This window comes from Brevibacterium pigmentatum, assembly GCF_011617465.1.
GTDB lineage: Bacteria > Actinomycetota > Actinomycetes > Actinomycetales > Brevibacteriaceae > Brevibacterium > Brevibacterium pigmentatum.
Genome location: NZ_CP050153.1, coordinates 631,997 through 689,667 on the forward strand (window position 1 = coordinate 631,997; position 57,671 = coordinate 689,667).

Consider the following 57,671-nt stretch of genomic DNA (forward strand, 5'->3'; position numbering starts at 1 on the left):
ACAATCGTCGGAGACACACTGTCCGATTACGGCACCGATCCGGAAGGCGGTCGGGTGCACGACACCTTGGGCACCCGATGCGACCCATACGTCTCGCAGATGTTGAGCGGCGTGAACTTCGACTACCACTGCCATTCGAACCTCGTCCGTGCGATCCTGCCGTACGGCCTCACCGAATTCGACGTCCACGATGTGCTCAACGTCTTCCAATGCACAGGACTGAACGACAACGACGAATACTTCATGAAGACCTGCCCTGCACGACAAGGCGACCACTTCGAGTTCTTCGCCGAGCAGGACCTGCTTGCGGCCCTGTCCACCTGCCCCGGCGGAGATCTCTCCGCACCGATGTTCGGGGACGGTGCCGCAGACCCGGTGGAGAACTGCCATCCTTTGAAGGTCACGGTCTATCGAATCGCCGAGGACCTCCTCGGCGATTGGACCGAACCGACTTCGCCGAACTATCGAGGAGCCCACGGGCTCCGACCTCAACCGTGGGCGTGAGCACGCGCCCAGAACGGAGGGCCCGCAATGGCACCGTCATCTCTCATAGCCCGGTATGCTGATCGGCTCGGACTCGATAGCTCGGAGGACGGATTGCGACGTCGGGCGCACGGGACGACCGACGAAATAATCGACCTCATCGATGAGCTGCTGGCCGCCCACGTCCGGTCGATATGCTTCGAAAACCTCGACGTCATCGCAGCACGCGCGGCAGGTGAGTCGCGGAGCATTCCCACTGACCTCGACTCACTGTGGGCGAAGCTCTTGGACGCAGGCCGCGGCGGCTACTGCCACGAGCACGCAACACTCATCCGTGCCGTGCTCCGAGAGCTCGGGCTGAGTGCGCATCCGGTCCTCGCTCGCGTCCACCTCGGCGATGGGAGGACCGCGCCGGGAGGGCTGACGCATCAGGCGACGATCGTCGATCTCGGCGGTCGACGGTTCCTCGTCGATCCTGGGTTCGGCGGTGGGACACCGCAGGCTGCGCTCGCCCTCGATGCTGAGTCGAAACCGCGCAAGACCGAGTACGGAGAGCACAGACTGGTTCCGGCGGACACAGCGTTGGAGCCTCCAATGCGAGCGGAAGCCGAATGGGCGCTGCAGTCCCGGACCAATGCTGACCAGTCCTTCCGCACTGCCTATGCTTTCGCGGACGTCCCGCGAGAACAAGCCGACCTCGAGGTGTCGAACTGGTTCACCGCGACGAAGCCAGGCACGCGCTTCACCGGCGCACCTGTGGTGGCCAGGACGCTCGGCAACGGCGGCAAGGTGTCGCTCGAGGGCCGCCAGCTGCACCGCGTGCGACCCGGTGGCGAGCCCGAACGCCTCGAGCGGACGGTGACCGATGCTGCTGACTTCGCAGTAGTTCTCCGCGAGGAGTTCGGTCTTAACCTCGACCGGACTTTCACCGACCCGATCTGGGGCATCGTCGAACAACAATGACCTGACTGGCCGCTCGCTCCTGTTCGCTCGGCCGCACGGGTCTACACTGGCGCCATGTCCGCGTCGCGCACTGACGAGCTGATCCGCCGGCCTCACCCGAGACTGCGACCGTTCGTGGGCGATTACGCCGGCTATGACATCTCCGGCGTCCCCGCGGGGACGCATCTCGGGTTGCCCTCGGGCACGTTGACCTTCATCGTCTCGATCGACGAACCATTGTGCCAGGTCGATGCGGCCACCGGCAGTCGCGAACATTTCGATGTGCTGCTAGCCGGCCTCCACCTGCGCTCGACGCTCATCGCTCACTCCGGCGCGATGTCCGGAATCCAGATCAACTTCAATCCGTCGGCTCCCCGCGCGTTCTTCGGAATCCCCGCCGCCGAGTTCGCCCATCACAGCGTCGATGTCGCTCGGATCTCCCGGCCGCTGGCCGCGGAACTGCACGAGCGGGTCAACCTCGAGACCGAATGGTCCGCCCGCTTCGCCGCCATCGACGACGTGCTCATGCGCACGATCGATGATGCGAATCGTCCCCGCGCCGAGGTGACCGCCGCCTGGCATCGGATCACTGACAGTCACGGCGGTCTGCCCGTCTCCCTCATCGCCGACGACGTCGGATGGAGCCGACGCCATCTGGGCAGTCAGTTCCGGTCCGAATACGGGATCGGGCCGAAGGATGCCGCACGAATCGTCCGCTTCGATCGAGCGCGGCGACTCATCCCCGCCGGTCGGGGCAGTTTGGCGGAGATCGCTGTGAGCTGCGGTTATGCCGATCAAGCGCACCTCAACCGGGACTTCCGGGATTTCGTCGGTCTCAGCCCGAGCCATTGGCTGGCCGCCGATGACGTGGCCCGGTCACGGACGGTGGGAACAGATTCGGCGGGGGTCGCCTCGGCGATGGGATGAACTGTTCCCATTTGTCCAAGACGTGGAGGGAGGTGCTCCGCGACGATGGAGTTCTATCTTCGACGAACTCAGGAGTGAACATGTCCGAGAATCATGCCAACGTCTGGCCCACCTTCCGCTACCGCGATGCCAAAGCTGCGATCGCATTTCTGCAGGAGGCGCTCGGCTTCGAAATCATCGCCGAGTACACGAACGCCGACGATCCGAACCGCGTCGATCACGCCGAATTGGCCTGGCCAGAGGGCGGGGGAGTGATGCTCGGGTCCGTCCGCGATGACGGCGGGGTCATGACGAAGACCGGAGTAGCCTCGGGGTCGGTGTATCTGGCCTCCGGCAACGTCCGCGAACTCCACGCGCGTGCGCTCGCCGCCGGTGCCACCGAGGTCATGGGACTGACCGAACAGGACTACGGGTCGCTCGACTTCGCCATCCAAGACCCCGAGGGTGTGCTGTGGTCGGTGGGGAGCTACCGTGGGGCGGACAGGTGACGGCTGTGCCCGGCTCACGCCGTTCAGAGAGTCATTCCACCCGCGCGTCGACGCCGTCGGCCCACCGGTACGGTCGGGTGGCGAGCAGAGCCCCGACCGAGCGGCGCAGACGAGACACCTCGGCGCGGACGGTGACCACATGGTCGCCGTCCCCGTAGAGGCGCTGGCTGAGGTCGGCGGCACTGATGCCGGCAGACCCCGCCGAGGTGACCGCCGCCAGAATCTGCGCCCGCCGTGGCGTGAGCGGAACGACCAAAGGATCGGTGCCGGAATGGATATCGAGAACGGGCGGATCCTGCCTCATCCGCAGGGTCACCGAGGCACGACGCTCGCCGGTGGGCCGCAGCAGCCACCCGCCCGTGATCTTCTCCGGCAGACATAGGCCCGCACCGGGGATGAGGATCGAACGGTCGGCGGCCGGTGCCTCGATGCGGTCGCGGCTGCGCACTCCCTGCTGATAAGCCACCCATCCGGCATCGTCGACGACGAGGGCCGGGCCGGACGTGCCGGCGAGCATGGCCGACATCCGATCGCGCAGAGTGTTGAGTGCCTCCTGCTGAGCGATCATCAGCCGGGCTTCGGCCAGGCGCACCGCCGTCGTCACCAAGGACTGCACAGCCGGGTGAAGCGTCATCGCCGGACCGCTGATATCGACGACTCCCAACAGGGTCCCGTCATGCGGGTCGTGCACGGGCACGGCACTGCAGTACCAGGGATGCTGAGACGCTTCGAAGTGCTCGGCGGAGAAGAGCTGGACGGGTGCCTCCTCGGTCAGCGCCGTGCCGATGGCATTCGTGCCGACCTTGGCTTCGGACCAATGCGCTCCATCGACGAATCCGAGCTCATCGGCTTGGCGCCTCGCGGACGCCGCACCATCACGCCACAGAATGACGCCGTCGGCATCGGTGACGACGAGGATGAATGGAGCCGCATCCGGAGCCCGTAGCAGCACCGACCGCATCTCCTCGACGACCAAGCGCAGCCGCGAATTCCTTCTCCGAGTCTCCAACTCAGTCTCATCGGCGACGACCCGGGCATTCGCGCCATCCGGGTCCAGCCCCAAGCGCAGCATTCGATCCCACGAGCGCCTGACCAGCGCGCGCGGTTGCACCGGGGGAGACGCCCCGGTGATCACAGCATCGTGAATGCGTGTCAGATCCCTGGCGAGATGCGCCAGATCCGGCTGAAGCATGCCTTGAGTATAAGACGGGAACGAGCCCCTGACCATGGGGTCGAAGCGTCTGTGAGAATCCCGCCTCGGCGCGAGCCATGCAATTCGATGCAACTCTTCCGAGCCGTGAGCGTCCGTCCTAGCTTGGAGTCACTGAACTCAACGAGGAGGAAAGATGACAACGACGCTCGACCGTCCCCAGCTGACTGCCGATGACATCGCAATGAGGTGGCTGCAGGACTTTGAATCGGCCCTGAGCCGCCGGGATATTCCGGCCGCCGCCGGACTGTTCGCCACGGACAGCTATTGGAGAGACCTTGTGTCCTTCACTTGGAATCTCAAGACGGTGGAGAATCCCGATGGGGTCACCGACCTGCTCACCCATAACCTCGACCGCGTCTCGCCGGAGGAGTTCGAACTCAGCGAGCCGGCGGCAACTGCCGACGGAGTGACCGAAGCCTGGTTCACATTCGCCACCTCGGTGGGGCTCGGCAAAGGGCTCGTCCGCCTCATCGACGAAGACGGCACCAAGGCCTGGACCATGCTCACCTCGCTGCAGGAGATCGCCGGACATGAGGAGCCCCGCGGCACTCGCCGGGTCAAAGGCGCCGAACACGGCGTCGACCCCGAACGGAAGAGCTGGTCGGAGAAGCTCGCCGAGGAGGACGACGCCTGGGGCAAGACCGCCGATCCCTACATCCTCGTCGTCGGCGGCGGGCAGGGTGGGATCGCCCTCGGCGCTCGCCTCCGCCAACTCGGGGTGCCCTCGCTGGTCATCGATCGGTGGGAACGTCCAGGTGACCAGTGGCGGTCGCGGTACAAGTCGCTGTGCCTGCACGATCCGGTCTGGTACGACCACCTGCCGTATCTGAAGTTCCCCGACAACTGGCCGGTGTTCGCGCCGAAGGACAAGATCGCGGACTGGCTGGAGTTCTACACGAAGGTCATGGAGATTCCGTACTGGTCATCGACCACAGCCGCCTCGGCTAAATATGACGAAGCAGCCGGCCGGTGGACGGTCGAGGTCGACCGGAACGGGGAGAAGATCACTCTGCACCCGACCCATCTGGTGATGGCCACGGGTATGTCGGGCAAGCCGAACATCCCCACCTTCCCCGGCTCGGACATCTTCAAGGGCGAGCAGCAGCACTCCTCGCAGCACCCGGGCCCCGACGCCTACGCTGGCAAGAAGGTCGTCGTCATCGGCAGCAACAACTCGGCGTTCGACATCTGCGGCGCCCTGTATGAGAACGGCGCCGACGTCACGATGGTGCAGCGCTCGAGCACGCACATCGTCAAGAGCGACTCGCTCGTGGAGATCGCGATGGGCGACCTGTACTCCGAACGTGCGCTGGCCAATGGTGTGACGACGGAGAAGGCGGATCTCATCTTCGCGTCACTGCCGTACCGGATCATGCACGAGTTCCAGATCCCGCTCTACGACCAGATCAAGGAAGCGGACAAGGACTTCTACCAGCGGATGGAGGATGCCGGGTTCGACCTCGACTTCGGTGACGATGAGTCCGGGCTGTTCCTCAAGTACCTGCGTCGAGGGTCGGGATATTACATCGACGTCGGATCCGCCGAGCTTGTCGCCGACGGGAAGGTGAAACTGTCCAAGGGACAGGTCGACCACCTCACCGAGGATGCCGTCGTCCTTTCCGACGGAACCGAACTGCCGGCCGACCTCGTCGTCTACGCCACCGGCTACGGTTCGATGAACGGGTGGGTCGCCGACCTCGTCGACCAGGAGACCGCGGACAAGGTCGGCAAGTGCTGGGGCCTGGGGTCGGAGACGACGAAGGACCCGGGCCCGTGGGAGGGCGAACAGCGCAATATGTGGAAGCCCACCCAGCAGGAGAACCTGTGGTTCATGGGCGGCAACTTGCACCAGGCCCGCCACTACTCGCTCTACCTGGCGCTCCAGCTCAAAGCTCGCCACGAAGGCATCGAGACTCCGGTGTATGGGCTGCAGGAGGTTCATCACCTGAGCTGACTCAAGAGTCGGCGCGGTGTGGAGCTGATCGAATCCACGTGGATCCACGCTGGCCGGTGAATTGCTGCCCATAGGTGGGCGAAATGGTCACGTTCTATTGCGCAGAACGTGACCATTTCTCCCGCCTAGTGCGTGTGCTGGGCGTCTGCCGGGGAAGCAACAGCGGCAGGCGTTCTAGAGCCCCAGGCGCGTGAGCACACGCTTCACATGATCTAGGGCCTCGTCCTGCGAGAGCCCGAAGTTCTGATTGAAGTACATTCCGTCACCGATGAGCTGAATCGTCATCGCCAGATCAGCATCGCCGAGGTGGTCGTTGAGCAGGTTGAACCACGCTTCTCGGGTCTTCCGCAGAGCCGCCTTGGCGTCCTCATTCTCGAGTGCGAGACAGCCGGCAGCGATGAGGCTGCGGTCCAGGGGTGTGCCGACCTCGGCGGAGGTCTCGAGGTAGTAGTAGTGGAGGCGCTCGCCGGCGGCCTTCATCTCTTCGATGTCTTCGTCGACCAGCTGGTCGAGTCGTTCCAAGCTCCCCTTGATGAGCTCGGCCTTCGACCCGAAATGGTAGAGCAGACCGCCCTTGGAGACCCCGGCCTTCGCCGCTACTGCGTCGAGAGTCGCACCGGCAGTGCCGTGTTCGTCGAGGAGCGTATCGAAGGCGTCGAGCAGCTTCTCCCTGGTTGCGGTCGGATTGCGTGCCATAGCCACGAGCCTAGTCCATGGCTGTACTTACGAGACGGACGTGTGCCTGGTGTTCTGCCAGCTGGGCATGCATGAGACCGCTCGGATTTCTCGCGCGGACGGGCCTGTAACTGCGCAGTACCTGAGCATCTCGGTTGCAGCACGCCAACCGCTTTTCAACTGTACCGTCCAGACGGTACAGTTGATGCCATGACGACGACACTGACTCCACAGCTGCGTGCCGGCCGGCGCGAATGGGCCGGACTCGCGGTGCTCATGATCCCCGTGCTGCTGATCTCGATCGACAACACGGTCCTCGGCTTCGCGATCCCGGCAATCAGCACCGGCCTGCATCCGACGGGCACGCAGCTGCTGTGGATCGTCGACATCTACGCGCTCATGCTCGCGGGTCTGCTGGTGGCCATGGGCAGTCTTGGCGATCGGGTCGGACGTCGCAGACTGCTCATCATCGGATCTGCCGGATTCGGTGCGGCGTCACTGTTCGCGGCGTTCTCCACCACGGCCGAGATGCTCATCCTCGCCCGTGCCCTGCTGGGCATCTTCGGCGCCACCCTCATGCCCTCGACGCTGTCGCTTATCCGCAATATCTTCGACCATGACAAGGACCGTCGCATCGCGATCGCCACCTGGGCTGCGATGTTCTCCGGTGGTGCCGCTTTGGGGCCGATCCTCGGCGGTTTTCTGCTCGAGCACTTCCACTGGAGCTCGGTCTTCTTCATCAACCTGCCGCTCATCGCGCTCTTCATCCCGGCGGCCGCCATTCTGCTGCCCGAATCGCGCGACCCGAACCCGGGTCGCTTCGACCCGTTCTCCATCATCCTGTCGATGCTCGCCCTCGCACCGCTCGTCTTCGCCATCAAACACAGCCTGGCTTCGGGTGCGGACTTCCTCTTCTGGCTGAGCCTTTCGGTGGCGATCGTCGCTGGAGCCAGCTTCGTGCTCCGCCAGCTCGCCACACCGAACCCGATGCTCGACGTCCGCCTGTTCGCGAACTCGGTGTTCACCTCGGCGGTGGTGTCGAACCTGCTGAGCGTCATGGGACTGGCTGGGTTCCTCTACTTCGGCACCCAGCTGCTCCAGCTCGTGCTCGGACTCTCTCCGATCGACGCCGCCCTTGTGCTCATCCCGGGTCTGATCACCTCGGTTGCGGCCGGCTACCTCGCTGTGCCGCTCATCTCCCGCTTCGAACCGCGCGTCATCGTTCCCTGCGCGCTCGCGCTCAACGCCGTCGGCATGGGCATCATCGCCTTCACCTCCGAGCACTCCGTGGTGGGAATGCTGTTGGCGTTCCTCATCCTCGGCATCGGGCTCGGCACCGCCGAGGTCATCACGAACGACCTCATCCTCGCCGCGGTCCCCGCTCGCAAGGCCGGAGCCGCCTCGGCGATTTCGGAAACCGCCTACGAGTTCGGTTCCGTTATGGGCACGACCGCCCTCGGCGGGCTCTCGACCTTCATGTACGGCTCCGCGCTGCAGTCGGCGATCGGGGACAAAGCGGACAACGCTCAGTTCGATACGCTCGGCTCCGCCCTCGAGTACGCGTCCGGTCTGAGCGCAGCGGCAGGTGAGCGAATCACCGAGGCGGCTGTGAACGCTTTCGACTTCGGCGTGCAGTGGGCGGCCGGTGCGGCCGTCGTCCTCGTTGTCATCGCCGCCGTGCTCACCAGCATCGGCCTCAAAGGGGCTGGGCGACTCCTGTCGGGAGCCAGCGCCAGTTCCGACCGCTGATCCGACCGGTGATGACAACAGGGCTGTTGGCGCGGTGTCCGGCGGCTGGCGTGCGTGCCGATTGCGCTCGCTCAAGCAGAAGCGCGGATATCGGGACGTAGACGTCTCGATATCCGCGCTTGGCCTTGAACGACGGCCAGGTGCCGCCCTTCGGCTTGAACGACGGCCAGGTGCCGCCGCTGGGTCAGAGGCTGATCGACTCTGTGGAGTTCGATGCTCCTGACATCGCCTGCTTCTGGCGCTTGCGGGCCAGCACTCGGCCAACTCCGGTGTAGATCAGCGCTGCGATGAGCACGAGGTAGATGACGATCGTGATCGGCGAGGACACGAGCGTCGACGCATCACCGCCGGAGGCCAGCAGCGAATCGCGGAGGTTCGACTCGGCCAGGGGACCGAGCACCATGCCGATCATCAGCGGAGCCAGCGGCACACCGTAGCGCTTGAGCACGAAGCTCAGCACACCGATTCCCAAGAGGATGAGCAGCTCGAACGTCGAGGCGGAAGTCGCGTAGATGCCCAGTCCGCAGAAGACGGCGATGCCGCCGTAAAGATACGGGTCCGGGATCTTCAGCAGCTTCGCCCACAGCGGAGCGAACGGCAGGTTGATGATGAGCAGGACGATCATTGCGACGAAGAAGCTCGCCAGCAGACCCCAGACCAACTCGGGGGAACGGTCGAAGAGCAGCGGACCGGGCTGGATGCCGTACTGACGGAAGGCGGCGAGCATGATCGCCGCCGTCGCCGAGATCGGCAGACCCAGAGCCAGCAGGGCACCCATGGCGATGCCCGTCGTCGCCGATCCGGCCGCCTCGGGGGCGGCAAGACCACGGATCGCACCCTTGCCGAACTGCGGATCCTTCCGGCGGGAATCGAGCTTGCGCTCCAGCCCGTAGGCCATGAACGTCGGAACATCGGCACCGCCGACGGGGATGACGCCGAAGGGCAGACCGATCGCGGTTCCGCGCAGCCATGCCGGCAGCGCTTCGCCGACCTCCCTGCGGGAGAGGAACGGGCGACCCGAGGAATTGATCGTGTTGTCCTTGGTCTGACGGCGGATGCGGGAGGCGATGAAGAACACCTCCCCGAGGGCGAGCACACCCACGGTCACCGTGACCAGGGAGACTCCGTCGAAGAGCTCGGGGACTCCGAGCGTGAACCGCTCTGTACCCGAGACCGAGTCGATACCGATGACGGTGATGCCGATACCCAGCACCAGAGCCGTGAGACCCTTGAGCACCGAATCGGCGACCACCGAGGAGGTGGCGACGAAGGCGAAGAGCGCGAGTGCGAAGAACTCGGCCGGGCCGAAGCTCGTCGACAGGTCGGCCAGAGCCGGGGCGACGAAGACGACGAGGAAACAGGAGATGAACCCGCCGATGAACGCGCCGATCGCGGCGGTGGCCAGAGCCTGTGGGGCTCGCCCGGCCTTGGCCATCTTGTGGCCTTCGAACGTCGAGGCGATCGCAGAGGCCTGACCCGGGGTGTTCATGAGGATGGCCATCGTCGAGTCGCCGAAGAGCCCACCGAAGTAGACACCGGCGAACATGATGAATGCACCCGTGGGGTCCAGCGCAAAGGTCATCGGCAGCAGCAGTGCCACGGCCATCGACGACCCGAGGCCCGGCAGCACACCGACGGCGGTGCCGAGGAAGCAGCCGACGAGGACCCACAGCAGGTTCATCGGCGTCAGAGCGTGTGTGAACCCTTCGAAGAGGGACATGAGGGCGTCCATATCAGAAGCCACCTCCCAGAATTCCCGAAGGAAGATTGAGTCCCAGCATCACCGCGAAGGCGATGTAGACCAGGGACGAGAACGTCAGTGCCAGAGTGAGGTCGAACAGCGGCTTCTTCGAGCCCATCGACCGAGCCACGCACCAGAACAGAAGCGCTGCCGCGATGATCCACCCGGCGAACTCGAGGAGAAGCGCGAACGCCGCGAAGCCTCCGGCGCCCCAGGCCAGCGATACGAAGTCACTGTGCGTGCGATGCTTCGCATCGGCCTTGCGCGCAGCGGCCAGAGCTGCACGATCCTTTTCCGGCTCGTCGTCCTCGTGAGGGGAGAGTCGAGAGGCCGCGACCGCAGAGGTGACCGGAGTCGAGAACGCCTTGTCCTCCTCGGCTGCGGCCGGGAGCTCGTCATCGACGTCGACGGGTTCGGGATTGCGGATGTAGGCGATGACCAGCAGGATCGTCAGCGCGTAGCCGACGAGCATGATGATCGTCGGGAAGAACTGTGGACCCGGTTTGTCCGCATCCGCAGGCACCTCCATGGTGAGGATGCCGACGAGCAGATAGGTCGAGAACGCCCCCATGATGAGGGGAACGACGAGTCCCGACCGTCCCTGCCACCAGGTGCCCGCGCCGAGGTGGCCCGTCCGTTCCGTGTTCGCGGTCGTCTGTGCGCTCACAGTCCCAGCTCCTTCAGCAGCTTCTCCACCCGTGAGGTGTCCTCCTTGATGAACTCGGCGAATTCCTCGCCGGTCTGCCACACGTCGGTCCACTTGTTCCGATCGAGGGCGTCCTTCCATGCGGCGCTGTCGCGGGTCTTCGTCAGCACGTCGAGCAGCTGAGCGGACTCGTCGCCGGTGATGTCCGGTGCTCCGAGCCAGCCGCGCCAGTTCGTCAGCGTGACCTTGTAGCCCTGTTCGGACATGGTCGGCACATCCTCGAAGCCCTTGATCCGCTCCGGGGCGGCGACGCCGATGGCTTTGACGCGTCCGGCATCGATCTGGTCGGAGACCTCGTTGAAACCGCAGGAGGCGAAATCTGTGGTGCCCGAGAGCAGAGTCTGGATGGCCTCACCGCCGCCGGACTTCGGAATGTAGGTGATGTCCGAGGCGGAGATCCCGCCGAGCAGCGCCAGCTGAGCGATGGTCAGATGGTCGACCGAGCCGGCTGAGCCGCCCGTCCACACGAATCCCTTCGGATCCTTCTTCCACGCACCGATGACATCGTCGATCGTGTTGTGCGGGGAATCGGCGGCGGCGATGAGCACGTCATAGTCCTCGGCCACTCGGGCGAGCAGCGTCGTGTTGTCAAAGCCGACCGGTGACTTGTTCAGCGCGATTCCGCCGACCATAGCGGTGCCGGTGGCCAGGATCGTGTCCGCCTGACCGTGCATGGTCGAGAACTTGCCGAGCCCGATGGTGCCGCCGGCACCCGGGATATTGACGACCTGGGCGTTGTTCGCGAGCCGCTCGACGCGCATGGCCTGCTGGGTCTCGCGGGCAAACCCGTCCCAACCGCCGCCGGCGCCGGCCGGAGCGATGAGGGTGAGATTCGATGACAGGTCACCCTTCGCCGAGGCGGCCTTGACCGAGTAGGTCGTCGCCGTTCCGATCGCCGCCAGGGCGATCGACCCGTAGGCGATGCGACCGAAGGTTCGTCGCGAAGGATGAGAGGATTCCGACACGGAATCCTCGGGAGGTGGCGCCTTTGGCACGGACTTCTCCTTTGAAGGCAGGTGTGATGTGAGACTCACCTTAGAGGTTGCTGAGCGTCGACTGCGAGGTTGTGCTCACTCTGCGCGTTCTGCTCATTGAGCGCGTTGAGTGCATTCTGCTCATGCGGTGGTGTCGAGGCGTGCGGCAGTGACGAGGTGGGGGTGTACTTGGAGCTGCGGTTAGGCTGGCGCCATGAGCAGAACTTCCGGCAACGACTCCGCAACCTCGACGACCGCGACTCCGACCTCGGCACCGGTGGCGAAGAAGGTCCCATTCGAGCGCACTCATCACGGCCACACTTTCATCGACGACTACGAATGGATGCGTGAGAAGGAGTCGCCCGAGGTCATCGCCCACCTCGAAGCGGAGAACGCCTGGACGAGCGCACAGACTGCTCACCTCGAAGGCCTGCAGAACTCGATCTTCACCGAGATCAAGACGCGCATCAAAGAGACCGACATGTCTGTGCCCAACCGGCGCGGGGACTATTGGTACTTCTCCCGCACGAAGGCCGGACTCGACTACGGCATCAGCGTCCGGATCCCCATCTCCGAATCTGATGACTGGACCCCGCCGGAGGTCGGCGAAGAACCGCTGTCCGGTGAAGAGGTCGTCTTCGACTCGAACATTGCTGCCGAGGGGCAGGAGTTCTTCTCCCTCGGCTCGTTCTCACTCTCCGACGACGGCAGCCGACTCCTCTACGGCGTCGATACCACCGGCGATGAACGCTATACACTCCGCGTCCGCGACCTCATCACGGGAGACGATCTCGCCGACACGATCGACGGCACCTTTGCCGGAGCCTCGCTCGACCCGAGCGGACGCTACGTCTTCTACACCACCGTCGACGACGCTTGGCGACCGGAGAAAGTGTGGCGCCACGTCGTCGGCACCGACAGCAGCGACGATGTGTGCATCTTTCATGAACCCGATGAGCGCTTCTTCGTCGGATCGGGCTTCTCACGCTCGGGGCGGATGATGTTCGTGGTCACCGGATCGAAGACGACGACCGGATACTGGGCCATCGGCGCGGACGACCTCGAAGCCGAACCGCAGGAGATCTGGCCCCGGGTCGACGGAGTCGAATACAACGTCGAACACGCCGTCATCGGCGGTGAAGACCGATTCCTCATCACCCACAATCGCAACCGCGCCGACTTCGACCTCGTCGACGTTCCCGTCGCCGACCCGACCGCACCCGGCCGCGACGTCATCGTCACCGAATCCGGTGCAGGCACTGACGGCGAGCTGCGCATCGACGACCTGCGGATCGAAGACGTCGACGCCTTCGCCGACTTCATCGTGCTCAGCTACCGTCGCGGCGGCTTCGCACGCGTCGGCATCATTCGCTTGGGGGACTCCTCCTCTCCGTTCGGTCCGCTGCAGGAGCTGCCCTTCGGCCGGGAGACCGGGTCACTCTACGTGGGCAACAACCCCGAGTTCGAGCAGGCGAGCATCCGACTGCATTTCACCTCCATGTCCACACCCGCCGTGATCTATTCCCACAGGGTCGCAGACGGCACTGACACGGTTCTCAAACGTCAGCCCGTCCTCGGATCGGTCGACCTGGACGACTACACCGAAACCCTCCTATGGGCGAAGGCCGCAGACGGCACCGACATCCCGATCTCGGTCGTCTGCCGCAGGGATCTTCACCGATTCGACGCCAGCGCCGCCTCGGCCACGGACGGGTCAGGCGACGGCGCGGACGAGACGAACGGTGGGGTCGCCTCGGCGAAGGGGGAGCCGGCGCCGCTGCTCCTCTACGGATACGGCTCCTACGAAGCGAGCATGGACCCGTATTTCTCGGTCTCGCGGCTGTCGCTGCTCGACCGCGGCGTCGTCTTCGCCATCGCCCACGTGCGCGGCGGCGGAGAAATGGGCCGACACTGGTACGACCAGGGCAAGACCACGGCGAAGAAGAACACGTTCACCGACTTCATCGACGTCGCCCGCCACCTCATCGACACCGGATGGACGAGCCCGGACCGGCTCGTGGCCAGCGGCGGATCGGCCGGCGGACTGCTCATGGGCGCGATTGCGAATATGGCGCCTGAGCTCTTCGCCGGAATCAGCGCCGAAGTGCCCTTCGTCGACGCGCTCACCTCGATCCTCATGCCCGAGCTGCCGCTGACCGTCATCGAATGGGAGGAGTGGGGCGACCCGCTCCATGATCCGGAAGTCTACGAGTACATGCGCTCGTACTCTCCGTACGAAAACGTCACCGAGGCGGCTTACCCGCAGATCTTGGCCGTGACCTCGCTCAACGACACCCGAGTCCTCTACGTCGAACCCGCGAAATGGGTCGCCCGACTCCGCGAGGTCGGTGCGAACGCCCTGCTCAAGACCGAAATGGTCGCCGGGCACGGGGGAGCCTCCGGGCGGTATGACGCCTGGAAGGAGATCGCCTTCGAGTACGCATGGATCCTCGATGTGCTGGGACGATCGGATATCGAAATCGAGGCCTGAGGGGACGTCTGTCGCCGCAGATAACGATACTGGGACGATTGTCTCCAAAACCCTGATTCGGCACCCGGTGTCAGTGCCGGGCCATACAGTGGATATCATCACGTTCGACGTGATGCGCGTCATCATCTCAGAACGGTCTGAGCGACGGCGGCGCATCATTCATCTGCAACGCCGTCCCTCCTTGAGTGCGAGGAGCGGCGGTGTCGAATGCAGAATTCGTGACGGATCCGCACCGGCGGACCGGAATTCCGAAAGGGAGAAGAATGCGTCTCAGGAAAGTGGCCACAGCAATGGTGGCAGTCGGTTCGATTCTTGCGGTTTCGGCCTGCGGCGGCGGTGAGGGCGGCGGCGGTGAAGGCGATTCGTTCTCTATCGGCGTCTCGCAGCTCGTGCAGCACCCGGCGCTCGACGCCGCCACCGAAGGCTTCAAGAAGTCCTTCGAGGACGCCGGCGTCGACGTCGAATGGGATGTGCAGAACGCCCAGGGCGAACAGGCCAATGCGACCTCGATCGCCCAGCAGTTCGCCAGCGACGATTTCGATCTCGTGCTCGCCGTCGCCACCCCGGCCGCTCAGGCGGCGGCTCAGGCGATCTCCGACAAGCCCGTGCTCTTCACCGCCGTCACCGACGCCGAGGAAGCCGGACTCGTCGATTCCAACGACAAGCCCGGCGGAAACGTCACCGGCACCTCCGACCTCAACCCGGTCGAAGAGCAGCTGAAGCTGGTCAAGGACGTCAAGCCCGATGCGAAGACCGTCGGCATCGTCTACAGCTCCGGTGAGGTCAACTCGCAGGTGCAGGTCGATCTCGCGAAGAAGGCCGCGAAGGACCTCGACGTGAAGATCAAGGAAGCCACGATCGCGAACTCGGGCGAACTCGCTCAGGCCGTGGACTCGCTCGGCAAGGTCGACGCCTACTACGTGCCCACCGACAACAACGTGGTCTCGGCAGTGTCGACCATGGTCCAGGCGGCGGAGAAGAACAAGGCTCTGCTCGTCGGATCGGAAGCCGGCCAGGTCGAATCCGGTGCGGCGATCACCCGCGGCATCGACTACACGAAGCTCGGCGAACAGACCGGCGAGATGGCTCTGAAGGTCCTCCAGGATGGAAAGAAGCCCGCCGAGATGCCCGTCGAGACCAGCTCGAACCTCGAGCTCGTCGTCAACCCGAAGGCCGCCAAGGCCCAGGGCGTCGAGATTCCTAAGAAGCTCGTCGACGAAGCCGACAAGGTCATCGAGTGATCGACACCTGCAACACCCCGTGACCCGGTGCGCGGAGTTCTGAACTCTCCGAACGTACCGACGTCACCGGCCCCGAGGCCGCCGGCGCTGCCGTCGACGACCTCGGGGCCACCACGAACCACACACCAGAAATGAACGGAAACCCATGTTCGGAGCATTGGAGCTCGGGCTCATCTACGGCGCGATGGCGCTCGGGGTCTATCTGACCTTCAAGGTCCTCAACTTCCCCGACCTCACCGTCGACGGAAGCTTCACCACGGGCGGCGCCACCGCAGCCTCCCTCATCATCGCCGGGGTCAACCCCTTCCTGGCCACGGCCGCTGCCATCGGCGCCGGACTCATCGCCGGCTACATCACCGGCCTGCTCCACACGAAGGGCGGCATCGACGGACTGCTCGCCGGCATCCTCACGATGATCGGCCTGTGGTCGATCAACCTGAGGATCATGGGGAAGGCGAACCTGCCGCTCCTGCGAGAAGACACCGTGTTCACCCCGCTGCGCGAGAACATGCTCATGGGCGGCTGGGCATCGATCGCGATCCTGCTCGTGTTCGCCCTCATCCTCAAGTTCGCCATCGACTGGTTCCTCACCACCGATCTCGGACTGGCCATCCAGGCCACCGGCAACAACAAAGAGATGATCCGCAGCCTCGGCGTCAATACCGACAATTCGACGATGCTCACCCTGGCCCTGTCGAACGGATTCGTCGCCCTCTGCGGCGCACTCATCGCCCAGTACCAGGGATTCTCCGATATCAGCATGGGCATCGGCCTCATCCTCGTCGGACTCGCCTCGGTCATCCTCGGCCAGGCAGTGTTCGGCAGCCGCAACATCTTCATGGCCAGCCTCGGAGCACTCCTCGGGTCGGTCGTCTACCGACTCATCATCTTCCTCGCCCTGCGTGCGGGCCTGGACACGAACGATATGAAGCTGACAACCGCGCTGCTCGTCGTCATCGCACTGCTGCTGCCCAGATGGGGATTCCTCAAGCGGATTCCCTCGCTTCGCGGGCGCGGAAACCGCGCGGCCGCCTCGGTGCCGGAGGGGACGACCGATATGAAGGACCCGGCCGAAGTCGCCGACATCCCCGCCGGTGCGACCGGCGCTCGATCCGGGAAGGAGATCTGAGACCCATGCTCAAGATCGACAACATCTCCAAAACCTTCTTCCCCGGCACCGTCAATGAACGCAAGGCGCTGCAGGGGCTCTCGCTCGAGCTCGACGAATCCGACTTCGTCACCGTCATCGGCTCCAACGGCGCCGGAAAGTCGACGCTGCTCAACACCATCTCCGGCCGCCTGCCCATCGACTCCGGTTCGATCACCATCGACGGCGCAGAGGTGTCGCGGATGCCCGAATACAAGCGGGCGAGATACTTGGGCCGAGTCTTCCAGGACCCGATGGCCGGCACCGCTCCGGACCTCACGATCGAGCAGAACCTCTCGCTCGCTCTCAAGCGCGGAAAGCCGCGCGGACTCGGGCGGGGGACCACCTCGGAGCGACGCGAACACTTCAAGGAGGAGCTGGCCACTCTCGAGCTGGGGCTGGAGAACCGGCTGAAGACGAAGGTCGGGCTGCTCTCCGGTGGTCAGCGACAGGCACTGAGCCTGCTCATGGCCGGATTCACTCAGCCGCGGATCCTGCTGCTCGATGAGCACACCGCCGCACTCGACCCGCAGCGTGCGGCCCTGGTGTCGGCGCTGACGAAGAAGATCGTCGAAGCCGACGGGCTGACCACGCTCATGGTCACGCACAACATGGAGCAGGCGATCGCACTGGGCAACCGGCTGATCATGATGCACGAGGGACGGATCATCTACCAGGCTTCGGCCGAAGAGAAGAAGGACCTGACCGTCGAAACCCTGCTCGGTGAATTCTCAAAACTCAAGGGAGCGACTCTGGGCGACCGAGCACTGCTCAACTGAGCGGAGGCACGGGGCGGCTGATGCGCGGTCGCGGCACGGACTGGAGAGAGGGCGGTCCGCACCAGCAAGGTGCGGACCGCCCTCTCTTTCGCACTGGCGAACTTTACCAACCGGTTGGTAAAGTAGACGCATGGCGCATGACGGACGGATGCGAATTCTCGAAGCGGCGAAGGCTCTGGCCGAATCGCATGTTTCGGTGCAAGGGGTGACGGTCTCACTCGAGTCGGTCGCGCAGAAAGCGGGGCTGACGAAGCCGGGACTGATGTATCACTTCCCGTCCAAGGAGGCGCTCATGCTCGGCCTCGTCGACCACGCCGCCGAAGAATGGGCGCAGCGACTGCGCACACACACGGGGCACGCGAGCGAGGAACTGACAAGCTTCGAACGGCACCGCGCCTACGTCACCGTGGCCACCACCGCCGAGGTCTCCCGCGCGGACTACTGGATCTTCTCCGATGCTCTCTACCACCCGAAGCTGTCGCGGGCCTGGAGCGAGCACCTCGGCCCGTGGTTCGACACCACCGGACTCGACGAACGCGCGGTGTCTCTGCTGACCGCGGCCCGGTTCTGCGCCGACGGTGCGTGGATGTCCGAAGCCACCGGAGTGTTCCCCTCCAATGACCTCGCGGCCGTGCACCGACACGCCCTCGCGCTCATCGATACCGCTGAGACAACCGTCGATGCCGCCGAGGCAGTCAGCGCTCCCGCCGAGGCGACCAGCGATGTCGCCGAAGCAACCAATGCTGCCGGTGAGGCAGAGCCCGACGAGAACGAATCGGAGGTGACCGAATGAACTCGAAACGTCTGCTGCTCCTCGTCGCAGCCATCCTCGCCGAGGTGGCCGCCACCCTGATGCTGCGCGCATCGGTGTCCGATCCCGTGTGGATTCCCGGTGTCGTCGTCCTCTACGCCACAGCCTTCTTCATCCTCGGCCTCACCCAGCGTCTGGGCATGCCGCTCGGTGCCGTCTACGCCACCTGGTCTGCCAGCGGGGTCGCGCTCGTCGCAGTGCTCGGCGTCGTGTTCTTCGGTGAGCTCCTGAGCATCGGCGCCATCATCGGGATCGCCCTCATCATCATCGGCGTCATCCTCGTCGAGTCCGGCACTCCCGAAGAGTCCGAGACCGTCGGTGCGGAGGTGACCGAATGAGCTGGCTGTGGTTGGCCCTGTCGATCCTCAGCGAAGTCGCCGGCACCCTGTGCCTGCGTGCAAGCGCCGGACTGCAGCGCAAGATCTGGTTCATCCCTGTGGCGATCAGCTACACCGCGGCCTTCTTCTTCCTCGGCCGCACCCTGGCTGAGGGGATGCCGCTCGGCGTCGCCTATGGTCTGTGGGCGGCCTGCGGAGTCGCTCTGGTCTGCCTGCTCTCCCGCGTGATCTGGAAGGATCCGCTGACGCGGAAGGCGCTGCTGGGCATCGGCTTCATCACCGTCGGAGTCATCCTCGTCGAGATCGGCTGACGCGGCCGTACCGGGTTGCACATGCCATACCCGGTTGCCCCGACCACGTCTGGCTGACTCGGCCATAAGCGGCCGACCAGGCCAGCGGTTCTCCTGCTCGTTGCTGAGAATTTATTGTGAAGCGTCAAGGAAGCTGTTATCGTCCGAAGACATGACCCCTCTCGGATTCGACGACCACCACCGCTGTGGATGGTCGACCCCGAATCGAGAGCGCCCGAGCTGCGGCTTCGCCAATGATTCCTGGGAACCCGTGGCCATCGGCTGGTGGGGCGGCGAGCCCTAGTCACTGATCGCCGATCCGCAGACCTCCTGCCTGATCGACGACCTCCGGCCGGTCGCATCACCTGATTTCCGACGAGTACCCGATGTGCGTTCACGCCATCGGGCCATGATGCGTTTGCCTCCGTGCACGGCACCGATCGATTTCGGCAGTTTCCGCAACAATCGAAAGAGTGTGAACCGACACATGACAGATGACTCCACCCGAACCGACGAACAGGATCCGGGGCCGGATCAGCAGTCCGATTCCACCACCGAGGCGGCTCGCCGTGCACCACGCGAACGGATCATGGCCGATGCCCGCCGAGTGAGGGACGACGCCAAACGCGTCGGCCGCGAGACCGGGCGCAACCTCGGCCAGTTCGACTACCGTCGACCGCGCGGTCCCGTGAAGGCCGATCTCGAAGATACGCACGGCCACTACCCGCACGACACCCACCCGATCCTCGTGCCCGGAATCGCCATCGACGAACAGCGGCGCAAGTACTCGCTGGACACGATCATCTTCGCGATCGCCGGCGGCCTCACCGTCGCCTTCGTCATCTGGGGCATCACCAGCCCCTCCAGCGTCGCTACGGTCGCTCAGACTGCCTACGATTGGGCCACGCTCAACGTCGGTTGGCTGTTCAACCTCGTCGCGATCATCATCCTCGTCTCCCTGCTCATCCTCGCGTTCTCCTCGTACGGCAAGATCCCCTTGGGCAAGGACGGGGAGAAAGCGGAGTTCAGTACCTTCTCCTGGGTCGCCATGCTCTTCGCCGCGGGCATCGGCATCGGCGTCCTCTTCTTCGGCCCCTCCGAGCCCCTGACCTACTTCATCTCACCGCCTCCGCTGACGAATGATCCGGAGTCCACCGAGGCGCTCCACGGTGCGATGGCCCAGACCTACTTCCACTGGGGCTTCCATGCCTGGGCGATGTACGCGCTCGTCGGCGGGGCCATCGCCTACGCCGCCTACCGTCGCGGCCGTTCGCTGCTGCTGTCCTCGATCTTCCGGACTCTGTTCGGCAAACGCCAGACCGAGGGCTTCGCCGGCAAGCTCGTCGACATCTTCGCGATCGTCGCCACTCTCTTCGGCACGGCCGCGGCCCTGGGCATCGCGGCAATGCAGATCGGCACGGGCGTCAGCATCGTCGCAGATGCGGGACCGATGACGAACAATGCGCTGGTCATCATCATCCTCGTCCTCACCCTCGGCTTCATCATCTCCGCGGTCTCCGGCGTCTCGAAGGGAATCCGCTACCTGTCGTCGATCAACATCGTGCTGACCGTCGGCATCGTCGCGCTCGTGCTGTTCCTCGGGCCCACGCTCTACCTGCTCAACCTGCTGCCCTCGGCGCTCATGGAATACCTCGGCTCGATGTTCGACATGATGGGCCGGTCCCTGTCCTGGGGCGCCGAGACTCAGGAATTCCAGTCCGTGTGGACCGTCTACTACTGGGCCTGGTGGATCTCCTGGTCGCCGTTCGTCGGCACCTTCATCGCCCGCATTTCCCGCGGTCGCTCGATCCGCCAGTTCATCCTCGGCACCATCTTCATCCCCTCGACGCTGCTCTTCGTCGCCTACGGAATCATGGGCGGAACCTCTATCTGGATGTACCGGTCCGGAGCTTCGGGCTTCACCGACAGCATGGAAGCCCCCGAGGTGTTCTTCACCCTCATCGACAACCTTCCGTATGTCGAATGGCTGCCCTTCGTCGTCATCATCGTCCTGGCGATCTTCTTCATCACCTCCGCGGATTCCGCCTCGGTGGTCATGGGCATGCTCACCAGCCGTGGTGATCAGGAACCGAAGAAGTGGGTCGTCGTGTTCTGGGGCCTGGTGATGTCGGGCATCGCCGTGGTGATGCTCCTCCTCGGCGACGCCAGCGCGCTCGAAGGACTCCAACAGCTCGTCATCGTCACCGCGGTGCCGTTCGCCTTCGTCATGCTCTTCATCATCGTCGCCTGGTTCAAGGAGCTGCGCACGGATCCGCGCGCCCTGCGTCGCCAGTACGCGCTCAACGCGGTGGACAACGCCGTGGTCGCCGGTGCCGATGCCTATGGTGACGACTTCGCCCTCCAGGTCGTGCCCACCGACCCCGGTGACGGTGCGAACGGCGGAATCGATTCCGAGCACGAGGACTACACCGACTGGTACCAGCGCACCGACGAGAACGGCGAACCCGTCGGCTTCGACTACGAAACCGGCGAATGGGCCGACGGTTGGACACCGGACGACGATTCCGCGAACTCAGAGGAATCCTCGTCGACTGAGGAATCCACCGACACCGAGGCGACCGCCGCCTCGACGACCGACGCGGACTCCGGGACCGCCTCGGCGACCGAGTCAGACCCGGACCCAGCGAACGATTCCGAAGCCGCAGTCGGCTCCGACCGGAGAGAGGGCCACTCATGACCACCCCGAACATCGTCGTCATCCAAGCCGATCAGATGGCTGCCCAGGCCCTGGGCGCCTATGGTGATGCGGCCGCGCTGACACCGAACATGGATGCCCTCGCCGCCGACGGAGCCGTCTTCGACCGCGCGTACTGCAATACCCCGCTGTGCTCGCCGTCGCGGGCATCGATGATGACCGGACGGATGCCCTCGGAGATCGACTGCCTGGACAACGGCGATGACTTCGCGGCCTCCGTGCCGACCTTCGCCCACCGACTGCGCAAGCTCGGCTACCACACCGCGCTGATCGGGCGGATGCACTTCATCGGCCCTGATCAGCACCACGGTTTCGAGGAGCGCCTGACCACCGACGTGTACCCGGCCGACCTCGACATGGTGCCCGACTGGAACCGTCCCCTGGAGCAGAAGCTGCAGTGGTACCACGAGGCCGACCCCGTGTTCACCGCCGGTGCGGCGGCCGCGAACGTCCAGCAGGACTTCGACGACGAGGTGATCTTCAAGACCCTGCGTCACCTCAACGACCGCAAGCGCGCGAACCAGGCCGCCGGGGGCGATCAGCCGTTCCTCATGGTCACCTCGTTCATCCACCCCCACGACCCGTACGAGCCGCCGAAGGTCAACTGGGACCGATTCGCCGAGGTGGCCATCCCGGACCCAGCCCATCCCGAGGTTCCCGATCAGGCCGTGGATCCGCACAGCCATCGCCTGCGCACGATGTGCGGCTTCGACGAACGCGAGCCGGGCATCGAGGACGTGCGTCGGGCTCGCCGCGCCTACTATGCGGCGGTCAACTACATCGATGATCACGTTGGGGCGATCCGGCGCAAGCTCGAAGAACTCGACCTGGCGGACAACACTGTCATCATCGTCACGAGCGACCACGGCGACATGCTGGGGGAGAAGGGGCTGTGGTTCAAGATGTCGCCCTACGAGCAGTCCTCCCGCGTCCCGCTCATCATCAACGGACCCGCCGAGGTGATCGCTCCGGGTCGGTACGCGAACCCGGTCAGCCTCGTCGACCTGGCGCCGACCCTGCTCGACATCGCCCAGGGCACGGCCGAGAACTCCGGCTCTTCGAAGGACTCGGCAGACGCGGAGGCAGGGGCCGCCTCGGCGATCGATGAAGGACTGACCGGAACCTCGATGCTCGAGTCCGCGCGTCGGGAAGCTGCCGGCGAAATCGGGCCTGCGGACCGCGACGTCGTCATCGAATACTTCGCCGAGGGCACCTACCGTCCGCAGGTCACGCTGGTCCGCGGCGACCTCAAGCTCACGATCTGCCCGGGCGATCCGGTGCTGCTCTTCGACCTGGCCGTGGACCCCGATGAGCTGGTCAACCGTGCCGAGGATCCGGCCTATGCCCAGCCGCTGCAGGAGATGCGCGAGCAGCTCGAGTCCCGTTACGATCTCGAGCACCTCGAGGAGCATGTGCTCAGTTCGCAGCGCAGCCGCCAGCTCGTCGCCGATGCGCTCAAGGTCGGCCGTGCCCGCCACTGGGACTTCGACCCGGAGCCGGAGCACGGCTACGTGCGCGGAGACTTCTGGTCCGCGTTCCGTTTCGGCAAGATCCCTGCCGCCGACTGACTCGTCGGCTTCTGCAGCGGCTCGCGCTGCACTCGCTGGTTCGAAGTGTGGGCGTCCTGATTTCGATCAGGGCGCCCACACTTCTAACCCGCGGAAGCGGAATGCGGACTCCGCCGGGCGGCCCCGGCAGGTCGGCTGGGAGGGTGAGCCGCCTCGGCGAGAACAATTCATGTGGACTTAGGTGAGTTGCGGGTCACATTCTCAGAAACCGGTGGCATCATTCGAGGTAGGAGGGATGCCATGACCATCTTTGAGTCGACATCTGAAGTTCCGCTCGGCGCGGAGACCACATTCGATTGGCATGCTCGGCCGGGAGCGCTGACTCGCCTCTCGCCTCACTGGGCGCAGGAGATCGTCGAAGAGAGCTATCCTCCGATCGCCCCGGGGGCGGTGGCGCAGGTGAAGACGAGCGTGCCGGGCACCTACGGTCTCGTGCGACGACCGTTCAGCTCCGTGCACTCGGAGGGTCCGTCGCGTTTCTCCTTCGTCGATGAGCTGAAGAAGGGTCCGCTGAGCCAGTGGAAGCACACGCACGAGTTCACCTCGGTCGCCGGCGGGACGAAGATCGACGACCATATCGAATTCTCCATGGCTCCGCAGGGCTTCGACGTCATCGACCGGGGGCTCACTCACTACCTTGAGGCCACCTTCGACGCCCGCCGCAAGCGGATGCTCATGGACATCGACTTCCTCGAATCCACGAACGCGCCCCTGCTGACGCGGAAGAAGGGCAAGCACATCCTCATCGCCGGCGGCAGCGGAATGATCGGGCGCCAGGTGGCCGCCCTGTTCTCCACCGCCGGTCATTTCGTGCGGCTCCTCGTCCGCGAAACTCCGAAATTTGAGTACGAGGTGCACTGGAATCCGGATCTGGGAATCCTCAACCCACGGGATCTCGCATGGGCGGATGCGGTGGTCCACCTCGGCGGACGGCCCATCGCCACTCGGTTCACCAAGCACGCGAAGGATGAGATCTGGTCGTCGCGCATCGACTCGACGAGGCTGCTCGTCGAAACGATGCGCGGTCTGCCCGAGGCGAAACGTCCGTCCGTCTTCGTCTGCGCCTCCGCGGTCGGCTATTACGGGGCGAAAGCAGACGAACCCGTCGACGAATCCGGACCGGCCGGTGAGGGATTCCTCGCCGAGGTATGCCAGAAATGGGAGGAGACTGCGGCCGGTGTCGAGGATGCCGGGATCAGACGAGTGTCGATTCGAACCGGAGTCGTCCTGAGCACCTTGGGTGGTCTGCTCAAACTGCAGGCGCCGCTGTTCCTCGCCGGCGCCGGCGGTCGCTTGGGCAGCGGGGAGCAGGCCTTGGCGTGGATCTCCCTGGACGATGTTGCACGGTCGTATGTGCACGCCGTCCTCTATGACTACGTGCGTGGGCCGGTCAATGCCGTTGCCCCGGAGCTCGTCACGCAGGCGGAATTCGCCGAGGCTCTCGCCGGTCACCTGCGCAGGCCCGCGTGGATCCCGACGCCCGGTTTCATCACGGAGATCATGCTCGGACGTGACGGGGCGAAGGAGCTCGCGTTGGCGGATCAGAGAGTGGTGCCGGAGAAGCTGCAGGAAACCGGATACCAGTTCGCCCACCCGACTTTGAGCGACTGCTTCGATGAGGAGCTCGGCGGCGGGGCGTGATACAGAAGTCCCCTCCGTTCGGCGTTAGAGCCGAGCGGAGGGGACAGGTGCTTCTGCTGTTGCTATCTGTTTCTGCAGTGCTGGGTCAGAAGCGCTTCGAAGCGATCTCCGCGCCTTCGGTCAGGGACTGCAGCTTCGCGACGGCGATGTCCGGGTGGACTCGTCCGCCCAGACCGCAGTCGGTGGAGGCGACGACGTTCTCAGGTCCGACGAGCTTGGCGAATCGGCCGATGCGTTCGGCGACGAGTTCGGGATGCTCGACGACGTTCGTCGAGTGGGAGACGATTCCGGGGATGATGTACTTGCCCTCGGGCAGCTTCTTCTCTTCCCAGATCTGCCATTCGTGTTCGTGGCGGACGTTCGCGGCTTCGAAGGTGATGCCGGCGGCATTGATCGAGAGCACCTGGTCGACGATCTCGATGAACGGGAGGTCGGTGACGTGCGGTCCGTGCCAGGAGCCCCAACAGGTGTGCACGCGCACTTGAGCCGGGTCGATTCCGCGCAGCGCATGGTTGAGCGCATCGACGCGGACCTGGATGAACGAGCGGTAGTCATCGAAAGACGGTTCCGGGTTGATCTGGTCGAAGTTCTCCGCGAGGGAAGGATCGTCGATCTGGACGGTCAGCCCCGCCTCGGTGATGGCGAGGTATTCCTCACGCAGCACATCGGCCCATGCCCAGATGAACTCCTCTTCGGTGGCGTAGTGCTCGTTGGCGATGCGGGAGGCCGAACCGGGCGACAGTGCGTTGATGTAGCCGGCGCGCTCGTCGTAGCCCGCGGCAGCCAGACCGGCCTTGAGGTTCGCGATATCGCGGTTGACCTGGTCGTGGCCGATGTAGCTGATCGGGCCTGTGGCCTTCGGGAACTGGGGCTGGGTTCCGGTGTCGGTTCCGGCCTTCGGATCCGTGTAGACGTTCGGGAAGAGGTTGCGATCGCGGCGGTCGGGCATGCTCGTGAGCACGATATTGCCCGGGGTCGAACGGTTCGCCGGGATCTCCCAGAGGTCGATATCGTGGAGCTCGAGCCCGCCGGTGCGGGCGAATGAATAGTGCCACCAGGCGCCGTAGTCGAAGTCGGCGGCCATGGCGTGACCGTATTCGCCGTCATTGGGCAGCGAGATGCCGAGGTTCTTCTGGCGCTTGACGAGGTCGGTGACACTGGCGGCCAGCAGCTCGTCGAACTCCTGCTCCTGTTCCTGCGACACGGACTCGCCGGCGAGACGGGCGGTGTTCTGTGTCTGCTTGACCTTGTTGGCCTCGATGAGTTCGGGGGTGCGGGGTAAGGATCCCGCGTGGGATGTGCGAATCGTCGCCATGGCTGACTCCTCTTCCTTGTTCGTCGTGTCGTTCGTCTGCGCTTCTGAGTCGGCGGCCGCGGAAAGGCCGAAGCCGCATCGTTCTTCTTCAGGCAATCACATTCGCCGTCGTGCATGTGCGATCGGTGTCATGTTAGGTCACGTCGCGGACGGGTCAGGCTGCTATGTCAGACGCCGTTACGCGGGTGTCAGCTTTGCAACGTAATCGAACGCTGCTGTCCGCCGAGAGTTCATAGAGTGAAGACATGAGTTCAACGTGGCCCCAGAGATCCGACCTAAACCGGTCGCTGTCGCACTTGCATGGTGCCGGACGCGTCGGCGCTTCGGAGGCTTCAGCGGCAGCTGCTGCCCACACAGAATGGTCTACCCGGATTATGCTCTGGGGCTCCCGCTGCCTGATGAGCCTCGCGGTTGCACTCTATATCCTGCCCCCGCTGTTCTCTGCGGCAGTGGCGGCAATCATGCCATTGCCCGTGATCCTGAATGATGCGGCCATGACCGGATTGCGATCTATGGTCATTGTCGTTGGAGCCATGGCACTTGTGCTGGTGGTCAACACCTCGTGGTCTCGAAGAATTCTCGCTGTTGTCCTCTTCGCCATCGTCTGGTGCTTTCCGTTGGTCATCGTTCCGATTCTGTCGCCGCCTTTCGACCCAGCAGGGTCGCAGCAAACGGTATCAATCCTGCCGGACTTCATCCGCGTGCCCGCAGGTCTGACTCTGTTCTTCGGCGTCACTTATCTTGCGTGGAACATCGTTCGCAATCGGCGGTGGTGGATTCTGTTGCTCTCGTTCGTCTGGTCCGCCATCGTCGCTGTGGTCCAGCAGCTGATCTTCTTTGCGATGACGTCGATCGGCGCGCCTCCTCTGCTGATGACGACTGCGGTCGTGGCGGTGTCTCTGACGCTTGTCCTGGGCGGATTCGGCGTCTTCCACCTGTTGGGACGCATCAGAGGGGCTACTGTTCCAGCTTTCGACCTCCGAACGGAAGTTGCAGGCACTTGCGGGCAAGCACACAGCCGGCCGGCAGTTGCCTACCACGGATCTCATCTGGGAATTCCCGGTGCGTGAGTAGATGCAGATTCGGCTTCTTCCGCGGTCGCAGCCAGTGCCGGGAAACCATCAGCACGCCGATGCTGTTTGCTCGCGGGCTGCGAATGCAGGGTGGAACTATGGGCTATTCGCCAGGTGACAAGAGTTCAGTCAGTCAACCTCAGTCCAGCGAGGCTACTCCGGGATGGCTGGCACGATCACTGTTCTGGGCGGCGCTGGTGATCGGGGCGCTGCCGTCACTGGTGTTAGCCCCGATGCCGCCGTTGTGGGATTCGAGCACAGACATCATATTCTTCGTCGTCGGATCGATCCTCTGCACCTGTCTGCGGCTTATCCTCGGTGCCGTCGCCATCCTGCTGGTGAAGAACACAAACTGGGCGCTGAGGCTCCTCGGTGCCGGAATCTACCTCTTCGGGTGTACAGCCCTGATGACCACACCTTTGACGTGGATCTTTCTCGCCTCGCTCGGGACCGAAGGCAACGGGGCTCTGCCCGCAATGACCACGATCCAAGGGGCGCTCAGCTCAATCTTCTTGGTGGGGGTATTCTGCGGGTGGAACATCGCTCGCAATCGGCGCTGGTGGCTGCTCGCCATCGCAGTCGTCCTCGGTGCGACAATCGCGCTGTTCGATATGTTCGTCGCCAGACCGCTGGCCGAGAGCGTCACGACCGACGTCATGGCTGCTGTGCTCGTCCAAATGGTCTGGCTTGTACTCACCTTCGCGTGTCTCGGGGTCTTCCACCTGCTTGGCCGCGTGAATGGTGCGACGGTTCCGAAGCCAACTCAGCCTGCCTGCTGATCCGGGCGTTGCAGCTGGTCGAGATAGGTATCAAGAACTGCTTCGACGACGGACGCGGTGTAACGCTCGGGAGCGGCGACTCCGTTATTCGACTACGTCATCATGATGCTGGCCGTCCGGGACGCGGGGCGAATACGAAACGACCCCTCGCCTCGAGCAGACCAATTGACGCTGGTCGTATCGAGGCCGAGGGGTCGTCTCGGCGTCAGTCTTTCGCGGTCGTCACTCAGACCGCGGTTTCGGTCACTGCCGCAACACTTCCGCCGAACTGGTTGGGCAGGGTGCCCTCGTGGGTCTCCCGCAGCTCGTTGAGGCCGATCGAGAAGTGATCGACGATGTCGAGGCTCGGCTCGGAGTCGCCGGCATCGGTCATGCCGATGCGCACGAACGGGAACCGGCGGGCCGTGCACATGTCCTTGAAGCGGACCTCTTCCGACCGCGGCACGGCCACGATGGCGCGGGCCGTCGATTCGGAGAACAGCGCGGTGAACACGTCGACGCCGTCACGTTCGCACACTTCGTCGAGCCAGATCCGCGCTCCCGTGCCGTAGCGCAGGCAGGACTCGACGAGCGCCTGCGACAGACCGCCTTCGGACAGGTCATGCGCGGCATCGATCATGCCGTCGCGCGAGCAGTTGATGAGGATCTCGCCGAGTTCCCTCTCCGCTGCCGGCTTGTACTGCGGAGGAACCCCGCCGAGGTGGTCGGCCGTGACGTCGGCCCACGCCGATCCGTCGAGCTCAGCCTCGGTGGTGCCGAGCAGGTAGATGGTCTGGCCCGGTTCCTTCCACCCGCTCGGGGTGGCGCGGGTGACATCGTCGAAGACGCCGAGCACACCGACGACCGGAGTCGGGTGGATGGCCACTCCGCCGGTCTGGTTGTACAGGGACACATTGCCGCCGGTGACGGGAATGCTCAGATCCTGGCAGGCCTCGGCCAGTCCTTCGACGGCCTGCGCGAACTGCCACATGATCGCCGGATCCTCGGGCGAACCGAAGTTCAGGCAGTCGGTGACCGCACGCGGAATGGCGCCGGAGGTCGTGACATTGCGGTAGGCCTCGGCCAGCGCGAGCTGCGCTCCGCGGGCCGGGTCGAGGAACGTGTAGCGACCGTTGGCATCGGTGGCGATGGCCACGCCCAGTCCGGATTCCTCATCGACTCGGATGACTCCGGCATCGTCGGGGAACGCCTGTGCGGTGTTGCCCTGAACGTACTTGTCGTACTGGGAGGTGATCCACGACTTCGACGCCAGGTTCGGGGAACCGGCGAGCTGCAGCATCGTCGAACGAAGTTCGTCATCGGAGGCAGGCTTTGCCAGGCCCGCGGCTTCGACGGAGTTCGCGGCCACCTCGGCGGTCCATGAGGGCTCGTTCATGGGGCGGTTGTAGACGGGGCCGTCGTGGGCGACGGAGCGCGGTGGCACGTCGACGATGACATCGCCGCGCCATTCGATGATGAGTCGGCCGGTGTCGGTGACCTCGCCGAGCACGGAGGTCTCGACCTCCCACTTGCCGACGATGGCGAGGAACTCCTCGAGCCGATCGGGGCGGACGACGGCCATCATGCGCTCCTGCGACTCCGACATGAGGATCTCCTCAGGGGTCAGCGTCTCGTCGCGCAGCAGCACGTCGTCGAGGGCGATGTGCATTCCGCCGTCGCCGTTGGAGGCCAGCTCCGAGGTGGCGCAGGAGATTCCGGCGGCGCCGAGGTCCTGGATGCCTTCGACGACACCGGCGTGGAAGAGTTCGAGGCAGCATTCGATGAGCACCTTCTCGGCGAAGGGGTCGCCGACCTGCACGGCAGGACGCTTCGACGGCTTCGTATCGTCGAAGGATTCCGAGGCGAGGATCGAGGCTCCGCCGATACCGTCGCCACCGGTGCGCGCACCGAAGAGGACGACCTTGTTGCCCTTGCCCGAAGCATTGGCCAGACGGATGTCCTCATGGCGCATGACACCGACGGCCAGGGCGTTGACCAGGGGGTTTCCCTGGTAGCTGGGATCGAAAACCGTCTCGCCGCCGATGTTGGGCAGGCCCAGCGAGTTGCCGTAGTTGCTGATGCCGGCGACGACACCGTGGAGGACACGGGCGGTGTCCGGGTGGTCGATGCGTCCGAAGCGCAGCTGGTCCATCACGGCAACCGGGCGCGCTCCCATGGAGATGATGTCGCGGACGATTCCGCCGACGCCCGTGGCCGCACCCTGGTGGGGTTCGACGAAGCTGGGGCTGTTGTGGCTCTCGACCTTGAACGTCACGGCCCAGCCATCACCGATGTCGACGACGCCGGCGTTCTCGCCGATGCCGACGAGCAGGTGCTTCTTCATGTCGTCGGTGACCTTGTCACCGAACTTCGAGAGGTGGACCTTCGAAGACTTGTACGAGCAGTGCTCGGACCACATGACCGAGTACATCGCCAATTCCGCCGAGGTGGGGCGGCGTCCGAGGATCGCCTTGATCTGCTCGTATTCGTCGGCCTTGAGGCCGAGATCGGCGAAGGGCTGGTCGACGTCGGGGTTCGCCGCAGCGAACTCGACCGTCTCCTTGACCTGCTTCGCATTGTCCTGCGCGGAATCGACCTGCGTGGAATCCGCAGAACTGAGGTTTGACGACATGTCCTCTAAGGGGCCCTTTCATACGACACGGCACTCTCGCCCAATCTTAGCCGTGTCCCCACCGCACGGGCGAAGTGCGTCCACGGACAGCCCGCGGACACATGGGGTGGGTCGGGGTGGAGGGACAGGGAACGGACGCGGCCACGGCCGGCCGCCTCGGCGAGGGGAACTGTGGGGAGCATCGGATGACCACAATTAGAATGGGGCCATGGCAACTCCCAAGATCGTCCTGTTCTATGTCTTCACTCCGCTGCCCGACCCCGAGGCGGTCAAGCTGTGGCAGCACACCCTGGCCGAGAGCCTGGGGCTCAAGGGACGGGTCATCGTGTCGAAGGACGGCATCAACGCCACGGTCGGCGGGGACATCTTCGATGTGAAGCAGTACGTTCGGGCGACGAAGTCCTATGCGCCGTTCAAGGGCGCGGACATCAAGTGGTCCAACGGCGAAGGCGACGACTTCCCGCGTCTGAGCGTGAAAGTGCGCGACGAACTCGTCACCTTCGGAACCCCGGACGAGATCACCGTGACAGAAGACGGAGTCCAAGGCGGCGGCCAGCACCTCAAGCCGGGAGCCCTGCATAAACTCCTCGACGAACGCGGTGAAGAGGTCGTCTTCTTCGACGGCCGCAATGCGATGGAAGCGCAGATCGGGAAGTTCCGAGATGCGATCGTCCCCGACACGGACACCACGCGTGACTTCATCGCCGAGATCGAATCCGGCAAATACGACGACCTCAAGGACAAACCCGTCGTCACCTACTGCACCGGCGGAATCCGCTGCGAGGTCCTGTCCGTGCTGATGAAGAACCGCGGATTCGAGGAGGTCTATCAGCTCGATGGCGGCATCGTCCGCTACGGCGAGACCTTCGGCAATTCCGGCTACTGGGACGGCTCCCTCTACGTCTTCGACAAACGCATGCACGTCGAATTCGGTGACAACGTCGAATCGATCGGGCACTGCGTGTCCTGCGACAAGAAGACCCCGGAGTTCGTCAACTGCGCGAACCTCGAGTGCCGCAAGCAGTACCTGCGGTGTGCCGAATGCACGGAGAAGGGTCTGCAGTCCTATTGCGTCGACTGCGTCGAGCAGGGAATCCCCGCCGAGGCGGCCGCCGGCTGAGGCGTGGGGTCGTGCCGTTCCCCGGAGGTGGGGGAGTGCCGTACTGATTCTCTGGCACTTCAGCGCAGCAGGTGTTTGGTCGCGGCCTCGATATCGGTCCATCGGAAGTCGAATCCGGCTGCCTCGAGCCGTGAAGGCAGCACCCACCGACTCTTGAGCACGAGTTCTGACTCCTGACGCAGGACGATCATCCCGGTCTCGAGCAGCCACCTGGGCGCCGGAATCCCCACGGGCATACGCACCGCTTTGCGCAGCGCCTTCATGAGCGATCGATTGTCCGAAACCTGCGGGTTCGACACATTGATCGGGCCGCTGAGCCCCTCATGGTCGTCGATGAACCGGATCGCGCGGAGCACGTCCTCGATATGAACCCAGCTGAACCGCTGACGACCGTGAGTCGGCGGGTGTCCCCGCCAGATGGTCGGTCCTGATGCTTCCGGTCCGATCCCGCGGTACCGGCGGTGTGGGAACCAACGCCCTTCATGCTGGGCGCCGCCGGCTCCGAACCTGGCCGCAGTCGCCAACATGTTCAATCAAGCTCCGTCACCGAGCACGATCGCCATCCGCAGCGCGACTCGTCTGGTCGCCGGCAGGGACCCGGCGAAGAACTCCTTCTCCCAGGCCTTGGCGATATCGACCGAGAACCCCTCGCCGATATCACCGTCGTCCTCGGTCTGCGGTCGGTCCATCGCATGACGGTAGATCGTGGCAGTGCTCGAGTTGATCCACAGACGCGGAGGCGCCGAGGCAGCCGCCACCGCAGCATTGAGAGTGCGAGTCGTATCAACGCGGGAGTCCCAGATGACCTTTCGGTTCGCATCCGTGTACCGGCACCCGACGCTGCGGCCGGCGAGATTGACGAGCAGGTCGGCGCCGTCGATGAGTTCGGCGATCAGGTCAGGGTCGATCCCAGGTGGCATCGGCGGAAGCGGGGGAGCGGCCGACCGTTCTGGTCGTGTACCCCCGAGTGCTCAGTGCTTTGAGCAGCTCTCCGCCGATGAAGCCCGATGCTCCGGCGACAACGGCGATCGGAGCCTGGGCGTTATCCAGCGATGTGTCTGCGGGTTCGATGCTCATAAACGGACGCTAACACCCAGCATCGACGGGGACTGCTGTTGAGGTTCGGAAGCCATGTGGTGGGTGTCACGTGGGGAAAGTTGGTTTTGGATTTGCGTGGTCGGGTTTGCCTGGTCTAGAGTTATATCTCGTTGCCCCGCCGGAAACGAGGTTCACGGAACACCGTTTCCACCGGGTCTGACCAGGACAAACACGGTTTGATCCAAGCGTCAGGACACCGGGTGGGTGACACATAATAGGAACTGATACCCCCAGTGAACACGCTCGTTTTTCGGGTGGTGGTGATGGGTGTGTGTTTGTGGTTTGAGAATCCAATAGCGTGTTTGTTTGAACAAGTTGTGATGCCAGAACATTTATTATTTCTGGTAAGACAATCACCTGATCGAACAGTATTTCACTCCTGGTGGGTGGTTCTTCGCCGAACCGCCAACCGTTTTGTGGGGTGAGTGTGTTTGGTCGGGATATTTTTTGATGAGCCGGTCTGTCACCCCGTGACGATCGGCTGTCTTGCTGGGATTCATTCGTAACATAATTTTTTTATGGAGAGTTTGATCCTGGCTCAGGACGAACGCTGGCTGCGTGCTTAACACATGCAAGTCGAACGCTGAAGCCCGAAGCTTGCTTCGGGTGGATGAGTGGCGAACGGGTGAGTAACACGTGAGTAACCTGCCCTGATTTCGGGATAAGCCTGGGAAACTGGGTCTAATACCGGATACGACCACCTGACGCATGTTGGGTGGTGGAAAGTTTTTCGATCGGGGATGGGCTCGCGGCCTATCAGCTTGTTGGTGGGGTAATGGCCCACCAAGGCGACGACGGGTAGCCGGCCTGAGAGGGCGACCGGCCACACTGGGACTGAGACACGGCCCAGACTCCTACGGGAGGCAGCAGTGGGGAATATTGCACAATGGGGGAAACCCTGATGCAGCGACGCAGCGTGCGGGATGACGGCCTTCGGGTTGTAAACCGCTTTCAGCAGGGAAGAAGCGAAAGTGACGGTACCTGCAGAAGAAGTACCGGCTAACTACGTGCCAGCAGCCGCGGTAATACGTAGGGTACGAGCGTTGTCCGGAATTATGGGCGTAAAGAGCTCGTAGGTGGTTGGTCACGTCTGCTGTGGAAACGCAACGCTTAACGTTGCGCGTGCAGTGGGTACGGGCTGACTAGAGTGCAGTAGGGGAGTCTGGAATTCCTGGTGTAGCGGTGAAATGCGCAGATATCAGGAGGAACACCGGTGGCGAAGGCGGGACTCTGGGCTGTAACTGACACTGAGGAGCGAAAGCATGGGGAGCGAACAGGATTAGATACCCTGGTAGTCCATGCCGTAAACGTTGGGCACTAGGTGTGGGGGACATTCCACGTTCTCCGCGCCGTAGCTAACGCATTAAGTGCCCCGCCTGGGGAGTACGGTCGCAAGGCTAAAACTCAAAGGAATTGACGGGGGCCCGCACAAGCGGCGGAGCATGCGGATTAATTCGATGCAACGCGAAGAACCTTACCAAGGCTTGACATACACTGGACCGTTCTGGAAACAGTTCTTCTCTTTGGAGCTGGTGTACAGGTGGTGCATGGTTGTCGTCAGCTCGTGTCGTGAGATGTTGGGTTAAGTCCCGCAACGAGCGCAACCCTCGTTCTATGTTGCCAGCACGTGATGGTGGGAACTCATAGGAGACTGCCGGGGTCAACTCGGAGGAAGGTGGGGATGACGTCAAATCATCATGCCCTTTATGTCTTGGGCTTCACGCATGCTACAATGGCTGGTACAGAGAGAGGCGAACCCGTGAGGGTGAGCGAATCCCTTAAAGCCAGTCTCAGTTCGGATCGTAGTCTGCAATTCGACTACGTGAAGTCGGAGTCGCTAGTAATCGCAGATCAGCAACGCTGCGGTGAATACGTTCCCGGGCCTTGTACACACCGCCCGTCAAGTCACGAAAGTCGGTAACACCCGAAGCCGGTGTCCCAACCCTTGTGGAGGGGGCCGTCTAAGGTGGGACTGGTGATTGGGACTAAGTCGTAACAAGGTAGCCGTACCGGAAGGTGCGGCTGGATCACCTCCTTTCTAAGGAGCACACATAAGAACCCCAGCGAACCAGCCGCACGTGTTGGTGTTGGGAGCTCAAGGGTGGAACATCACAACTTCTGCTCATACCTTCCAGCGTTGTCCGGTGACTGCCGTGTCGATGTTGATTGTTGTATGGGCTAGAACGAACACGTTATTGGGTCCTGGAATCACAAACCCCAACCGATTGGTTGGGTGTGGTTTCAACCAACAGGACCAACCCCGGTACCGACTGGCAGCTGTGTGTTGTCTGGTGGTGGTGGGTGTTTGGTAGTGGTTTGAGAATCGTATAGTGGACGCGAGCATCAAATAACACGAAAGTGTTGTTTATGTAATGTGATTTTTCTTGTCATCATCTAGTTAGGTGAATGAAACAATTTTTCGCGCACATGAACCAATCCTAGTGGGGTTGGGTGAGTGTGTAAGAGCGCATGGTGGATGCCTTGGCATCAGGAGCCGATGAAGGACGTGGAAATCTGCGATAAGCCTCGGGGAGCCGATAAACAGGCGTTGATCCGAGGGTGTCCGAATGGGGAAACCCCGCCACTCGTGAGGGTGGTGACCCGTGTCTGAATATATAGGGCATGTGGGGGGAACGCGGGGAAGTGAAACATCTCAGTACCCGCAGGAAGAGAAAATAACAATGATTCCGGGAGTAGTGGCGAGCGAAACTGGATGAGCCTAAACCGTGTGCGTGTCAAGCGTGCTGGTGTTGCGTACACGGTGTTGTGGGGTGTACATGGTCCGGTCCAGCATGGCCGGTCTGTGACGAGTGTTGGTGTAGTCGAACCTGGTGGGAAACAGGACCGGAGTGGGTGAGAGTCCCGTAGGCGAAACGTCAGCCAGTTGCAGTGTGTGCGTTGCCCGAGTAGCACGGAACTCGTGGAATTTCGTGTGAATCTGCCAGGACCACCTGGTAAGGCTAAATACTTCCTGATGACCGATAGCGGATTTAGTACCGTGAGGGAATGGTGAAAAGTACCCCGGGAGGGGAGTGAAAGAGTACCTGAAACCATGTGCTTACAATCCGTCAGAGCAGTATCTAGATGACTGTGATGGCGTGCCTTTTGAAGAATGAGCCTGCGAGTTAGCGGTGCGTGGCGAGGTTAACCCGTGTGGGGTAGCCGTAGCGAAAGCGAGTCCGAATAGGGCGTACCTAGTCGCGTGTCCTAGACCCGAAGCGGAGTGATCTAGCCATGGGCAGGGTGAAGCGTGTGTAAGAGCGCGTGGAGGCCCGCACCCACTTCAGTTGAAAATGGAGGGGATGACCTGTGGTTAGGGGTGAAAGGCCAATCAAACTCTGTGATAGCTGGTTCTCCCCGAAATGCATTTAGGTGCAGCGTTGCGTGGTTCTTGCTGGAGGTAGAGCTACTGGATGGCTGATGGGCCCTACCGGGTTACTGACGTCAACTAAACTCCGAATGCCAGTCAAGGTTCAGCGTGGCAGTGAGACAGTGGGGGATAAGCTTCATTGTCGAGAGGGAAACAGCCCAGACCATCAACTAAGGCCCCTAAGCGTGTGCTCAGTGGGAAAGGATGTTCAGTTGCGAAGACAACCAGGAGGTTGGCTTAGAAGCAGCCACCCTTGAAAGAGTGCGTAATAGCTCACTGGTCAAGTGATTGAGCGCCGATAATGTAGCGGGGCTAAGTACACCGCCGAAGTTGTGGCAGCACCACAAACAACCGTAATGGTGTGGTGTTGGGTAGGGGAGCGTCGAGTCGCTGGTGAAGTCATCGTGTGAACGAGTGGTGGAAGCGATTCGAGTGAGAATGCAGGCATGAGTAGCGAAAGACGGGTGAGAAACCCGTCCACCGGATGACCAAGGGTTCCAGGGCTAGGCTAATCCGCCCTGGGTAAGTCGGGACCTAAGGCGAGGCCGACAGGCGTAGTCGATGGACAACCAGTTGATATTCTGGTACCGACACACAACCGACAGTACCAAAACACACGATACTAACCCTGTGATGACCCCGTGGTGCCTGCGGGTACCTGGTTGGGTTTGAGTGGGGGACCTGAGTGTGGAGTCGGTAAGCGTGAGGTGTGACGCAGAAAGGTAGCCAGGCCGTGCGATGGTAGTCACGGTCTAAGGTTGTAGCACGTGGGGGTAGGTAAATCCGTCCCCACATTTGGTGTGAGAGCTGATGGGCGCCCCACGTTGGTGGGGTGATCTGGTGATCCTCTGCTGCCGAGAAAAGCATCGACGTGAGGGTGTGTGTTGCCCGTACCCTATAACCGACACAGGTGGTCGAGTAGAGAATACTAAGGTGATCGAGAGAATCGTGGTTAAGGAACTCGGCAAAATGCCCCCGTAACTTCGGGAGAAGGGGGACCATCCCGGTGAACCCACCATGCGTGGGGATGTGCTGGTGGTGGTCGCAGAGGCCAGAGAGAAGCGACTGTTTATTAAAAACACAGGTCCGTGCGAAGATGTAAGTCGATGTATACGGACTGACGCCTGCCCGGTGCTGGAAGGTTAAGAGGACCTGTTAACCCACTTTGTGGGTGAAGCGGAGAATTTAAGCCCCAGTAAACGGCGGTGGTAACTATAACCATCCTAAGGTAGCGAAATTCCTTGTCGGGTAAGTTCCGACCTGCACGAATGGCGTAACGACTTCTCTGCTGTCTCAACCACGAACTCGGCGAAATTGCATTACGAGTAAAGATGCTCGTTACGCGCAGCAGGACGGAAAGACCCCGAGACCTTCACTATAGTTTGGTATTGGGATTCGGTGTGGTTTGTGTAGGATAGGTGGAAGACTGGGAAGCCCTGACGCTAGTTAGGGTGGAGTCGATCGGTGAAATACCACTCTGACCATAGTGGATTCCTTAACTTCGGACCCTGATCGGGTTCAGGGACAGTGCCTGATGGGTAGTTTAACTGGGGCGGTTGCCTCCTAAAGAGTAACGGAGGCGCCCAAAGGTTCCCTCAGTCTGGTTGGCAATCAGGTGTCGAGTGTAAGTGCACAAGGGAGCTTGACTGTGAGACGGACGTGTCGAGCAGGAGCGAAAGCTGGGACTAGTGACCCGGCCATGGCTTGTGGAAGCGTGGTCGCTCAACGGATAAAAGGTACCTCGGGGATAACAGGCTGATCTTGCCCAAGAGTCCATATCGACGGCATGGTTTGGCACCTCGATGTCGGCTCGTCGCATCCTGGGGCTGGAGTCGGTCCCAAGGGTTGGGCTGTTCGCCCATTAAAGCGGTACGCGAGCTGGGTTTAGAACGTCGTGAGACAGTTCGGTCCCTATCCGCTGCGTGCGTAGGAAATTTGTGGAGGTCTGTCCTTAGTACGAGAGGACCGGGACGGACGAACCTCTGGTGTGCCAGTTGTTCCGCCAGGAGCATGGCTGGTTGGCTACGTTCGGGATGGATAACCGCTGAAAGCATCTAAGCGGGAAGCCGGCTCCGAGATGAGATTTCCAACTGACCTTGAGTCAGGGGAGGTGTCCTATAGATGATGGGGTTGATAGGCCGGGTATGGAAGCACTGTGAGGTGTGGAGTTGACTGGTACTAATACACCGATCACTCATCAACTCTTTTCATGGGGTTGGTGTGTGCGAGAAAGTGTTTTGCTCGCTGGCTAGGTTTTTAGTGATGGCTTGATTGTTCGCCCTGATGGGGTGGGCATGTTGCATGTTTGGTGTTCGCGTTCGCTGTGCGGTTCTTGGACCACTACCACCCAAACGTTGTTTGGGTGTGGTGGTTTGTTGGTTTTGCGGTGGTGATAGTGGTGGGGAAACGCCCGGTTAACCGTTCCGATCCCGGTAGCTAAGCCCATTCGCGCTGATGGTACTGCAACTTGGTGGTTGTGGGAGAGTAAGTGACTGCCGCAATATTTTTTGGGGTGATGGCCTCGTTCGATCCTTTTGGGTTGGGCGGGGCCATCACTGTATTCATAGTGGTCGTGTGGGGCTATCCGGAGGATCCGGGTTCGCTGAGACGCAGAGACCTCACTGGGCGTATTGAACCAGCTGCTGCTCGATTTTGGCCTCGGAACCTTCATTGCCTGTCAATGTAATGGCGCGTATCCTAGTCGTTAAACGGGTATATGGCTCGTATAGCAGTCGTAAAGGACGAATGATGAGCGTGACTCGCCAGGTTGATCGTCGCCTCGCCGAGATCGGAGCATCGATCCGGCGCTGGCGGCTTATGCAATCGCTCAAGGCTGTCGAAGTCGCTGAGCGGGCAGGTATCTCTCGGTCGACGTTGCAGAAGGTTGAACGCGGCGACGCCGGCGTCTCGATCGGCGCAGTTATGTCGGTGATGCAGGCGCTGGGTCAGTTGGATCATGTGTCCGCTTCGTTTGATCCTCTGAGCACCGATGTCGGCAGGCTTCGTTCGGCTTCGTCGCTTCCTGACAGAGTCCGTCGATGAGTGAGCAGGTCCGTGTTGAGATCGACCACCGTGGAACCCCGGTGTTCGTCGGCACTGCCTATTTCCACATCGCACGGGGACAGATCTCCACGACGTTCAAATACTCCGATGAGTACGCAAGTGCCAGATGGTCCTATTCCATCGATCCGGAACTCCCGTTGTCGACGGCTCCGTTCAATGTTCCTGGACTGCCGGGCGCATTCTCTGACTGTTCCCCTGACCGATGGGGGCGCAATCTCGTTACGAAGGAGCATCGTCGGGAAGTCGCTGAAGGGATCATCCGTGACCGCCACCTGACAGACGTCGACTTCCTGCTTGGCGTCAGCGACCATACCCGGCAGGGGGCTCTGCGTTTTCGTCGAGATGCGAGTGGCTCCTTCCTCAGCCCCGCCAGCCGTGTTCCGAAGCTGCTGTCCCTGCCGGAACTGCAAAGGGCCGCAGATGGGGCCGCTGAGGGGTCTGGCAAGGCCGTGAAGCGCCTCCTCGACGCAGGGACGGGGTCTCTGGGCGGAGCCCGTCCGAAAGCTTCTGTGGCAGATGATGAAGGACGACTGCTCATAGCGAAGTTCTCCCGTCCCGACGAGGAAAGAGACGTCATTGCTTGGGAGAGCGTCACCCTCGAGCTGGCCCGTAAAGCTGGTATCGATGCCGCGGAATCGCGCCTGTTGAACATCGACGAGAGGCCCGTCCTGCTTCTTGAGAGGTTCGACCGTGCTGAGGATCATCGAGTCGGGTACATGAGCGCGATGACTGCAACTGGACGTCGAGACGGAGAAGCCGGTGACTATCTGGATGTGGTCGAAGCGATCGAGGACCATAGCCGACGGTGGCGGGATGACTGTGCTGAACTCTTTCGCCGTGTGGCATTCTCAGTTGCAATGCACAATACGGACGATCATCTGCGCAATCATGGCTTCATCCGTTCGGACGCAGGATGGCAGCTGAGTCCAGCCTTCGACATCAATCCGGAACCGGTAGCCGCGGTCGAACGTCAGACTGCGATCAACGGCGTTGTTGCAGCGGAGAATGAGGCTGAGGCGCTGCGCGAATTCGCTTCCCTCTGCCATTTGGCGAAGCCGGCCGCCATCTCGGTGCTCACAGAGGTCGTGGACGCGGTCTCCGGATGGAAGTCCCTGGCCGCCCGTCGGGGGATAGGAAGTTCAGAGATCGCCGAGATGGGTTGTGTCATCGACGTTCAGTGCGCGCGCCTGCAGTCTGTCATCGATCAATGCCGTTGATGCCCGACGGATATGGCTTGTAACGGCACGAGGCGCGTCTCGGCGGCAGGGCTCTCTTAAGGATGGATTCGGGTACTACAGGCTGTGTGGTGGGTGTCACGTGGGAAAGTTGGTTTTGGATTTGCGTGGTCGGGTTTGCCTGGTCTAGAGTTATATCTCGTTGCCCCGCCGGAAACCAGGTTCACGGAACACCGTTTCCACTGGGTCTGACCAGGACAAACACGGTTTGATCCAAGAGTCAGGACACCGGGTGGGTGACACATAATAGGAACTGATACCCCCAGTGAACACGCTCGTTTTTCGGGTGGTGGTGATGGGTGTGTGTTTGTGGTTTGAGAATCCAATAGCGTGTTTGTTTGAACAAGTTGTGATGCCAGAACATTTATTATTTCTGGTAAGACAATCACCTGATCGAACAGTATTTCACTCCTGGTGGGTGGTTCTTCGCCGAACCGCCAACCGTTTTGTGGGGTGAGTGTGTTTGGTCGGGATATTTTTTGATGAGCCGGTCTGTCACCCCGTGACGATCGGCTGTCTTGCTGGGATTCATTCGTAACATAATTTTTTTATGGAGAGTTTGATCCTGGCTCAGGACGAACGCTGGCTGCGTGCTTAACACATGCAAGTCGAACGCTGAAGCCCGAAGCTTGCTTCGGGTGGATGAGTGGCGAACGGGTGAGTAACACGTGAGTAACCTGCCCCTGATTTCGGGATAAGCCTGGGAAACCGGGTCTAATACCGGATACGACCACCTGACGCATGTTGGGTGGTGGAAAGTTTTTCGATCGGGGATGGGCTCGCGGCCTATCAGCTTGTTGGTGGGGTAATGGCCCACCAAGGCGACGACGGGTAGCCGGCCTGAGAGGGCGACCGGCCACACTGGGACTGAGACACGGCCCAGACTCCTACGGGAGGCAGCAGTGGGGAATATTGCACAATGGGGGAAACCCTGATGCAGCGACGCAGCGTGCGGGATGACGGCCTTCGGGTTGTAAACCGCTTTCAGCAGGGAAGAAGCGAAAGTGACGGTACCTGCAGAAGAAGTACCGGCTAACTACGTGCCAGCAGCCGCGGTAATACGTAGGGTACGAGCGTTGTCCGGAATTATTGGGCGTAAAGAGCTCGTAGGTGGTTGGTCACGTCTGCTGTGGAAACGCAACGCTTAACGTTGCGCGTGCAGTGGGTACGGGCTGACTAGAGTGCAGTAGGGGAGTCTGGAATTCCTGGTGTAGCGGTGAAATGCGCAGATATCAGGAGGAACACCGGTGGCGAAGGCGGGACTCTGGGCTGTAACTGACACTGAGGAGCGAAAGCATGGGGAGCGAACAGGATTAGATACCCTGGTAGTCCATGCCGTAAACGTTGGGCACTAGGTGTGGGGGACATTCCACGTTCTCCGCGCCGTAGCTAACGCATTAAGTGCCCCGCCTGGGGAGTACGGTCGCAAGGCTAAAACTCAAAGGAATTGACGGGGGCCCGCACAAGCGGCGGAGCATGCGGATTAATTCGATGCAACGCGAAGAACCTTACCAAGGCTTGACATACACTGGACCGTTCTGGAAACAGTTCTTCTCTTTGGAGCTGGTGTACAGGTGGTGCATGGTTGTCGTCAGCTCGTGTCGTGAGATGTTGGGTTAAGTCCCGCAACGAGCGCAACCCTCGTTCTATGTTGCCAGCACGTGATGGTGGGAACTCATAGGAGACTGCCGGGGTCAACTCGGAGGAAGGTGGGGATGACGTCAAATCATCATGCCCTTTATGTCTTGGGCTTCACGCATGCTACAATGGCTGGTACAGAGAGAGGCGAACCCGTGAGGGTGAGCGAATCCCTTAAAGCCAGTCTCAGTTCGGATCGTAGTCTGCAATTCGACTACGTGAAGTCGGAGTCGCTAGTAATCGCAGATCAGCAACGCTGCGGTGAATACGTTCCCGGGCCTTGTACACACCGCCCGTCAAGTCACGAAAGTCGGTAACACCCGAAGCCGGTGTCCCAACCCTTGTGGAGGGGGCCGTCTAAGGTGGGACTGGTGATTGGGACTAAGTCGTAACAAGGTAGCCGTACCGGAAGGTGCGGCTGGATCACCTCCTTTCTAAGGAGCACACATAAGAACCCCAGCGAACCAACCGCACGTGTTGGTGTTGGGAGCTCAAGGGTGGAACATCACAACTTCTGCTCATACCTTCCAGCGTTGTCCGGTGACTGCCGTGTCGATGTTGATTGTTGTATGGGCTAGAACGAACACGTTATTGGGTCCTGGAATCACAAACCCCAACCGATTGGTTGGGTGTGGTTTCAACCAACAGGACCAACCCCGGTACCGACTGGCAGCTGTGTGTTGTCTGGTGGTGGTGGGTGTTTGGTAGTGGTTTGAGAATCGTATAGTGGACGCGAGCATCAAATAACACGAAAGTGTTGTTTATGTAATGTGATTTTTCTTGTCATCATCTAGTTAGGTGAATGAAACAATTTTTCGCGCACATGAACCAATCCTAGTGGGGTTGGGTGAGTGTGTAAGAGCGCATGGTGGATGCCTTGGCATCAGGAGCCGATGAAGGACGTGGAAATCTGCGATAAGCCTCGGGGAGCCGATAAACAGGCGTTGATCCGAGGGTGTCCGAATGGGGAAACCCCGCCACTCGTGAGGGTGGTGACCCGTGTCTGAATATATAGGGCATGTGGGGGGAACGCGGGGAAGTGAAACATCTCAGTACCCGCAGGAAGAGAAAATAACAATGATTCCGGGAGTAGTGGCGAGCGAAACTGGATGAGCCTAAACCGTGTGCGTGTCAAGCGTGCTGGTGTTGCGTACACGGTGTTGTGGGGTGTACATGGTCCGGTCCAGCATGGCCGGTCTGTGACGAGTGTTGGTGTAGTCGAACCTGGTGGGAAACAGGACCGGAGTGGGTGAGAGTCCCGTAGGCGAAACGTCAGCCAGTTGCAGTGTGTGCGTTGCCCGAGTAGCACGGAACTCGTGGAATTTCGTGTGAATCTGCCAGGACCACCTGGTAAGGCTAAATACTTCCTGATGACCGATAGCGGATTTAGTACCGTGAGGGAATGGTGAAAAGTACCCCGGGAGGGGAGTGAAAGAGTACCTGAAACCATGTGCTTACAATCCGTCAGAGCAGTATCTAGATGACTGTGATGGCGTGCCTTTTGAAGAATGAGCCTGCGAGTTAGCGGTGCGTGGCGAGGTTAACCCGTGTGGGGTAGCCGTAGCGAAAGCGAGTCCGAATAGGGCGTACCTAGTCGCGTGTCCTAGACCCGAAGCGGAGTGATCTAGCCATGGGCAGGGTGAAGCGTGTGTAAGAGCGCGTGGAGGCCCGCACCCACTTCAGTTGAAAATGGAGGGGATGACCTGTGGTTAGGGGTGAAAGGCCAATCAAACTCTGTGATAGCTGGTTCTCCCCGAAATGCATTTAGGTGCAGCGTTGCGTGGTTCTTGCTGGAGGTAGAGCTACTGGATGGCTGATGGGCCCTACCGGGTTACTGACGTCAACTAAACTCCGAATGCCAGTCAAGGTTCAGCGTGGCAGTGAGACAGTGGGGGATAAGCTTCATTGTCGAGAGGGAAACAGCCCAGACCATCAACTAAGGCCCCTAAGCGTGTGCTCAGTGGGAAAGGATGTTCAGTTGCGAAGACAACCAGGAGGTTGGCTTAGAAGCAGCCACCCTTGAAAGAGTGCGTAATAGCTCACTGGTCAAGTGATTGAGCGCCGATAATGTAGCGGGGCTAAGTACACCGCCGAAGTTGTGGCAGCACCACAAACAACCGTAATGGTGTGGTGTTGGGTAGGGGAGCGTCGAGTCGCTGGTGAAGTCATCGTGTGAACGAGTGGTGGAAGCGATTCGAGTGAGAATGCAGGCATGAGTAGCGAAAGACGGGTGAGAAACCCGTCCACCGGATGACCAAGGGTTCCAGGGCTAGGCTAATCCGCCCTGGGTAAGTCGGGACCTAAGGCGAGGCCGACAGGCGTAGTCGATGGACAACCAGTTGATATTCTGGTACCGACACACAACCGACAGTACCAAAACACACGATACTAACCCTGTGATGACCCCGTGGTGCCTGCGGGTACCTGGTTGGGTTTGAGTGGGGGACCTGAGTGTGGAGTCGGTAAGCGTGAGGTGTGACGCAGAAAGGTAGCCAGGCCGTGCGATGGTAGTCACGGTCTAAGGTTGTAGCACGTGGGGGTAGGTAAATCCGTCCCCACATTTGGTGTGAGAGCTGATGGGCGCCCCACGTTGGTGGGGTGATCTGGTGATCCTCTGCTGCCGAGAAAAGCATCGACGTGAGGGTGTGTGTTGCCCGTACCCTATAACCGACACAGGTGGTCGAGTAGAGAATACTAAGGTGATCGAGAGAATCGTGGTTAAGGAACTCGGCAAAATGCCCCCGTAACTTCGGGAGAAGGGGGACCATCCCGGTGAACCCACCATGCGTGGGGATGTGCTGGTGGTGGTCGCAGAGGCCAGAGAGAAGCGACTGTTTATTAAAAACACAGGTCCGTGCGAAGATGTAAGTCGATGTATACGGACTGACGCCTGCCCGGTGCTGGAAGGTTAAGAGGACCTGTTAACCCACTTTGTGGGTGAAGCGGAGAATTTAAGCCCCAGTAAACGGCGGTGGTAACTATAACCATCCTAAGGTAGCGAAATTCCTTGTCGGGTAAGTTCCGACCTGCACGAATGGCGTAACGACTTCTCTGCTGTCTCAACCACGAACTCGGCGAAATTGCATTACGAGTAAAGATGCTCGTTACGCGCAGCAGGACGGAAAGACCCCGAGACCTTCACTATAGTTTGGTATTGGGATTCGGTGTGGTTTGTGTAGGATAGGTGGAAGACTGGGAAGCCTCGACGCTAGTTGGGGTGGAGTCGATCGGTGAAATACCACTCTGACCATAGTGGATTCCTTAACTTCGGACCCTGATCGGGTTCAGGGACAGTGCCTGATGGGTAGTTTAACTGGGGCGGTTGCCTCCTAAAGAGTAACGGAGGCGCCCAAAGGTTCCCTCAGCCTGGTTGGCAATCAGGTGTCGAGTGTAAGTGCACAAGGGAGCTTGACTGTGAGACGGACGTGTCGAGCAGGAGCGAAAGCTGGGACTAGTGACCCGGCCATGGCTTGTGGAAGCGTGGTCGCTCAACGGATAAAAGGTACCTCGGGGATAACAGGCTGATCTTGCCCAAGAGTCCATATCGACGGCATGGTTTGGCACCTCGATGTCGGCTCGTCGCATCCTGGGGCTGGAGTCGGTCCCAAGGGTTGGGCTGTTCGCCCATTAAAGCGGTACGCGAGCTGGGTTTAGAACGTCGTGAGACAGTTCGGTCCCTATCCGCTGCGTGCGTAGGAAATTTGTGGAGGTCTGTCCTTAGTACGAGAGGACCGGGACGGACGAACCTCTGGTGTGCCAGTTGTTCCGCCAGGAGCATGGCTGGTTGGCTACGTTCGGGATGGATAACCGCTGAAAGCATCTAAGCGGGAAGCCGGCTCCGAGATGAGATTTCCAACTGACTTTGAGTCAGGGGAGGTGTCCTATAGATGATGGGGTTGATAGGCCGGGTATGGAAGCACTGTGAGGTGTGGAGTTGACTGGTACTAATACACCGATCACTCATCAACTCTTTTCATGGGGTTGGTGTGTGCGAGAAAGTGTTTTGCTCGCTGGCTAGGTTTTTAGTGATGGCTTGATTGTTCGCCCTGATGGGGTGGGCATGTTGCATGTTTGGTGTTCGCGTTCGCTGTGCGGTTCTTGGACCATTACCACCCAAACGTTGTTTGGGTGTGGTGGTTTGTTGGTTTTGCGGTGGTGATAGTGGTGGGGAAACGCCCGGTTAACCGTTCCGATCCCGGTAGCTAAGCCCATTCGCGCTGATGGTACTGCAACTTGGTGGTTGTGGGAGAGTAAGTGACTGCCGCAATATTTTTTTGGGGTGATGGCCTCGTTCGATCCTGTTGGGTTGGGCGGGGCCATCACTGTATTCACCGGTTATTGCTACCTGGCGGGGGTGTTGCTACCTGGCGCGGGGTTGCTGCGCCCCCGCCACGTAGCAAACAGGGAGAACGGTGGGCCCTGAGACGCCCGGGACTGATGCAGGGTTTGGGGACATCTGATCTGGCTTGTTCACAGGCAAGCCTGGAAGGATTGACACCATGCCACAGCCCTATCCGAAAGAGTTCCGCGACGACGTCGTCCGCGTCGCCTTGAACCGCGACGAGAAGACCACGATCGCCCAGATCGCCAAGGACTTCGGCGTCCACGAAGGCACCATCGCGAAATGGCTCCGCCAAGCAGACATCGATGCCGGCAACAAGCCCGGAAACACCACGGACGAGTCCGCCGAGCTGCGCGAGCTGCGACGTCGAACCCGTCTGCTCGAACAGGAGAACGAGGTCCTGCGCAGGGCTGCCGCCTACCTGTCGCAGGCGAATCTGCCGTCAAAAGGCTCTACCCGCTCGTGAGAGAGCTCGCCGCCGACGGGATCCCCGTGGCGGTGTCGTGCCGGGTTCTCAAGCTCTCCCGCCAGCCCTACTACCGATGGCTGGCGGCCCCTGTCCCCGAAGCCGAGGTGAATGAGGCGTATCGGGCCAACGCCCTCTTCGACGCCCACCGAGACGACCCCGAGTTCGGGTACCGGTATCTTGCCGACGAAGCTGAGATCGCCGGCGAGCCCATGGCGGTACGCACCGCATGGCGGCTGTGCTCGGATAACGCCTGGTTCTCGGTCTTCGGCAAGGCCCGGGCCAAGAATGGGAAGAAGCCCGGCCCACCTGTTCACGACGACTTGTGTGTCGTTACCGACGCCGATGGGCGCACCCGCCACGAGTTCCGGGCCGATGGACCGAATCAGCTGTGGCTAACCGATATCACTGAGCATCGCACCGATGAGGGCAAGCTGTACATGTGCGCGATCAAGGATATCTACTCCTCGCGGATCGTCGGCTACTCCATCGGGGCCCGAATGAAGGCGCGCTTGGCCGTTGATGCCCTCGAGATGGCTGTGGCCCGTCGCGGTGGTGACGTGGCCGGATGCGTGGTCCATAGCGATCGCGGCAGCCAATTCCGGTCGAAGAAATTCACCCGCGCATTGGCCCGCCACGGCATCGTCGGGTCAATGGGCCGCGTCGGCGCGGCTGGCGATAATGCGGCTATGGAGAGCTTCTTCGCTCTGTTGCAGAGGAATGTCCTCGACCGTCGCCGGTGGGCGAGCCGAGAGCAGTTGAGGCTCGCGATCGTGACGTGGATTGAGCGGACGTATCACCGACGTCGGCGGCAAGCTCGGTTGGGTCGTTTGACACCTGTTGAGTACGAAACAATTATTGAGTCACCTGCAGTCGCAGCGTGACACCCCGATTGTCACCTCTCTCTGCACCAGTCCCCCCCCTGAACCGTTGAATGCCGATGAATCGTTTGGGGCCCCGCCAGCAGGCGGGGCCCCAAACGTTCGGTACGGGCCAGGCGGCTCAGCGGCGCGTCAGCGACCGAACAGCTTCGAGAACAGCCCCTTCTTCTTAGGCTTGGCCTCCTCGGCAGGCTCTTCCTCGGCCGGAGTCGCTGCTTCAGCGGGCTGAACTGATTCGTCAGCGCGCGGCTGCTCGTTTTCCGGCTGTTTCTGCTCGTGTGAAGCGTCTGCAGCCTCTGCCGCAGGTTCGTCTGGCTTGGGCTCGGCAACCGGGATCGCCTCTGCTGCGGGTTCTTCGACCGGCTGAGGTTCTGTCCGGGACGGTTCGTCGGTCGGAGTCGGCGCGGGGGCCGAAGGCGTCGGCACAGCAGGTGCGGCAGTTTCCTCCGCGGCAGGGGCGGAAGCCGAACCAGACGTACGGGAGGCGGTGGCCGCCTCGGCGGGGGTACCTGTGGACTCCGCGGCGGCAGCGAACTGCTCGGCGGCTTCGCCCTCGAGCGGCGCATTGAGGTCGCAGTTGGAGATGCGACGCTGATCGTCGAAGGACAGATCTGCGGACCCGTCGGCGAACAGCATCCGCAGGCCGCCCTCCGGCAATTCTGCCGTCGGAATGCCTCGCTTGGCGACGTACGACTCGATCGCCGCTCGGTGATCGGTCACCGTCGTCTGCGTCAGCCCCTGCATGAGTGCACGCACCGAGACCTTGACCTGCGGGGCGGGTAGCGCGATCTCGGCAGCATCGACGAGCAACCAGACCGTTGTGCCGGCGCCGGCCGCGGCAGGGTAGTGGGCCCACTTGTGCGTGGCCTCTTTAGCCGCCAGAGTCAGACGCAGAGCGAGCTCCTCGTCGAGGGAGAGCTCAGGGGTCGTGAGCTCGCTGACCTCCTCAGCGGCACCGAACTTGCGCACCTCGTGGGAGAGTCCGACGATGGCATCCGGGAAGTCATTGACGTTCTCCCAGCCCCACAGCCACGTCTTCTCCCGGTCGGACTCCGAACCGAGCAGATGCGGTCGGGTGCGCAGGACGGCACCGTCAGCTGGTGTGAACGTCAGATGCGGGTCGGAGCTGAAGTCGACTTCCCACTCCGCGTCGGCGATGAGCGCACCGAAATGCGTCTGCACCTCCGTCGAATAGAAGACGGCGCGATTGACCAGGTCCTGCAGAGTTGAGCTCATGGTTTCAAGCGTATGCGGGAGCGCCCGAGAATCGAGGAGGCACGCGGTGCGAGGCCCGTGTCAGTGCCTCATGGTGAAGTAGAGGTCTGAGTTTGAAGGCACGATCTGCCGCCCGATCGTCTATCTCTGAGCGGAGAATCCATGTAAGATTGCCTGTTGCGCTTCGCAACTCTCACGACTCCAATGTCAGCCACTCTTCACTCAGGACGTTCAACGTGGCATTACTCCGCCTGTCCCTGAAATACGCCAAAAACTATTGGCCGTTCATCATTCTGGTCGTCATCCTGCAGCTGGCTTCGACCATCGCAGCGCTGTACCTGCCCAGCCTCAACGCTCGGATCATCGACGAAGGTGTGGCCAAGGGAGACACCGATTTCATCTGGTCGACGGGCATGACGATGCTGCTCGTCTGCCTCGTGCAGGTCATCACCGCGATCACCGCGATCTACTTCGGCGCCCGCACGGGAATGGGCGTCGGCCGCGACCTCCGCCGAGCCATCTACCGGCAGGTCGACGACCTGTCGATGCTCGAAGTCGGAAAGTTCGGATCCGCCACCCTCATCACCCGCAACACCAACGACGTCCAACAGGTGCAGATGCTGGTGCTCATGACCCTGAACTTCATGGTCTCGACCCCGATCATGTGCATCGGTGGCATCATCATGGCCCTGCGGGAAGACGCAGGGCTGTCTTGGCTGGTGTGGGTCTCCGTGCCGGTTCTCTTCATCGTCGTCGCCATCCTCGTCTGCCTCCTTATGCCGCTGTTCCGTCGCATGCAGGACCAGGTCGACGACATCAACGGTGTTCTGCGCGAGCAGATCACCGGCATCCGCGTGATCCGCGCCTTCGTCCGCGAACCGTTCGAAACCGACCGCTATGCCGATGCCAACCGTGCTCTGACCGAAACCTCGGTCAAGGTCGGCAACCTGTTCGTGCTCATGTTCCCCGCCATCATGATGATCCTCCACCTCGCGACTGCGGCCGTCCTGTGGTTCGGCGGTCACCGCGTCGACGCCGGACAGATGGAAGTGGGGTCGCTGACCGCGTTCCTGCAGTACCTGCTGCAGATCCTCGTGGCCGTGATGATGGGCGTCTTCATGATGATGATGATTCCGCGCGCCGTCGTCTGCGCCGAACGTATCGCAGAGGTCCTCGACACCCGCAGCACGATGAACATCCCGGCCGGCGTCATGGAGATGCCCAGCCGCGGGGAGCTCGAATTCCGCAAGGTCACCTTCGGATACCCCGGCGCCGAGGTGCCTGTCATCGAAGGGCTCAACTTCACTGCCCAGCCCGGAACGACCACCGCGATCATCGGATCGACGGGTTCCGGCAAGTCGACGATCGTCAACCTCATCCCCAGACTCATCGACCCGCAGGAAGGCGAGATCCTCATCGACGGAAACCCCGTCACCGAGTTCAACCGCCACCAGCTGGCCCAGCTCATCGGTCTGGTGCCGCAGAAGCCGTACCTGTTCTCCGGCACGATCGCCTCGAACCTGCGCTTCGGCAACGAGGACGCCACAGATGACGAGCTGTGGGAGGCGCTGCGCATCGCTCAGGCCGACGACTTCGTGACCGAGAAGGACAGCCAACTCGAGGAACGCGTCGCCCAGGGAGGCACGAACTACTCCGGTGGGCAGCGTCAGCGCCTCTGCATCGCCAGAGCCCTGACGGTGAAGCCGCAGATCTATGTCTTCGACGATTCGTTCTCCGCTCTCGACGTCGCCACCGACGCACGGCTGCGGGCGGCCCTCGACGAATCGACGGGGGATGCCACCGTCATCGTCGTCGCCCAACGCGTGTCGACGATCCGGGACGCCGATCAGATCATCGTGCTCGAGGCCGGGAAGATCGTCGGCCGCGGCACCCACGAGGAACTCGCCGAGGCGAACCCGACCTACCGCGAGATCATCGAATCCCAGCTGACCACGGAAGAGGTGAACTGACATGGCCAACGACACCTCGACCGAGACCGTGGTGGCAGCGGAAGACGAATACATCCCCAGCGGCGAAGAGCTGGAGATGAGCGGAGGCACACCTCCGCGCAAGGCCAAGCACTTCTGGCCCTCGGTCAAACGCCTGTTCGGGCTGATGGCCAGCGAGAAGAAGGGCATGATCGTCGTCGTCGCCCTCGTCGTCGGCTCCGTCGTCCTCACCGTGATCGCTCCCAAGGTCCTCGGCAAGGCGATGGACGTCGTCTACTCCGGAATCATCGGTGCGCAGCTGCCCGCGGGCGCGAACATCGACGACATCATCGCCGGGGCGCGCGCCGAAGGCCGTGACGACTTCGCCGACATGCTCGCCACCGCCGAGGTGGTGCCCGGGCAGGGAATCGACTTCACGGCGCTCGGTCAGATCATCATCGCCGTCCTGCTCATGTACCTCGTGGCCTCGATGCTCATGTGGGCGCAGGGTTACATCCTCAACGCCCTGGTCATGCGCGTCGTCTACCTACTGCGTGAGGACATCGAACGCAAGATCAACCGTCTGTCGCTGCGATACTTCGACACCCGGCAGCGCGGCGACGTGATGTCGCGAGTGACCAACGACGTCGACAACATCCAACAGGCCCTGCAGCAGGCGTTCTCCCAGCTCGTGCAGTCGGCGCTGACGATCATCGGCATCGGCGTGATGATGTTCATCGTGTCCTGGCAGCTCGCGCTGCTGGCTCTCATCGCTCTGCCGCTGTCGGCGATCATCGCCGGCGCCATCGGAACCCGGTCGCAGAAGCTGTTCAAGGCGCAGTGGAAGCACACCGGTGAGGTCAACGGGCACGTCGAAGAATCGTTCTCCGGCCTCGACATCGTCAGAGCCTTCGGCCGTGACGAGGTCATGCTCGAGGAGTTCGACCGTCGCAACGAATCCCTGTACAAGGCGTCGGCGGGAGCACAGTTCGTCTCCGGCATGATCATGCCCTCGATGCAGTTCGTGTCCTATCTCAGCTACGTCCTCATCGCCGTCGCCGGCGGCCTCAAGGTGGCGACGGGGCAGATGACGCTCGGCGATGCGACCGCGTTCATCCAGTACTCACGTGAGTTCTCGCAGCCGATCTCCGAGATGGCCGGTGTTGCGAATATGCTCCAGTCCGGTGTTGCCTCGGCGGAGCGGACCTTCGAGCTGCTCGACGCCGAGGAAGAGGATCCCGACGAGGTGCAGGAGGAGCTGCCCCCGCGCACCCCGGGGAAGGTCGAATTCTCCGAGGTGAGCTTCCGCTATGCTCCGGAGACGCCCCTCATCGAGAAGGTGTCCTTCACCGCCGAACCAGGACATACGGTGGCGATCGTCGGTCCGACCGGCGCGGGCAAGACCACCCTGGTCAACCTCGTGATGCGCTTCTACGAGATCACGGGCGGAACCATCTTCCTCGACGGCATCGACGCCCGCGACCTCAGCCGTGCCGACCTCCGCTCGCATGTCGGCATGGTGCTCCAGGACGCCTGGCTGTTCGAGGGCACGATCGCCGACAACATCCGCTACGGTCGGCTGGGTGCCACCGATGAGGAAGTCGTCGCGGCCGCCAAGGCGACGATGGTCGACCGGTTCGTGCGTCAGCTGCCCGACGGCTATGACACCGTCATCGATTCCGACGGCGGCAGCGTCTCGGCCGGTGAGCGACAGCTCATCACGATCGCCCGAGCCTTCCTCGCCGATCCTTCGCTGCTCATCCTCGATGAGGCGACCTCCTCGGTCGACACCCGCACCGAGGTGCTCGTGCAGCAGGCGATGGCAGCACTGCGGACCGATCGGACGTCGTTCGTCATCGCCCACCGGCTGTCGACGATCCGGGACGCTCACACCATCCTCGTGATGGAGGACGGCGCGATCGTCGAACACGGCAATCACGAGCAGCTGCTTGCGGCAGAAGGCGCCTACTTCCGGCTGTACATGTCGCAGTTCCGCGGGGAGGACGCCGAGGAGCAGTTCACTGCCGAGGTGCTTGCCGAGACCGATGCCGAGACTGGTCCGGCGGTCGACGAGACTGCCTTTTCCGGTAGTGACAGTCCCGACAGTCCGAACGCCGAAGGCGAAAGCGCTGAGACACCCGAAGAGGACGGTCCCTCTCGGCAGGTCTGACTGTTCCGTTCTGTCGCAGGGTCCCTGAGTTCGAGCTCGGGGACCCTGTAACGCATTCACTCCAGAAATCAGGTGGCGAACGAGAATCCGGCATAACGTTTTCTCGGCCGAAAATGCCGAATACGACCCAACTGTGACGTTTCTCTGACCGCTCTGCCGCTCGGACCCCGGGGCCTGAATCGAGGTGGTTGTGCAGGTGAGAGCTCAGCAGTTGGAGCGACCGAGAGGGGTGCCGGAATTGGGGTGCGCGAAGAGTATTGCGAAGTGATAAACATTCGGCAAAACGCCTCTATCACTTCTGTCATGACCTAAATGAACTAAAGTCGTGCGCGCCCTATTGCCTGCGTATGGTCCTAGCCACAACTGAAAACGGCAACCGGCCAGAACTCTGGAAGGACCATCATGAAACGGTTGGCAATGGCGGCAACATTCGCCCTGGCTCTCTCCATCGGAGGAGTGAGCCCGGCGCTGGCCGACGTCAACTCAGCAGCCGACGCGACAGTCGTGCAGGCGGCAGGAAACGGTGACGCAGAAACCCCGGGAACGGAAGACCCGCCCACAGGCCCCGGTGACGACGCGGATCCGGGAGACGACGGTACACCCACCGAGCCCGGAGACGGGGAGGAATCGACCGATCCGGGAGGCGACGAGAACGCAGCCGATCCGGATGAAAGTACGGACGAACCGACCGAGGACTCAGCTCCGATCGATGCTTCGTTCTCCCTCGACCAGTCGACGATGCCGGTCGACGAGGCGGCAGAAGCGATCCCCTACACGATCACCGGCCTCAAAGCAGGAGACACCGTGACCGCTGGCCCCGGCGAAAACGGTTCCATCACCGTGGACAGCGACGGTACGTTCAACGGAGAGCTCCGCGGCAATACCGAGATCAAGGTCGGCGATGTCCTCGATGTCACCGTGACCGTCGCCCGCGACGGTCAGGAGTCGAAGACATTCACCGGCAGCGTGGAGATCACCGAAAATCAGGACGATGCGGATGCGTCCGTCAGTGTCGATCCGCAGAGCCAGGGGATCGATTCGTACCTCGACAACGGCGTCGACATCGCCGTGAGCAACTGCGAACCGGGCGAAGAGGTGACAGTCACCATCGTCGGCAAGGGCGAGGATACGAATATCTGGGAAGAGACGAAGACCGCCGGCGATGACGGTTCGGTCTCCACGTCCTTCATGCCCGGCACCGGTGGCGATGGATGGATCGGTGACTTCGTGGTCAGCGCGGAGTGCGGTGACACGAGCGCGGAGACGACGTATTCGGTCACTGAGAATGACGACGGAACCGATGCGGAACTCAGCGTCACTCCACAGAGCCAGAAGCTGGCTGACTTCCTCGAGAACGGAGTCAACATCACTCTCGTCAACTGCCACGTCGATTCCGAGGTGAAGTTCCAAGTGAGCTCCGCGAAGGACCCCGACACGGTGATCTGGGACGAGACTCAGGAAGCCGGTGAAGATGCGGCCGGATCCGTCCAGTTCCTCCCCGACGGTGACGGCGGCACGGGATGGGTCGGTGATTTCATCGTCGTGGCCTCCTGTGGTGACAAAAGTGCAGAGACCACGTTCTCGGTGACCGATGACGGCAGCGTCGTCGACCCGAAGCTCTCGATCAGCCCTGAGACGATCTCGGGGGAGGACTTCATCGACCGCGACAAGGGCGTGCAGTTGACGCTCACCGATTGTGCAGCGGACGCCGATGTCCATTTCGAGGTGTATTCCGGGGACAAGTCCGAGAAGCTCTACGAGCAGACGGCAACGGCTGATGAGGATGGTGCAGCCGGCATCCAGGTCTATGGTCTCGGCGACGACCCCGGATACTATGTTGGCAGCTATAAGGTGTTCGCCGATTGCATGGACGTCAGCAGATCGGGCGAATTCGTCGTCACCGGCGGTGAGCCCGGTGGCGGGGACGGAGGCGACTCCGGTGACGCCGGCGGTTCCGGAGGCGGCTCGTCGATGCCTCGCACCGGTGCTGAACTCACCGGTCTGGCTGCGGGCGCACTGCTCATCCTCGGCGGTGGAACAGCCATCGGCTTGGCCCGCCGCAAGAACAAGAGCTGACAGCGACCGGCGACCCCGTCGGGTTGGTGACTCCACCCGGCCCGGCGACGAGAAGCGGTCCTGGCGGAAGTGATCGGCCCCGGTTCCTCGACTTCGAGGAACCGGGGCCGATCCGTGCTGTCTTCCGGGGCAGCGCTGAGCCAGTTCGCGTGCACTCCCGGTGAGGCTCGTCCCAGCCTTGCCGGTGCAGAAACAACGGACTTAGCTTGGTCGTCGTGGAGGCAAGGTAGCTTCCATGATTCCCAAGGAAAGAGGAGCAGAGACATGTCCAATCCAGGACAGCCCGAAATCAAACAAGGCGACAAGGGCACTGCGGTCCTGCGGGCCCAGAGGGCGCTTCGGCGGACACCCGATCTCAGCGTCGATGTCGATGGTGACTTCGGGCCCGACACTGAAGCCGGCGTCAAACGATTTCAAGAGAGCGCCGGACTGACGGTCGATGGCATCGTCGGCAACGAGACCTGGGAGGCCCTGCCGAACGGCGGACCGATGCCTCTGCTGAAGTCCGGTGCGAAGGAAGACGTCGTCCGCGATCTGCAGGGGGTGCTCGCTGCCGGAGCGGACAGTGGCGACTGGCCGTCACCCGGCGAAGCCGATGGAGAATTCGGAGCCGACACTGAGAAGTCCGTCAAGGGGTTCCAGAAGTGGGGCGAGGTCGACGCCGACGGAATCGTCGGCGATAAGACCTGGGCTGTCCCGCTGCGTGCTGCGAACAGCACTCTCGAGACCGCTGTCGGACTCGACTGGGCCGAAGACTGAAACGCGTCCCGGTCACTGCAACCGCGGTCGATCCCCTGCTGCCCAACGCTGGAGCAGGGGATCGACCGCGGAAGTCACCGAATTCGTCGGTAACAATCTGGCCTGTCGAATTCGACCGAGTGATATCGACGTGATCGCAGTCTGATCGCAGTCTGATCGCGAAGTGTGAGTCCAGTTCTTCGAGCAGCGTCGTCGAGTCCTTCTATTTCAGCGCAGTCTCGTCAGGATGGTCCTGCTGACCTGGAACGACGGTGCTGCCTCGGCGAGAGAGCCGCTGCTTGCGGACCTCGACGCTGAACGGGAGATCACCGTTCGAATCAGCAGGTCACGTTGGCGTTGCGAAGGAGTGCGGAACGCTGTTTCGAAGTTGTCATGACCACAATGATCAGAACTCCACAGAATCGTTTCTTCCTGCCTAGGGTCGCACCACAACCGAATACGGCAGACCAACCCGGAAGCGTTCTCAGAACAGCACGGGCAAGGACGAAAGTAGGACGATCACAATGAAGAAGCTCGCACTCGCCGCAACCGTTGCCCTCGGCATCTCGGGGCTCGCAGCCGGCCCAGCGGTCGCTTCGAGTCTCGGCGGTGCGCCTTCGGGCCCAGCACCATCCGGCGAAAATCAGTCAAGCGAATCTGCGGCAGCAGAGGAGGAAGGCGCGGAGGAGGACCCCAAATCTCACGATGAAGATCTGGCGCTGAGGTACGCGACGATGACGCTGTATGAGGTCGCGCACGGCAAGGGCATCGAATACACCGTCGATGGGCTCAAAGCCGGGGACCTCGTCACAACGAGCCTCAACGACAAGAAGTCCGTGGTGAAGAAGGACGGGCCTTTCGACGGATCGGCAGTGGTCGCCGAGGAACCGGACGTCGCAACGGACATCCCCTTCACGGTCTATGTTGAACGCGACGGCGAAAGAGTGAGGGAGATGAACACCAGCGTCAACCTCATCACGGAGGGCGATCGAGGTGAATACGACGATGGCACTCTGTTGGTGCACCCGGAGTCGGAGACGAACGACACACGGCTCAGCGGAGACGGAGTCAATCTCACACTGGTCAACTGCTCGGCCGAAGATGAGGTCGTGTTCCGCGTGTTCAAGAAGAACACGGATGGTCAGACGAAGGTTTGGGAAAAGAGCCAACTCGCCGGAAAAGATGAGTCTGCATCGGTCCGGTACATAGCGGATTCAAGCAAGGACCTGTGGGGCAAGTACGTCATCACTGCAGAATGCGGCGACCTCGAGGACTCGGCACCACTGAGGGTGTACATCGACGAATAGTCGTCCGTGATCACTCCAACCGCCGAGGAGATACAGGCGACGCCAGATCCCGAAACCCAGCATCGTGGCTTGGGGTCGGGATCTGGCGTCTTTCGTCTGTCTGTGTCTCCGGGACAGCCGGTCGAATCAGCCCTGGGCGACGAGAGTGCGCACGGCCGAGGAGAAGAACCCCTGACCGTCGATTCCGCCGCCGGACTCAGGGCCGAAACCGGCCTCGACGGCGTGTTCGGGGTGCGGCATGAGACCGACGACGTTACCTGCTTCATTCGTGATTCCGGCGATGTCGCGCAGAGATCCGTTCGGGTTGAAGCCCTGGTAGCGGAAGACCACGCGTCCGGTGGACTCGAGTTCGTCGAGCACCTCGTCGGTGGC

The 57,671-nt window shown here is 62.0% G+C and carries 37 protein-coding genes, 6 rRNA genes and 1 pseudogene (2 of these 44 running past the window's edge); 34 read left to right on the plus strand and 10 right to left on the minus strand.

The features are described from left to right. From GUY30_RS02755 to GUY30_RS02770, 4 genes are all read left to right on the plus strand, one after another. Positions 1 to 504 carry the 3' portion of an urea carboxylase-associated family protein gene (locus tag GUY30_RS02755; RefSeq protein WP_167193908.1) on the plus strand. It extends 336 nt beyond the left edge of the window, so only the last 504 of its 840 coding nucleotides appear in the window; the start codon falls outside the window, past its left edge; it ends in the stop codon at positions 502 to 504. Between the two features lie 27 nt (positions 505 to 531). After that, the gene (locus tag GUY30_RS02760; RefSeq protein ID WP_167193910.1) at positions 532 to 1,446 is read left to right on the plus strand and encodes an arylamine N-acetyltransferase family protein; all 915 of its coding nucleotides are present in this window, start codon (positions 532 to 534) and stop codon (positions 1,444 to 1,446) included. A gap of 54 nt (positions 1,447 to 1,500) precedes the next feature. Next, positions 1,501 to 2,352: a helix-turn-helix domain-containing protein gene (locus GUY30_RS02765; RefSeq protein WP_167193912.1), complete on the plus strand. Its 852-nt coding sequence runs from the start codon at positions 1,501 to 1,503 to the stop codon at positions 2,350 to 2,352. A gap of 80 nt (positions 2,353 to 2,432) precedes the next feature. After that, positions 2,433 to 2,840, plus strand: coding sequence for a VOC family protein (locus tag GUY30_RS02770; RefSeq protein ID WP_139906958.1), 408 nt, complete (start codon positions 2,433 to 2,435; stop codon positions 2,838 to 2,840). A 31-nt stretch (positions 2,841 to 2,871) separates the two neighbouring features. Here the strand turns inward: GUY30_RS02770 and GUY30_RS02775 are convergent, their stop codons facing one another. After that, positions 2,872 to 4,032, minus strand: coding sequence for a GAF domain-containing protein (locus GUY30_RS02775; protein WP_167193914.1), 1,161 nt, complete (start codon positions 4,030 to 4,032; stop codon positions 2,872 to 2,874). A gap of 154 nt (positions 4,033 to 4,186) precedes the next feature. Here GUY30_RS02775 and GUY30_RS02780 point away from each other — a divergent pair, with 154 nt between their 5' ends. After that, positions 4,187 to 6,007, plus strand: a complete 1,821-nt coding sequence (locus GUY30_RS02780) for a flavin-containing monooxygenase (RefSeq protein ID WP_167193916.1) — start codon at positions 4,187 to 4,189, stop codon at positions 6,005 to 6,007. Positions 6,008 to 6,181: 174 nt separating this feature from the next. Here the strand turns inward: GUY30_RS02780 and GUY30_RS02785 are convergent, their stop codons facing one another. Continuing rightward, entirely contained in the window at positions 6,182 to 6,703 is a 522-nt protein-coding gene (locus GUY30_RS02785) for a TetR/AcrR family transcriptional regulator (RefSeq protein WP_167193918.1), read from the minus strand. Positions 6,704 to 6,892: 189 nt separating this feature from the next. On the opposite strand from GUY30_RS02785, the gene GUY30_RS02790 reads away from it, so the two are divergent. After that, positions 6,893 to 8,431, plus strand: coding sequence for an MFS transporter (locus GUY30_RS02790; RefSeq protein ID WP_167193920.1), 1,539 nt, complete (start codon positions 6,893 to 6,895; stop codon positions 8,429 to 8,431). Between the two features lie 184 nt (positions 8,432 to 8,615). Here GUY30_RS02790 and GUY30_RS02795 read toward each other — a convergent pair whose 3' ends face one another. The 3 genes from GUY30_RS02795 to GUY30_RS02805 are packed head-to-tail and all read right to left on the minus strand — an operon-like array spanning position 8,616 to position 11,873. Next, complete coding sequence (locus GUY30_RS02795; RefSeq protein ID WP_167193922.1) at positions 8,616 to 10,163, minus strand: tripartite tricarboxylate transporter permease; 1,548 nt, start codon at positions 10,161 to 10,163, stop codon at positions 8,616 to 8,618. Position 10,164: 1 nt separating this feature from the next. Next, positions 10,165 to 10,839: a tripartite tricarboxylate transporter TctB family protein gene (locus GUY30_RS02800; protein WP_167192999.1), complete on the minus strand. Its 675-nt coding sequence runs from the start codon at positions 10,837 to 10,839 to the stop codon at positions 10,165 to 10,167. Next, complete coding sequence (locus tag GUY30_RS02805; RefSeq protein ID WP_167193924.1) at positions 10,836 to 11,873, minus strand: Bug family tripartite tricarboxylate transporter substrate binding protein; 1,038 nt, start codon at positions 11,871 to 11,873, stop codon at positions 10,836 to 10,838. Before GUY30_RS02805 ends, GUY30_RS02800 begins: the two co-directional genes overlap by 4 nt. A 193-nt stretch (positions 11,874 to 12,066) precedes the next feature. Here GUY30_RS02805 and GUY30_RS02810 point away from each other — a divergent pair, with 193 nt between their 5' ends. The 11 genes from GUY30_RS02810 (at position 12,067) to GUY30_RS02855 (ending at position 24,874) form a co-directional block, all read left to right on the plus strand. Next, complete coding sequence (locus GUY30_RS02810) at positions 12,067 to 14,343, plus strand: S9 family peptidase (protein ID WP_167193926.1); 2,277 nt, start codon at positions 12,067 to 12,069, stop codon at positions 14,341 to 14,343. Between the two features lie 263 nt (positions 14,344 to 14,606). Further along, the gene (locus GUY30_RS02815) at positions 14,607 to 15,584 is read left to right on the plus strand and encodes an ABC transporter substrate-binding protein (protein ID WP_167193928.1); all 978 of its coding nucleotides are present in this window, start codon (positions 14,607 to 14,609) and stop codon (positions 15,582 to 15,584) included. A 145-nt stretch (positions 15,585 to 15,729) separates the two neighbouring features. Beyond that, the gene (locus tag GUY30_RS02820; RefSeq protein WP_167193930.1) at positions 15,730 to 16,713 is read left to right on the plus strand and encodes an ABC transporter permease; all 984 of its coding nucleotides are present in this window, start codon (positions 15,730 to 15,732) and stop codon (positions 16,711 to 16,713) included. A gap of 5 nt (positions 16,714 to 16,718) precedes the next feature. Beyond that, positions 16,719 to 17,510: an ABC transporter ATP-binding protein gene (locus tag GUY30_RS02825; protein ID WP_167193932.1), complete on the plus strand. Its 792-nt coding sequence runs from the start codon at positions 16,719 to 16,721 to the stop codon at positions 17,508 to 17,510. A gap of 130 nt (positions 17,511 to 17,640) precedes the next feature. Then, a complete protein-coding gene (locus GUY30_RS02830; protein ID WP_167193934.1) occupies positions 17,641 to 18,303 on the plus strand; it encodes a TetR/AcrR family transcriptional regulator in 663 nt (220 codons plus the stop codon). Beyond that, a complete protein-coding gene (locus GUY30_RS02835; protein ID WP_139469915.1) occupies positions 18,300 to 18,659 on the plus strand; it encodes an SMR family transporter in 360 nt (119 codons plus the stop codon). Before GUY30_RS02830 ends, GUY30_RS02835 begins: the two co-directional genes overlap by 4 nt. Then, positions 18,656 to 18,970, plus strand: a complete 315-nt coding sequence (locus tag GUY30_RS02840; RefSeq protein ID WP_062239032.1) for a DMT family transporter — start codon at positions 18,656 to 18,658, stop codon at positions 18,968 to 18,970. Before GUY30_RS02835 ends, GUY30_RS02840 begins: the two co-directional genes overlap by 4 nt. A 151-nt stretch (positions 18,971 to 19,121) precedes the next feature. Further along, positions 19,122 to 19,253, plus strand: a complete 132-nt coding sequence (locus GUY30_RS18030; protein WP_266096039.1) for a hypothetical protein — start codon at positions 19,122 to 19,124, stop codon at positions 19,251 to 19,253. A 183-nt stretch (positions 19,254 to 19,436) separates the two neighbouring features. After that, positions 19,437 to 21,647: a BCCT family transporter gene (locus GUY30_RS02845; protein WP_228281649.1), complete on the plus strand. Its 2,211-nt coding sequence runs from the start codon at positions 19,437 to 19,439 to the stop codon at positions 21,645 to 21,647. After that, entirely contained in the window at positions 21,644 to 23,233 is a 1,590-nt protein-coding gene (gene betC, locus GUY30_RS02850; RefSeq protein ID WP_167193936.1) for a choline-sulfatase, read from the plus strand. The genes GUY30_RS02845 and betC overlap by 4 nt, the downstream gene beginning before the upstream one ends. A 240-nt stretch (positions 23,234 to 23,473) precedes the next feature. Continuing rightward, positions 23,474 to 24,874, plus strand: a complete 1,401-nt coding sequence (locus GUY30_RS02855; protein ID WP_167193938.1) for a TIGR01777 family oxidoreductase — start codon at positions 23,474 to 23,476, stop codon at positions 24,872 to 24,874. 85 nt (positions 24,875 to 24,959) lie between these two features. On the opposite strand, the gene GUY30_RS02860 is transcribed toward GUY30_RS02855, so the two are convergent. Beyond that, the gene (locus tag GUY30_RS02860; protein WP_167200653.1) at positions 24,960 to 26,189 is read right to left on the minus strand and encodes a cobalamin-independent methionine synthase II family protein; all 1,230 of its coding nucleotides are present in this window, start codon (positions 26,187 to 26,189) and stop codon (positions 24,960 to 24,962) included. 374 nt (positions 26,190 to 26,563) lie between these two features. Here GUY30_RS02860 and GUY30_RS02865 point away from each other — a divergent pair, with 374 nt between their 5' ends. Together GUY30_RS02865 and GUY30_RS02870 are read left to right on the plus strand one after the other, a co-directional pair. Continuing rightward, positions 26,564 to 27,259: a hypothetical protein gene (locus GUY30_RS02865; protein WP_167193940.1), complete on the plus strand. Its 696-nt coding sequence runs from the start codon at positions 26,564 to 26,566 to the stop codon at positions 27,257 to 27,259. A 236-nt stretch (positions 27,260 to 27,495) separates the two neighbouring features. Next, positions 27,496 to 28,041, plus strand: a complete 546-nt coding sequence (locus GUY30_RS02870) for a hypothetical protein (protein ID WP_167193942.1) — start codon at positions 27,496 to 27,498, stop codon at positions 28,039 to 28,041. Positions 28,042 to 28,267: 226 nt separating this feature from the next. On the opposite strand, the gene purL is transcribed toward GUY30_RS02870, so the two are convergent. Beyond that, a complete protein-coding gene (gene purL / locus GUY30_RS02875; RefSeq protein ID WP_167193943.1) occupies positions 28,268 to 30,652 on the minus strand; it encodes a phosphoribosylformylglycinamidine synthase subunit PurL in 2,385 nt (794 codons plus the stop codon). A gap of 208 nt (positions 30,653 to 30,860) precedes the next feature. On the opposite strand from purL, the gene trhO reads away from it, so the two are divergent. Then, complete coding sequence (trhO, locus tag GUY30_RS02880; RefSeq protein ID WP_167193945.1) at positions 30,861 to 31,772, plus strand: oxygen-dependent tRNA uridine(34) hydroxylase TrhO; 912 nt, start codon at positions 30,861 to 30,863, stop codon at positions 31,770 to 31,772. A 59-nt stretch (positions 31,773 to 31,831) separates the two neighbouring features. Here trhO and GUY30_RS02885 read toward each other — a convergent pair. Beyond that, a pseudogene (locus GUY30_RS02885) lies at positions 31,832 to 32,849 on the minus strand (epimerase). Between the two features lie 536 nt (positions 32,850 to 33,385). Here GUY30_RS02885 and GUY30_RS02890 point away from each other — a divergent pair. The 9 genes from GUY30_RS02890 to GUY30_RS02930 all read left to right on the plus strand — a co-directional run bounded on the left by GUY30_RS02890 (position 33,386) and on the right by GUY30_RS02930 (position 47,868). After that, positions 33,386 to 34,908, plus strand: a 16S ribosomal RNA gene (locus GUY30_RS02890). A 411-nt stretch (positions 34,909 to 35,319) separates the two neighbouring features. Next, positions 35,320 to 38,442 (plus strand): 23S ribosomal RNA (locus tag GUY30_RS02895). A 180-nt stretch (positions 38,443 to 38,622) separates the two neighbouring features. Further along, positions 38,623 to 38,741 (plus strand): 5S ribosomal RNA (rrf, locus tag GUY30_RS02900). The 16S, 23S and 5S rRNA genes sit together here, the layout of an rRNA operon. Before the next feature lie 247 nt (positions 38,742 to 38,988). Beyond that, complete coding sequence (locus GUY30_RS02905; protein WP_167193947.1) at positions 38,989 to 39,282, plus strand: helix-turn-helix domain-containing protein; 294 nt, start codon at positions 38,989 to 38,991, stop codon at positions 39,280 to 39,282. After that, complete coding sequence (locus GUY30_RS02910; RefSeq protein WP_167193949.1) at positions 39,279 to 40,520, plus strand: type II toxin-antitoxin system HipA family toxin; 1,242 nt, start codon at positions 39,279 to 39,281, stop codon at positions 40,518 to 40,520. Before GUY30_RS02905 ends, GUY30_RS02910 begins: the two co-directional genes overlap by 4 nt. A 565-nt stretch (positions 40,521 to 41,085) precedes the next feature. Next, a 16S ribosomal RNA gene (locus GUY30_RS02915) occupies positions 41,086 to 42,610 on the plus strand. A gap of 411 nt (positions 42,611 to 43,021) precedes the next feature. Then, positions 43,022 to 46,144: ribosomal RNA gene (locus tag GUY30_RS02920) — 23S ribosomal RNA — on the plus strand. A gap of 180 nt (positions 46,145 to 46,324) precedes the next feature. Beyond that, positions 46,325 to 46,443 (plus strand): 5S ribosomal RNA (gene rrf / locus GUY30_RS02925). Positions 46,444 to 46,675: 232 nt separating this feature from the next. Beyond that, positions 46,676 to 47,868 (plus strand): IS3 family transposase gene (locus GUY30_RS02930; RefSeq protein WP_228281248.1). Its coding sequence is split into 2 segments (ribosomal slippage): positions 46,676 to 46,960 and positions 46,963 to 47,868, totalling 1,191 coding nucleotides; the frame shifts between segments, so codons are not numbered across the junction. Between the two features lie 129 nt (positions 47,869 to 47,997). Here GUY30_RS02930 and GUY30_RS02935 read toward each other — a convergent pair. Further along, a complete protein-coding gene (locus GUY30_RS02935) occupies positions 47,998 to 49,101 on the minus strand; it encodes a DUF6882 domain-containing protein (RefSeq protein WP_167193951.1) in 1,104 nt (367 codons plus the stop codon). Between the two features lie 215 nt (positions 49,102 to 49,316). On the opposite strand from GUY30_RS02935, the gene GUY30_RS02940 reads away from it, so the two are divergent. The 5 genes from GUY30_RS02940 (at position 49,317) to GUY30_RS02960 (ending at position 57,299) form a co-directional block, all read left to right on the plus strand. Further along, a complete protein-coding gene (locus GUY30_RS02940; protein ID WP_167193953.1) occupies positions 49,317 to 51,050 on the plus strand; it encodes an ABC transporter ATP-binding protein in 1,734 nt (577 codons plus the stop codon). A gap of 1 nt (position 51,051) precedes the next feature. Beyond that, positions 51,052 to 53,178 (plus strand): ABC transporter ATP-binding protein, encoded by a 2,127-nt coding sequence (locus GUY30_RS02945; protein WP_407645295.1) that lies wholly within the window; start codon positions 51,052 to 51,054, stop codon positions 53,176 to 53,178. A 402-nt stretch (positions 53,179 to 53,580) separates the two neighbouring features. Then, entirely contained in the window at positions 53,581 to 55,254 is a 1,674-nt protein-coding gene (locus GUY30_RS02950) for an LPXTG cell wall anchor domain-containing protein (protein ID WP_167193954.1), read from the plus strand. Positions 55,255 to 55,518: 264 nt separating this feature from the next. Next, positions 55,519 to 56,013, plus strand: a complete 495-nt coding sequence (locus GUY30_RS02955) for a peptidoglycan-binding domain-containing protein (protein ID WP_167193956.1) — start codon at positions 55,519 to 55,521, stop codon at positions 56,011 to 56,013. A 503-nt stretch (positions 56,014 to 56,516) separates the two neighbouring features. After that, positions 56,517 to 57,299: a hypothetical protein gene (locus tag GUY30_RS02960; protein WP_167193958.1), complete on the plus strand. Its 783-nt coding sequence runs from the start codon at positions 56,517 to 56,519 to the stop codon at positions 57,297 to 57,299. 126 nt (positions 57,300 to 57,425) lie between these two features. On the opposite strand, the gene purQ is transcribed toward GUY30_RS02960, so the two are convergent. Continuing rightward, positions 57,426 to 57,671: the 3' end of a phosphoribosylformylglycinamidine synthase subunit PurQ gene (gene purQ, locus GUY30_RS02965; RefSeq protein WP_167193960.1), read on the minus strand. 492 nt of this gene lie beyond the right edge of the window; 246 of the gene's 738 nt are visible here — the last part of the coding sequence; its start codon lies beyond the right edge, outside the window — the gene reads right to left on this strand; its stop codon occupies positions 57,426 to 57,428.

What these genes read in the sequence shown, in the direction of transcription:
- GUY30_RS02760 (WP_167193910.1), top strand. Translation starts at nt 532, where the DNA reads ATGGCACCGTCATCTCTCATAGCCCGGTATGCTGATCGGCTCGGACTC.
- GUY30_RS02765 (WP_167193912.1), top strand. Translation starts at nt 1,501, where the DNA reads ATGTCCGCGTCGCGCACTGACGAGCTGATCCGCCGGCCTCACCCGAGA.
- GUY30_RS02770 (WP_139906958.1), top strand. Translation starts at nt 2,433, where the DNA reads ATGTCCGAGAATCATGCCAACGTCTGGCCCACCTTCCGCTACCGCGAT.
- GUY30_RS02775 (WP_167193914.1), bottom strand. Translation starts at nt 4,032, where the DNA reads ATGCTTCAGCCGGATCTGGCGCATCTCGCCAGGGATCTGACACGCATT.
- GUY30_RS02780 (WP_167193916.1), top strand. Translation starts at nt 4,187, where the DNA reads ATGACAACGACGCTCGACCGTCCCCAGCTGACTGCCGATGACATCGCA.
- GUY30_RS02785 (WP_167193918.1), bottom strand. Translation starts at nt 6,703, where the DNA reads ATGGCACGCAATCCGACCGCAACCAGGGAGAAGCTGCTCGACGCCTTC.
- GUY30_RS02790 (WP_167193920.1), top strand. Translation starts at nt 6,893, where the DNA reads ATGACGACGACACTGACTCCACAGCTGCGTGCCGGCCGGCGCGAATGG.
- GUY30_RS02795 (WP_167193922.1), bottom strand. Translation starts at nt 10,163, where the DNA reads ATGGACGCCCTCATGTCCCTCTTCGAAGGGTTCACACACGCTCTGACG.
- GUY30_RS02810 (WP_167193926.1), top strand. Translation starts at nt 12,067, where the DNA reads ATGAGCAGAACTTCCGGCAACGACTCCGCAACCTCGACGACCGCGACT.
- GUY30_RS02815 (WP_167193928.1), top strand. Translation starts at nt 14,607, where the DNA reads ATGCGTCTCAGGAAAGTGGCCACAGCAATGGTGGCAGTCGGTTCGATT.
- GUY30_RS02820 (WP_167193930.1), top strand. Translation starts at nt 15,730, where the DNA reads ATGTTCGGAGCATTGGAGCTCGGGCTCATCTACGGCGCGATGGCGCTC.
- GUY30_RS02825 (WP_167193932.1), top strand. Translation starts at nt 16,719, where the DNA reads ATGCTCAAGATCGACAACATCTCCAAAACCTTCTTCCCCGGCACCGTC.
- GUY30_RS02830 (WP_167193934.1), top strand. Translation starts at nt 17,641, where the DNA reads ATGGCGCATGACGGACGGATGCGAATTCTCGAAGCGGCGAAGGCTCTG.
- GUY30_RS02835 (WP_139469915.1), top strand. Translation starts at nt 18,300, where the DNA reads ATGAACTCGAAACGTCTGCTGCTCCTCGTCGCAGCCATCCTCGCCGAG.
- GUY30_RS02840 (WP_062239032.1), top strand. Translation starts at nt 18,656, where the DNA reads ATGAGCTGGCTGTGGTTGGCCCTGTCGATCCTCAGCGAAGTCGCCGGC.
- GUY30_RS18030 (WP_266096039.1), top strand. Translation starts at nt 19,122, where the DNA reads ATGACCCCTCTCGGATTCGACGACCACCACCGCTGTGGATGGTCGACC.
- GUY30_RS02845 (WP_228281649.1), top strand. Translation starts at nt 19,437, where the DNA reads ATGACAGATGACTCCACCCGAACCGACGAACAGGATCCGGGGCCGGAT.
- betC (WP_167193936.1), top strand. Translation starts at nt 21,644, where the DNA reads ATGACCACCCCGAACATCGTCGTCATCCAAGCCGATCAGATGGCTGCC.
- GUY30_RS02855 (WP_167193938.1), top strand. Translation starts at nt 23,474, where the DNA reads ATGACCATCTTTGAGTCGACATCTGAAGTTCCGCTCGGCGCGGAGACC.
- GUY30_RS02860 (WP_167200653.1), bottom strand. Translation starts at nt 26,189, where the DNA reads ATGGCGACGATTCGCACATCCCACGCGGGATCCTTACCCCGCACCCCC.
- GUY30_RS02865 (WP_167193940.1), top strand. Translation starts at nt 26,564, where the DNA reads ATGCTCTGGGGCTCCCGCTGCCTGATGAGCCTCGCGGTTGCACTCTAT.
- GUY30_RS02870 (WP_167193942.1), top strand. Translation starts at nt 27,496, where the DNA reads ATGCCGCCGTTGTGGGATTCGAGCACAGACATCATATTCTTCGTCGTC.
- purL (WP_167193943.1), bottom strand. Translation starts at nt 30,652, where the DNA reads ATGTCGTCAAACCTCAGTTCTGCGGATTCCACGCAGGTCGATTCCGCG.
- trhO (WP_167193945.1), top strand. Translation starts at nt 30,861, where the DNA reads ATGGCAACTCCCAAGATCGTCCTGTTCTATGTCTTCACTCCGCTGCCC.
- GUY30_RS02905 (WP_167193947.1), top strand. Translation starts at nt 38,989, where the DNA reads ATGAGCGTGACTCGCCAGGTTGATCGTCGCCTCGCCGAGATCGGAGCA.
- GUY30_RS02910 (WP_167193949.1), top strand. Translation starts at nt 39,279, where the DNA reads ATGAGTGAGCAGGTCCGTGTTGAGATCGACCACCGTGGAACCCCGGTG.
- GUY30_RS02935 (WP_167193951.1), bottom strand. Translation starts at nt 49,101, where the DNA reads ATGAGCTCAACTCTGCAGGACCTGGTCAATCGCGCCGTCTTCTATTCG.
- GUY30_RS02945 (WP_407645295.1), top strand. Translation starts at nt 51,052, where the DNA reads ATGGCCAACGACACCTCGACCGAGACCGTGGTGGCAGCGGAAGACGAA.
- GUY30_RS02950 (WP_167193954.1), top strand. Translation starts at nt 53,581, where the DNA reads ATGAAACGGTTGGCAATGGCGGCAACATTCGCCCTGGCTCTCTCCATC.
- GUY30_RS02955 (WP_167193956.1), top strand. Translation starts at nt 55,519, where the DNA reads ATGTCCAATCCAGGACAGCCCGAAATCAAACAAGGCGACAAGGGCACT.
- GUY30_RS02960 (WP_167193958.1), top strand. Translation starts at nt 56,517, where the DNA reads ATGAAGAAGCTCGCACTCGCCGCAACCGTTGCCCTCGGCATCTCGGGG.